41 protein-coding genes and 1 pseudogene (1 of these 42 cut by a window edge) are annotated in these 55,577 nt (G+C 71.5%); 26 read left to right on the forward strand and 16 right to left on the reverse strand.

Annotated elements, in window-relative coordinates:
- The 15 genes from AB0C99_RS12490 to AB0C99_RS12560 all read left to right on the forward strand — a co-directional run.
- Window positions 1–182: the 3' portion of a lysine biosynthesis protein LysW gene (locus AB0C99_RS12490; RefSeq protein WP_362473431.1), read on the forward strand. It extends 4 nt beyond the left edge of the window; 182 of the gene's 186 nt are visible here — the last part of the coding sequence; its start codon lies beyond the left edge, outside the window; it ends in the stop codon at window positions 180–182.
- Between the two features lies 1 nt (window position 183).
- Window positions 184–1,035 (forward strand): RimK family alpha-L-glutamate ligase, encoded by an 852-nt coding sequence (locus tag AB0C99_RS12495; RefSeq protein ID WP_362473434.1) that lies wholly within the window; start codon window positions 184–186, stop codon window positions 1,033–1,035.
- Window positions 1,032–2,120, forward strand: a complete 1,089-nt coding sequence (gene argC / locus AB0C99_RS12500; protein WP_362473437.1) for an N-acetyl-gamma-glutamyl-phosphate reductase — start codon at window positions 1,032–1,034, stop codon at window positions 2,118–2,120. Before AB0C99_RS12495 ends, argC begins: the two co-directional genes overlap by 4 nt.
- Window positions 2,117–2,938: an acetylglutamate kinase gene (locus AB0C99_RS12505; RefSeq protein ID WP_362473440.1), complete on the forward strand. Its 822-nt coding sequence runs from the start codon at window positions 2,117–2,119 to the stop codon at window positions 2,936–2,938. The genes argC and AB0C99_RS12505 overlap by 4 nt, the downstream gene beginning before the upstream one ends.
- Window positions 2,939–2,952: 14 nt before the next feature.
- On the forward strand, window positions 2,953–3,516 hold the full coding sequence (locus AB0C99_RS12510; RefSeq protein WP_362473443.1) for a gamma-glutamyl-gamma-aminobutyrate hydrolase family protein: 564 nt from the start codon (window positions 2,953–2,955) through the stop codon (window positions 3,514–3,516).
- Between the two features lie 73 nt (window positions 3,517–3,589).
- Window positions 3,590–4,735 (forward strand): Glu/Leu/Phe/Val dehydrogenase dimerization domain-containing protein, encoded by a 1,146-nt coding sequence (locus tag AB0C99_RS12515; protein WP_362473446.1) that lies wholly within the window; start codon window positions 3,590–3,592, stop codon window positions 4,733–4,735.
- Window positions 4,732–6,522 (forward strand): AMP-binding protein, encoded by a 1,791-nt coding sequence (locus AB0C99_RS12520; protein WP_362473449.1) that lies wholly within the window; start codon window positions 4,732–4,734, stop codon window positions 6,520–6,522. The genes AB0C99_RS12515 and AB0C99_RS12520 overlap by 4 nt, the downstream gene beginning before the upstream one ends.
- 139 nt (window positions 6,523–6,661) lie before the next feature.
- Window positions 6,662–7,948, forward strand: a complete 1,287-nt coding sequence (locus AB0C99_RS12525) for a pyridoxal phosphate-dependent aminotransferase (protein ID WP_362473452.1) — start codon at window positions 6,662–6,664, stop codon at window positions 7,946–7,948.
- Window positions 7,949–8,091: 143 nt separating this feature from the next.
- A complete protein-coding gene (locus tag AB0C99_RS12530) occupies window positions 8,092–9,006 on the forward strand; it encodes a fumarylacetoacetate (FAA) hydrolase (protein ID WP_362473454.1) in 915 nt (304 codons plus the stop codon).
- Window positions 9,007–9,188: 182 nt separating this feature from the next.
- Window positions 9,189–10,529, forward strand: a complete 1,341-nt coding sequence (locus tag AB0C99_RS12535) for an NtaA/DmoA family FMN-dependent monooxygenase (protein WP_362473457.1) — start codon at window positions 9,189–9,191, stop codon at window positions 10,527–10,529.
- On the forward strand, window positions 10,526–11,731 hold the full coding sequence (locus AB0C99_RS12540) for an LLM class flavin-dependent oxidoreductase (protein ID WP_362473460.1): 1,206 nt from the start codon (window positions 10,526–10,528) through the stop codon (window positions 11,729–11,731). Before AB0C99_RS12535 ends, AB0C99_RS12540 begins: the two co-directional genes overlap by 4 nt.
- A 267-nt stretch (window positions 11,732–11,998) precedes the next feature.
- Window positions 11,999–12,676, forward strand: a complete 678-nt coding sequence (locus AB0C99_RS12545; protein ID WP_362473463.1) for a hypothetical protein — start codon at window positions 11,999–12,001, stop codon at window positions 12,674–12,676.
- Between the two features lie 143 nt (window positions 12,677–12,819).
- Complete coding sequence (locus AB0C99_RS12550; protein WP_362473466.1) at window positions 12,820–13,479, forward strand: copper resistance CopC family protein; 660 nt, start codon at window positions 12,820–12,822, stop codon at window positions 13,477–13,479.
- Window positions 13,466–15,472: a cytochrome c oxidase assembly protein gene (locus tag AB0C99_RS12555; RefSeq protein ID WP_362473469.1), complete on the forward strand. Its 2,007-nt coding sequence runs from the start codon at window positions 13,466–13,468 to the stop codon at window positions 15,470–15,472. The genes AB0C99_RS12550 and AB0C99_RS12555 overlap by 14 nt, the downstream gene beginning before the upstream one ends.
- 20 nt (window positions 15,473–15,492) lie before the next feature.
- Complete coding sequence (locus AB0C99_RS12560; RefSeq protein WP_362473472.1) at window positions 15,493–16,182, forward strand: thioredoxin domain-containing protein; 690 nt, start codon at window positions 15,493–15,495, stop codon at window positions 16,180–16,182.
- Between the two features lie 86 nt (window positions 16,183–16,268).
- On the opposite strand, the gene metG is transcribed toward AB0C99_RS12560, so the two are convergent.
- From metG to AB0C99_RS12575, 3 genes are all read right to left on the reverse strand, one after another.
- On the reverse strand, window positions 16,269–17,993 hold the full coding sequence (gene metG, locus AB0C99_RS12565; RefSeq protein WP_362473475.1) for a methionine--tRNA ligase: 1,725 nt from the start codon (window positions 17,991–17,993) through the stop codon (window positions 16,269–16,271).
- Window positions 17,994–18,137: 144 nt separating this feature from the next.
- Window positions 18,138–19,382, reverse strand: a complete 1,245-nt coding sequence (locus AB0C99_RS12570; protein ID WP_362473478.1) for a restriction endonuclease — start codon at window positions 19,380–19,382, stop codon at window positions 18,138–18,140.
- On the reverse strand, window positions 19,379–21,232 hold the full coding sequence (locus AB0C99_RS12575; protein WP_362473481.1) for a DUF4357 domain-containing protein: 1,854 nt from the start codon (window positions 21,230–21,232) through the stop codon (window positions 19,379–19,381). The genes AB0C99_RS12570 and AB0C99_RS12575 overlap by 4 nt, the downstream gene beginning before the upstream one ends.
- Before the next feature lie 255 nt (window positions 21,233–21,487).
- Between AB0C99_RS12575 and AB0C99_RS12580 the strand changes: the two genes are divergently transcribed.
- The 3 genes from AB0C99_RS12580 (at window position 21,488) to AB0C99_RS12590 (ending at window position 24,629) form a co-directional block, all read left to right on the forward strand.
- Window positions 21,488–22,189, forward strand: coding sequence for a hypothetical protein (locus AB0C99_RS12580; protein ID WP_362473484.1), 702 nt, complete (start codon window positions 21,488–21,490; stop codon window positions 22,187–22,189).
- A gap of 248 nt (window positions 22,190–22,437) precedes the next feature.
- Entirely contained in the window at window positions 22,438–24,300 is a 1,863-nt protein-coding gene (locus tag AB0C99_RS12585; protein WP_362473487.1) for a DUF2075 domain-containing protein, read from the forward strand.
- A 200-nt stretch (window positions 24,301–24,500) separates the two neighbouring features.
- Window positions 24,501–24,629 carry a DUF6408 family protein gene (locus tag AB0C99_RS12590; RefSeq protein WP_274549949.1) on the forward strand — a complete coding sequence of 43 codons (129 nt, stop codon included), beginning with the start codon at window positions 24,501–24,503 and terminating at the stop codon, window positions 24,627–24,629.
- A 50-nt stretch (window positions 24,630–24,679) separates the two neighbouring features.
- Here the strand turns inward: AB0C99_RS12590 and AB0C99_RS12595 are convergent, their stop codons facing one another.
- On the reverse strand, window positions 24,680–26,761 hold the full coding sequence (locus AB0C99_RS12595; protein ID WP_362473545.1) for a DUF2075 domain-containing protein: 2,082 nt from the start codon (window positions 26,759–26,761) through the stop codon (window positions 24,680–24,682).
- Window positions 26,762–27,110: 349 nt separating this feature from the next.
- Between AB0C99_RS12595 and AB0C99_RS12600 the strand changes: the two are divergent.
- A pseudogene (locus tag AB0C99_RS12600) lies at window positions 27,111–27,293 on the forward strand (IS110 family transposase); the annotation flags it as partial.
- A 183-nt stretch (window positions 27,294–27,476) separates the two neighbouring features.
- On the opposite strand, the gene AB0C99_RS12605 reads toward AB0C99_RS12600, so the two are convergent.
- The 9 genes from AB0C99_RS12605 to AB0C99_RS12645 all read right to left on the reverse strand — a co-directional run bounded on the left by AB0C99_RS12605 (window position 27,477) and on the right by AB0C99_RS12645 (window position 45,531).
- Window positions 27,477–28,790 carry a TIGR02679 family protein gene (locus AB0C99_RS12605; protein ID WP_362473490.1) on the reverse strand — a complete coding sequence of 438 codons (1,314 nt, stop codon included), beginning with the start codon at window positions 28,788–28,790 and terminating at the stop codon, window positions 27,477–27,479.
- Window positions 28,787–32,920 (reverse strand): TIGR02680 family protein, encoded by a 4,134-nt coding sequence (locus tag AB0C99_RS12610; RefSeq protein ID WP_362473493.1) that lies wholly within the window; start codon window positions 32,918–32,920, stop codon window positions 28,787–28,789. The genes AB0C99_RS12605 and AB0C99_RS12610 overlap by 4 nt, the downstream gene beginning before the upstream one ends.
- A complete protein-coding gene (locus tag AB0C99_RS12615; RefSeq protein ID WP_362473495.1) occupies window positions 32,917–34,218 on the reverse strand; it encodes a TIGR02678 family protein in 1,302 nt (433 codons plus the stop codon). The genes AB0C99_RS12610 and AB0C99_RS12615 overlap by 4 nt, the downstream gene beginning before the upstream one ends.
- Window positions 34,215–35,771, reverse strand: a complete 1,557-nt coding sequence (locus AB0C99_RS12620; RefSeq protein WP_362473498.1) for a TIGR02677 family protein — start codon at window positions 35,769–35,771, stop codon at window positions 34,215–34,217. Before AB0C99_RS12620 ends, AB0C99_RS12615 begins: the two co-directional genes overlap by 4 nt.
- 104 nt (window positions 35,772–35,875) lie before the next feature.
- Window positions 35,876–36,316: a hypothetical protein gene (locus AB0C99_RS12625; RefSeq protein WP_362473501.1), complete on the reverse strand. Its 441-nt coding sequence runs from the start codon at window positions 36,314–36,316 to the stop codon at window positions 35,876–35,878.
- A gap of 10 nt (window positions 36,317–36,326) precedes the next feature.
- Complete coding sequence (locus AB0C99_RS12630) at window positions 36,327–39,206, reverse strand: DUF3962 domain-containing protein (RefSeq protein ID WP_362473504.1); 2,880 nt, start codon at window positions 39,204–39,206, stop codon at window positions 36,327–36,329.
- A gap of 67 nt (window positions 39,207–39,273) precedes the next feature.
- On the reverse strand, window positions 39,274–42,720 hold the full coding sequence (locus tag AB0C99_RS12635; RefSeq protein ID WP_362473507.1) for a signal recognition particle: 3,447 nt from the start codon (window positions 42,718–42,720) through the stop codon (window positions 39,274–39,276).
- Complete coding sequence (locus AB0C99_RS12640; RefSeq protein WP_362473510.1) at window positions 42,713–43,909, reverse strand: hypothetical protein; 1,197 nt, start codon at window positions 43,907–43,909, stop codon at window positions 42,713–42,715. Before AB0C99_RS12640 ends, AB0C99_RS12635 begins: the two co-directional genes overlap by 8 nt.
- Complete coding sequence (locus tag AB0C99_RS12645; protein WP_121827672.1) at window positions 43,906–45,531, reverse strand: PD-(D/E)XK nuclease family protein; 1,626 nt, start codon at window positions 45,529–45,531, stop codon at window positions 43,906–43,908. Before AB0C99_RS12645 ends, AB0C99_RS12640 begins: the two co-directional genes overlap by 4 nt.
- A 139-nt stretch (window positions 45,532–45,670) precedes the next feature.
- On the opposite strand from AB0C99_RS12645, the gene AB0C99_RS12650 reads away from it, so the two are divergent.
- The 4 genes from AB0C99_RS12650 (at window position 45,671) to AB0C99_RS12665 (ending at window position 50,596) form a co-directional block, all read left to right on the forward strand.
- Window positions 45,671–46,570 (forward strand): hypothetical protein, encoded by a 900-nt coding sequence (locus AB0C99_RS12650; protein WP_362473513.1) that lies wholly within the window; start codon window positions 45,671–45,673, stop codon window positions 46,568–46,570.
- Between the two features lie 203 nt (window positions 46,571–46,773).
- The gene (locus AB0C99_RS12655; RefSeq protein ID WP_362473516.1) at window positions 46,774–47,748 is read left to right on the forward strand and encodes a hypothetical protein; all 975 of its coding nucleotides are present in this window, start codon (window positions 46,774–46,776) and stop codon (window positions 47,746–47,748) included.
- Window positions 47,745–49,256, forward strand: coding sequence for a hypothetical protein (locus tag AB0C99_RS12660; RefSeq protein ID WP_362473519.1), 1,512 nt, complete (start codon window positions 47,745–47,747; stop codon window positions 49,254–49,256). Before AB0C99_RS12655 ends, AB0C99_RS12660 begins: the two co-directional genes overlap by 4 nt.
- Window positions 49,253–50,596, forward strand: coding sequence for an AAA family ATPase (locus AB0C99_RS12665; RefSeq protein WP_362473522.1), 1,344 nt, complete (start codon window positions 49,253–49,255; stop codon window positions 50,594–50,596). Before AB0C99_RS12660 ends, AB0C99_RS12665 begins: the two co-directional genes overlap by 4 nt.
- Window positions 50,597–50,674: 78 nt before the next feature.
- Here the strand turns inward: AB0C99_RS12665 and AB0C99_RS12670 are convergent, their stop codons facing one another.
- From AB0C99_RS12670 to AB0C99_RS12680, 3 genes are all read right to left on the reverse strand, one after another.
- Window positions 50,675–51,610 (reverse strand): site-specific integrase, encoded by a 936-nt coding sequence (locus AB0C99_RS12670; RefSeq protein WP_362473525.1) that lies wholly within the window; start codon window positions 51,608–51,610, stop codon window positions 50,675–50,677.
- A gap of 213 nt (window positions 51,611–51,823) precedes the next feature.
- Window positions 51,824–52,030: a helix-turn-helix domain-containing protein gene (locus tag AB0C99_RS12675; protein ID WP_362473528.1), complete on the reverse strand. Its 207-nt coding sequence runs from the start codon at window positions 52,028–52,030 to the stop codon at window positions 51,824–51,826.
- 315 nt (window positions 52,031–52,345) lie between these two features.
- Window positions 52,346–52,630, reverse strand: coding sequence for a helix-turn-helix transcriptional regulator (locus AB0C99_RS12680; RefSeq protein WP_362473530.1), 285 nt, complete (start codon window positions 52,628–52,630; stop codon window positions 52,346–52,348).
- A 270-nt stretch (window positions 52,631–52,900) separates the two neighbouring features.
- Here AB0C99_RS12680 and AB0C99_RS12685 point away from each other — a divergent pair, with 270 nt between their 5' ends.
- The 3 genes from AB0C99_RS12685 (at window position 52,901) to AB0C99_RS12695 (ending at window position 55,435) form a co-directional block, all read left to right on the forward strand.
- The gene (locus AB0C99_RS12685) at window positions 52,901–53,791 is read left to right on the forward strand and encodes a hypothetical protein (protein ID WP_362473548.1); all 891 of its coding nucleotides are present in this window, start codon (window positions 52,901–52,903) and stop codon (window positions 53,789–53,791) included.
- Window positions 53,788–54,486 carry an ATP-binding protein gene (locus AB0C99_RS12690; RefSeq protein WP_362473551.1) on the forward strand — a complete coding sequence of 233 codons (699 nt, stop codon included), beginning with the start codon at window positions 53,788–53,790 and terminating at the stop codon, window positions 54,484–54,486. The genes AB0C99_RS12685 and AB0C99_RS12690 overlap by 4 nt, the downstream gene beginning before the upstream one ends.
- A 127-nt stretch (window positions 54,487–54,613) precedes the next feature.
- Window positions 54,614–55,435 carry a DUF2637 domain-containing protein gene (locus AB0C99_RS12695; protein ID WP_362473533.1) on the forward strand — a complete coding sequence of 274 codons (822 nt, stop codon included), beginning with the start codon at window positions 54,614–54,616 and terminating at the stop codon, window positions 55,433–55,435.
- Window positions 55,436–55,577 lie beyond the last annotated feature (142 nt).

Genomic DNA, 55,577 nt, shown 5'->3' on the forward strand with positions numbered 1-55,577 from the left:
CCACCGCCACCCTCACCGGCGTCTGCCCCGAGTGCGAGACCGACCTGACCGTGCCCCCGATCGGCGAGGGCGAGACGCTCTCCTGCCCCGAGTGCATGCTGACGCTGCGCGTCGAGGCCGTGCTGGACGGCACGCTCACGCTGGAGATGGTCGAGGTGCAGCTGCGCGACTGGGGTCAGTGAGATGACCCAGCGCATCGCGATCGTCGCCGACCGGATCAGCTGGGAGGAACGCAAGCTGATCGAGGCCGGCCCGGACTTCGGCCTGGCCGTCGAATGGGTCAACGACGAGTCCCTCACCCTCGGCCACGAGGACGCCCCCGCCCTCCAGGGCTTCGACGCCCTCCTCGTCCGCAGCCGCAGCTACACCCGCGGCGGCCTCGTCGCCACGCTCGCCGAGGCCGCCGGGGCGCGGGTCCTGAACTCCGCGCGGGCCATCCAGGTCTGCGAGAACAAGGCGGCCCTGCGCGCCGAGCTGCGCAGGGCCGGGGTCCCGGTGCCGGACTTCCGGCTCGTGCTCTCCCGCAAGGACTTCGAGCGGGCCGTCGCCGAGCTGTCGACGCCCGTGGTCCTGAAGCCGATCTTCGGCGGCATGGGCAAGCGCGTCACGCTCGTCCGGGACGCCGACCTCGCCCAGTCGGTCTACGACTACGTCGAGGACCTCGGCCACGCCTTCGAGCAGGCATGCCTGGTCGAGCCGTACATCGGCGGCGGCACCTCGGTGCGCTGCCTGGTCGTCGGCCACGAAGTGGTCGGCGCGGCCGAGTTCGAGAGCGCGGGCACCGACTGGCGCAACAACGCGGCGCTCGGCAACAGCAGCCGCGCCGTGGCCCACGACCCGGACGTCCTGAAGATCGTGGACGGGGTGGTGGGCGAGCTCGGCCCCGGCATCTACGGGGTCGACCTGTTCCGCACGCCCGACGGCTACGTCGTCAACGAGGTCAACCACGCCCCCGGGTTCCGGGCGGTGGCCTCCGCGACGGGCGCGGACATCCCGGCCGCCGTCGGCCGCTACCTCCAGGAGCTGCTCGCATGACGCGCACCACCCGCCCGATCCGCGCAGGTGTCGTCGGCGCCTCGGGACTCGCCGGCGGCGAACTCATCCGGCTGATCACCCAGCACCCCGACCTGGAGCTCGCGTTCCTCGGCGGCTCCTCGAACGCGGGCCGCCGCCCGGCCGAGCTCCACCCCGGGCTGCGGCTCGACTTCGGCGGACTGACCGTCCGCCCGGTCACCGCCGAGATCGTCGACGAGCTCGCCGACACCCTCGACGTGGTCTTCCTCGCCACCCCGGCGCCGGTCTCCGCCGAGCTCTCGGCGCTGCTCGCCGACCGGGTCCCGGCCGTCATCGACCTCAGCGGCGCCTTCCGGATCCGGACGCCCGAGCTGCACGACCGCTGGTACCCGAAGGTCAGCCGGGGCCCCGAGCTCGCCGAGCGCTTCGTCTACGGCGTGCCCGAGCTGGTCGGGGAGAAGCTGGCCGACGCGCCGCTGATCTCACTGCCCGGCTGCTACGCCACCTCCATCACCCTGGGCCTGGCCCCGCTCACCCTGGGCCTCGGCCTCGACCTGAAGACGGTCGTGGTGGACGGCAAGAGCGGCTCCAGCGGCGGCGGGCTCCAGCTCCGCACGGCGGACCTGCACCCCTTCCGCAACGGCGCCATCGCCCCGTACGCCCCGACCGGGCACCGGCACGCGGGCGAGGTCAAGGACTTCCTGGTCCGGCGCAAGCCCGGCTCGATCGGCTCGCTGAGCATGTCCGCGTACGGCGTCTCGCACGTCCGCGGGCTGCTGACCAGCAGTTACGTGTTCACGGACACGCCCGTGTCCCAGCGCGAGCTCCAGCGGGCGTATCTGCGCTTCTACAAGGAGCACCGCTTCGTGCGGGTCCGCCGGCACAACGAGACGCTGATCCCGGTGCCGGACCCGCAGGCCGTGCTCGGCTCCAACTACTGCGACGTCACCGTCCTGTACGACGAGGACGACGGCCGGATCGTCGTGCTGTCGGCGCTGGACAACCTGGTCAAGGGCGCGGCCGGCCAGGCCGTGCAGGCGGCGAACCTGCGGTTCGGGCTGCCCGAGGAGACGGGGCTGACGATGCAGCCGGTGTTGCCCGTATGAGCACCGATCCGACGGCGCCGGTCCCGTCCGGCGCGCCCGTGCCCACCGTCGTCAAGCTCGGCGGGAGCTGCCTCGACGACCTGTCCGGCGCCTGGTGGGACGACCTCGCCGCGCACGGCGCCACGCATCCGCTGGTCCTCGTGCACGGCTGGTCCAAGCCGCTCAAGCGGCTCCGCCCGCGCTACAGCGAGCCGTCCGCGGTCATCCGCGACCGCTACGGCAACCAGAGCCGCTGGACCACCCCCGAGGTGATCGAGGACATCAAGACGGTCAGCGCCGAGCTGGCCGAGGAGGTCTTCGCCCGGCTCGCCGCCCGCGGCATCGGCGGCGAGCGGCTGCTCGGCTCCGACGGCCTGGTCGGCGCGGGCGAGGCCGAGCGCTGGTGGTGGCGGGACAAGCAGCTCGTCGAGCTGGAGAACCTGGTCGGGCCGATCACCGGCGTCGACCCGGCGCTCCTGAAGGACCTGCGGCCCGGCCACGCCCACCTGGTCACCCCGCTGGCCCGCGACGCCGCCGGGCGCGAGGTCAACACCGACGCCGACCGGGCCGCCGCCGCCCTCGCCGCGGCGACCGGCGCGACCGACCTGGTCCTGGTCACCGACGTCGCCCATCTGCTGATCGACGGCGAGCCGGTGTCCCGGATCGACGCGCGGGCCGCCGCCGCGTTCCGCGACAAGGGCGCCACCGGCGGGATGCGGAAGAAGCTGCGGGCCGCCGGCGAGGCCCTGGACGGCGGGGTGGAGCGGGTCGTCATCGGCGCCGCCTCCGTCAGCGAGCTGCTCGCCGGGCGCACCGGCACCGTCATCACCCGAAGCTGAGGAGCGAAGGCACCATGGCCCGACCCCGGGTACTCGTCGTCAACAACGGGACCCTGTCCCTGAAGCAACTGCGCGCCCGCCTCGACACCTTGGGCTCGGACACCGACGTCACCGACGTGGCGGGCGTGCCCGCCCGGCTCGACGGCCGCCACCAGGCCATCGTGCTCAGCGGCACGAAGGTGCGGGCCTACGAGACCGAGCACTACCGGCCGCTGATCGACCTGGTGATGGGCAGCGACGTCCCCGTCTACGGCATCTGCGGCGGGATGCAGATCATCGCCGTCGCCAACGGCGGCCGGCTCGCCGAGGGCCCGCAGCGCGTCGGCGGGTACGAGGCGACCGTCGACACGAACGAGCCGCTGTTCGCCCACGTCGACAAGACCGTGACGGTCTTCCACCGGCACACCCTCTACCTCCAGGAGGCCCCGGCGGGCTTCCGCGCCATCGGCTGGTCCGACAACGCGCCCGTGGAGTTCCTGCGCTCGGACGACGGACGGATCGTCGGCTCCCAGGCGCACGTGGAGTTCCGCCCCGACGGCCTGGAGATCCTGCGCGGCTTCGCCGCCCTCTACCAGTGACCCCCGGCGGGGGAGGCACGCGCCGACCCCACCCGGCCCCACCTCACCTACGTACCCAAGGAAGTGGCGACACATGAGCGACGCTGTGGAGAATCCGCAGGCGCAGGAACCCGCCTTCACCGTGCACCTCAACGGCAGCCGCGGCGCGATCAAGGGCTGGGTGGTCGTCGACACCCTCGTCGACGGCCTCGCGATGGGCGGCACCCGGATGACGACCGGCGTCTCCGAGGAGGAGGTCGCGGGCCTCGCCCGTGACATGACCGACAAGTTCACCCTGGCGGGCCTGCGCATCGGCGGCGCCAAGGCGGGCATCGTCGCGACCCCCGACAACGCGGAGGGCGCCGACCGCGAGCGGACGTTCCGCACCTTCGGCCGCACCGTGAAGCCGCTGCTGCACGGCGGCATCCACCTCGGCATCGACATGGGCGTCACCCCCGCCGACCGGGCGGTCTTCTTCGACGAGGCCGGTTACGACCCGCGCTTCCGGCTCGGCGCGCCCGACATGCCGATCGACTGGCGCACCTACTACGAGCCGCTGATCGACTGCACCGGCCACGGCGTCGGCGTCGCCGCGCTCACCGCCCTGGAGTCCCGGGGCCGCAGCGAGGCCGCCCGGGTCGTGGTGCAGGGCTTCGGCGCGGTCGGCCGGGCCGTGGCGAGCTTCCTGGAGGAGCGCGGGCACATCGTCGTGGGCGTCGCCGACGTCCAGGGCACGATCAGCGCCGACCGGCTGCCGGTCGCCGAACTCATCGCCATCACGGACGAGTTCGGGCGCATCGACCGGTCGCGGCTGCCCTCCGGCGTCACCCTGTCCACCGGGCCGGACGCCTGGCTGGACGTGCCGGCGGACCTGCTGATCCTCGCCGCGCAGAAGTACGCGCTCACCGCCGAGAACGCGCACCGGCTGAAGGCCGGCCTGGTCGTCGAGGGCGCCAACCTCGCCTCCACCGCCGCCGCGAAGGAGAAGGTGGCCGCCTCGGGCGGCACGCTGGTCCCCGGCGTGATCGCCAACATCGGCGGCGCGGCCTCGGCCGCCCTCGCCGTCACCCGGGTCGTCCCCTTCGAGCTGGCGGCGGACGCCCGCAAGGCGTGGGTCTTCGACTGGGTCGGCGACCGGGTGCGGCAGAACACCCGGGACCTGCTGGAGATCGCGGACGGCCGCGCGGGCGACCCGCTGCCGGAGCTGCTGGCCGTGCGCCGGAAGGACCTGCACGGATGACGGGGACGACGAGCGGGGGCGGGGGCACGCGCGGGACCGGGGCTGCGGCCGGGACCGGGACCGGCACCGGCACCGGCACCGGCACCGGCACCGGCGAGCCCTTCGCCTGGGCGGCCTCGGCGCACCTCACCGCCGAGGCCGGTGCCGAGTACCGGCGCCGGGGCTGGTGGCGGGACGGGACCTTCCTGGACGACCTGGACCGGCAGGCCCGCGAGCGCCCGCGCAAGCTCGCCATCGCGGGCCGCCGGATCCCCGAGTCCCGCACCGACACGCTGGACTTCGCGGAACTGCGCGCGCTGACGGACCGCTTCGCCCTCGCGCTCATCGAACTCGGCGTCCAGCGGGGCGACTTCGTCGCCGTACAGCTCCCGAACCGCTGGGAGATGGTGCCGCTGATGTTCGCGTGCATCCGGGTCGGCGCGGTCATCTGCCCCATCTCGCCCATCTGCCCGGAGGAGGAGCTGCGCCACCGATTCGGCCTCACCGGGGCCCGGGTGGCCGTGACGCTCCCCGAGTGGTCCGGCACGCCGCTGGCCGAGATCTCCACCCGCCTCAAGGACGAACTCCCCACCCTGGAGCACGTGCTGGTCGTGGACGGCCAGGCGCCCGAGGGCGCCCTCTCCTTCCACGAGCACGCCGTGGCCGAGGCGCGGGAGGAGCGCCCGGAGGCCGCCGCGGTCCTGGCCGGCCGGGCCCCGCTGACGGCCGACGAGCCGTTCGTGGTGCTGTTCACCTCCGGCACCACGGGCGAGTCCAAGGGCGTGCTGCACAGCCAGAACACCGTGCACTCGGCCATCCGCGGCTACGTCGACGCCTTCGGGCTCGGCGACGACTGGGTGGCCGCCGTGTCCACCCCGCTCGTCCACTACTCCGGCTTCGCGCAGGGCGTCCTCGCCGGTGTCATGGTCGGCGGGACGGTCGCCTTCCAGGACGTACGGAAGAACGAGGCGCTGCTCGACCTCGTCGAGCGCTACCACGCCACCCTCCTGTACGGGCCGCCGGCCACCCTCGCGGACGTCGTCGCCTCGCAGCGCGTGGAGAAGCGGGACACCGGCACGCTGCGGCACGTGGTGATCGGCTCGGCCCCGGTCCTCGCCGAACTGGCCGACGAGGTCCACGAGGCCCTCGGGGCGCGCACGTACTCGCTGTGGGGCATGTCGGAGAACGGCCCGGTCACCATGACCCGCCCCACGGACCCCGAGGACTGGGCGGCGCACAGCAACGGGCGCGCCATCGAGGCCATGGAGACCCGGATCGACGCCCTCGGCACCGAGGGCGCGGCGGGCGGCGTGGGCCGGCTGCGGGTGCGCGGGGCGTCCCTCGCGCTCGGCTACTACCGGCGCGAGGAGGCGTTCGCGGCGGAGTTCGGCGCGGACGGCTGGTTCGACACCGGCGACCTCGCGCGGGACGACGGCGAGGGCGGCATCCGGATCATCGGGCGGGCGCGCGACGCGGTCGTCCGGGACGGGGTGGTGGCGCCGATGACCGAGCTGGAGGCCGTGATCGGCGCGCACCCGAAGGCGGTCGAGGCCGCCCTGGTGGGCCTGCCGGGCGCGGCGGCCGGCGAACCGCCGGTGATCTGCGCGGTGGTGGTCCCGTCGGACGCGGCGGCGGCCGGGGGCCCGACCCTGGGCGAGATCCGCGCGCATCTGCTGGCCTCGGGGCAGGACGACCGGTTCCTTCCGGACCGGGTGGAAGTCCTGCCGGCGCTGCCGAAGACCCTGACGGGCAAGGTCCGCAAGGTGGAACTCCGGCAGCGGTACGGGGCGGGCCCGACGCCCGCCTGACGGATGCCGGTCCGACGGACGCCGGTCTGACGGACGCCGTCTGACCGGCACCCCCGCCCCCGCCCCCTCCCCCGTCCCCTTTCCTTCTCCCCTTCTCTCCCGCCCCTTCGTAGATACGACGCCACGTCTGGAGTGCGCCATGCCGCCGCCCGCCCCCGCCCCCGTCTCGATGTCCGCGACCCTGGCCGCCGACGAGGCGCTCGCCCGTCGGCGGCAGGCCGGGGAGCGGGTGCTGTCGATGGCCAGCGGGGAGATCGGCCTGCCGGTGCTGCCGGCCCTGCGGGACCGCCTCGCCGCCGCGGCCGAGGAGAACGCGTACGGTCCGGTGCCCGGCAGCGAGGCGCTGCGGGAGGCCGCCGCCGGGTACTGGGCGCGGCGCGGGATCGGGGTGGACCCGGGGCGGGTCGTGGCCGGGCCGGGGAGCAAGTCGCTGCTGTTCGCGCTGCTGCTGGCGATCGGCGGGGACGTGGTGGTCCCGGTGCCGAGCTGGGTGAGCTACGCGGCGCAGGCGCGGCTGGCGGGGGCGAGCCCGCTCCCGGTGCCGACCCCGCCGGGCGAGGGCGGGGTGCCGGACCCGGAGCGGCTGCGCGAGGCGGTCCTGGCGGCGCGGGCCGCCGGGCGCGACCCGCGGGCCGTGGTGGTGACGGTGCCGGACAACCCGACGGGCACCATCGCCTCGCCCGGCACCGTGCGCCGGCTCGCGGCGGTGGCGCGGGAGCTGGACCTGGTGGTGGTCTCGGACGAGATCTACGGGGACCTCGTGTACGACACGGGGGCACCGGCCGAGTCGCCCGCGCTGCACGCGCCCGAGCGGACGGTCGTGACCACCGGGCTGACCAAGAACCTGGCCCTCGGCGGCTGGCGCACGGGCGTGGCGAGGCTGCCGGACGGGGAGCCGGGCCGGGAGCTGCACGGGCGGCTGGTGTCGGTCGCGAGCCAGATCTGGTCGAGCCCGCCCGCGCCGGTGCAGACGGTGGCCGCGTACGCCTTCGGGGAGCCGCCGGAGGTGACCGCGCACATCGCGGCGGCCCGGCGGCTGCACGAGGCGGTGGTGCGCGCGGTCGCCGGGCACTTCACCGCGGCGGGCGCCCTGCTCGCCCCGGTGCGGGCGACCTGCTACCTCTACCCGGACTTCGTTCCGCTCCGAGAGCAACTCTCCCGCGCCCACGGTGTCCGGGGCGGCGACGACGTGGCCCGCTTCCTCAGCGAGCGGCACGGGATCGGCGTACTCCCGGCGAGCGCCTTCGGGGAACCCGCCGAGGCGCTGCGGATCCGGGTGGCGACCAGCCGCCTGTACGGCGACACCGACGAGCGGCGGCTGGCCGCGCTCGCGGCGCCGGACCCGCTGGCGCTGCCGTGGATCCGGGACTCCGTGGCGTGGGTCGGCGAGGCCGTGGCGGCCCTGGCGAAGCCGGACCCGCGCTGACCCACGGGCCCGCACCGCCCCCACCGGCCCGTTCCGCCCCCACCGGTCCATTCCTCTCCTCCCCTACCGGCCCGCGCCCCCGCCAACCGGTGCCGACACACACCTTTCTTCCTCTCTCACACGAATGTTCAGGAGGTCGTCCCATGTCCCTTCCGATCCCCAGCCTCTTCGAGGCCCTCTACCGCGGCGAGCGCCATGTCGGCTTCGGCACGCCCGGGGAGCCCGGCGCCCCGCTCACCCTGTACCCGGTGGCCGACGGGCAGTTGGCGGCGGCGTTCATCGCCACCGACGGCTCGGCGGAGGCGATCCGGGCCGCCGTCACCGAGGGCGCGACACCGGTCACCGTGCCCGCCGACGACCCCGGTCTGAAGCTGCTCCCGCCGCTGCTGCCGACGGTCACCGGCAACGCGCTGCTGAGCGGCTTCATGGGCACGCACCGCAAGAAGTGGGGCGGCGAGACCCAGCCGGAGGGCGCCGAGTTCACTCCGCCGAAGTGGTTCTTCAAGGGCTTCGGCGACTGGATCCGGCTGCCCGGCGAGCCGCTGAACGTGCCCGCGAACCCGGTGGCGCTCATCGAGGAGCCCGAGGTCGCCCTGGTCTACGTGAACGACGCCGACGGCACCCCGCACTACGCGGGCTACACCTTCGGCAACGACCTGTGCGACATCGGCCTGCACCGCAAGGACCCGGGCTACAACCCGTACTGCAAGCTGTGCGACACGGCCCTCGCGCCCTGGCTGTTCCTCGGCGAGCCGCCCCGCTCCGCGAACGGGCGGGTGACCATCACCCGCGACGGCGCGACCGCCTGGGAGGGCGGCTTCGAGTGCGGCGGCGACGCGCTGTACTTCCGGGTGCGGGACATGGCGGCGCACCTGTTCTCGTTCCCGGCGGTGCGGCGGCCCGGGCTGGTCAACTACGTGCTGCTCGGCGCGGACGAGGCCAGCTTCCACGACGGCTTCCGGATCGCCGACGGGGACCGGATCGCGATCGACGTGAAGAGCCACGGGATCGCGTTCGAGAACCAGGTCACGTACGTGAGCCCCGCGCCGCTCGCGTGACACGGCGGGGGTGCTCCGTCCGGCGCCCCGCCCCGTACACGGCTCCATGCGCGGCTCCGCGCGCGGCTCCGTGAACAGCTCATGAAACAGGGCCGGTTGGCCTGGGCATTCGTACAGGTGTCCAGGCAGGCTCGTCTCAGCAGACCGGCCCCCGTCCCCAGAACCGAGAAGGAGGAGGCACGGTGAAACAGGTGCACCTCGCCGTACAGCTGCCGGCCATCCACAACGTGACCGTCTGGTCGGACCCGCGCTCCGAGAGCCAGATCTCCATCGACTCCTTCATCCGGCTGGCGCGGACGGCCGAACGCGGCAAGTTCGACTTCTTCTTCCTCGCCGAGGGGCTGCGGCTGCGCGAGCACAAGGGCGAGGTGTACGACCTGGACGTGGTCGGCCGCCCCGACAACCTGACCGTGCTCGCCGCCCTCGCGGCCGTCACCGACCGGCTCGGTCTCGCCGGCACCGTGAACGCCACCTTCAACGAGCCCTACGAGGTGGCGCGCAAGCTCGCCACCCTGGACCTGCTGAGCGGCGGCCGGGCCGCGTGGAACGTGGTCACCAGCTACGACGCCTTCACCGGCGAGAACTTCCGCCGCGGCGGCTTCCTCGACGAGGCCGACCGCTACACCCGCGCCGCCGAATTCCTCCAGACCGCCCGGGAGTTGTGGGACAGCTGGGCGGAGGGCGACGTGCTCGCGGACGCCTCGGCCGGGCGCTTCGTACGGGCGGGCGCGGGGCGCTTCGCCCACCAGGGGCAGCACTTCGACATCGAGGGCCGGTTCACCACCCCGCGCGGACCGCAGGGGCACCCGGTGATCATCCAGGCCGGCGAGTCGGACGCGGGCCGGGAGTTCGCGGCCTCGGACGCCGAGGTCATCTTCAGCAAGTACAGCCGCCTGGAGGACGCCCGCGCCTTCTACGCGGACGTCAAGCGGCGGCTCGCCGCGTACGGGCGCACGCACGACCAGCTGAAGATCCTCCCCACCGCCACGGCGATCGTCGCCGACACGGACGAGGAGGCCGTCGCGTACGCCGACGAGATCACCCGGGCGCAGGTCAGCCCGCAGACCGCGATCGCGCACCTGGAGGGCGTGTGGGGCCGGGACCTGTCCGGCTACGACCCGGACGGCCCGCTGCCCGACGTGGATCCGGAGCCCGAGTCCCTGGTCCTGAAGGGGCACTCGGTGTTCCGCAAGGGCCGCGAGGAGACGGCCCGGCGGTGGCGGAAGCTGGCCGACGAGCGCGGTCTGAGCATCCGCGAGCTGATGATCGAGGTGCACGGCGGCCAGACCTTCGTGGGCAGCCCGCGCACGGTCGCGGACGCCATCGACCACTACGTGCAGAGCGACGGCGCCGACGGCTTCGTGCTCGTGCCGCACCTGACACCGGACGGCCTCGACGACCTGGTGGACCGGGTGGTCCCGCTGCTCCAGGAGAAAGGCGTCTACCGCGAGGACTACACCGGCACCACGCTCCGCGAACACCTGGGCCTGGACGCCCTGCGGTCCCCCGAGGAGGCATCATGACCCCGCCCCTGCACCTGGCCGTCGCGCTGAACGACGCGGGCTGGCACCCGGCGGCCTGGCGGGCCCCCGACGCCCGCCCGGCGGACCTGTTCTCGCCCGGCTACTGGGCGGACCTGGTGGCCGAGGCGGAGCGCGGGCTGCTCGACTTCGTGACGCTGGAGGACGCCCTGGGCCAGCAGTCCGCCGCCTTCCACCGCCCCGACGACCGCACCGACCAGGTCAGGGGCGGCCTGGACGCGGTCCTGGTGGCAGCCCTGGTGGCCCCGCTCACCTCGCACATCGGCCTCGTACCGACGACGAACGTCACCCACACCGAGCCCTTCCACCTCGCCGTCGGCATCGCGACCCTCGACCACGCCGCCCGCGGCCGGGCCGGCTGGCGCCCGCAGATCGCCTCCCGCGCCGCCGACGCCCGCCACTTCGGGCGGCGCGACACCCCGCAGCTCACCGACGAGGACGTGCTGAGCGAGGAGCGGATCGCGGCCCGGCTGCGTCCGCTGTTCGCCGAGGCCACCGACGTGGTGGAGGTGGCGCGGCGGCTCTGGGACAGCTGGGAGGACGACGCGGAGATACGGGACACGGCGACGGGCCGCTTCATCGACCGGGCCAAACTGCACGCCGTCGACTTCGAGGGCCCGCTGTTCAGCGTCCGGGGCCCGTCGATCACCCCGCGCTCGCCGCAGGGCCAGCCGCTGGTCGCGAGCCTGGCGCACGCGTCGACGCCGTACGAGTTCGCCGCCCGCGCCTCGGACCTGGTGTTCGTGACGCCGGACGACGCGGCGGACGCCCGCCGGATCCTGGGCGAGGTCGACACGGCGGTCCGCGTCATCGGCCGCGACCTGGCGGCCCGCCCGCTGCGGCGCTTCGCGGACCTGGTGGTGGTGCTGGACGACACGGAGGCGGCGGCGAAGGCGCGCAAGGACGAGCTGGACACCCTGGCCGGGGCCGAGCTCGCCTCCGACGCGCACATCTTCACCGGCACCCCGGCCGCCCTCGCCGACCTGCTCCTCGACTGGCGCCCGCTGGGCTTCGACGGCTTCCGCCTCCGCCCGGCGGCGCTCCCGCACGACCTGGAGTCGATCACCCGCGCGCTCGTCCCGGAGCTCCAGCGGCGCGGCGCCTTCCGCACGGCGTACACGGAGACGACCCTCCGCGGCCACCTGGGCCTGCCCCGCCCGACGAGCCGGTACGCGAAGGGCTGAGAGGGCTGAGGGAGGGGCGGGCCGGGGGGGGCGGGCGGGAAAAGGGTCTCGGCCCCGCCGTGACGGCGGCCCGGGGAAAGGGCCTCGGCCGCCCCGTCGCTGACGGCCCGGACAAGGAGCCCCTGCCCCGCCGGTGACGGCCGTTGCGCGGGCGCCGAGGGAGGGTCGGTGACGGCCGGTGCGCGGCCGCCGACGCGCGGCCGGTACGCTGCGTTGCGGCCGCTTCTCGCGCGCCCCCACCGCCCCTCCCCAGCCCGAAAGCCCGCCATGGTCGCCGCTCTCCGCACCCCGTACGGCGCGCAGCCGTGGGCGGGCGCGCTGCGGGCGGTACGGGCCGGGGTGCCGGCGGTGCTGTGCGTGCTGCTGCCGGTCGGCGGGCACGCCCTGCTCCAGGGGCACACCGCGCGCCCGCTGGCCCTGGCCCTGGTGACCGCGCTCGCGCTGTCGCTGGGCCTGGTGCTCACCCGGCGGCGGCTGACCGACACCCAGCTCCTCGCCGCCTTCGTGGGCGCCCAGGCCGCGTACCACCTCTGCTACGTCGTCCCGGAGGCGTGCGCGGGACTGACCGACGCGCGCGCGGGCGGCGGGCATCTGACGGGCCTCGCCGAACACGCGACCGCCGGGCCCGGCCCGTCGGTGCTGCTGTGCGGGCACGCCGTCACCCTGCTGCTGGCCGCGCGGCTGCTGGGCACGACCGAGTCCCTGCTGCTGCGCGCCCGGCCGGTCGCCGGTTCCGCCCAGCGGATCGTGTACGCCCTGCTGCCGCTGCTCGGATGCGTGCCGCCCGCGCACGGCCCGGTGCTCCGGCCGGCCGGCGACGTGGCCCCGCTGCGGCCGGTGGCCCTCGCGTACCCCTGCCCCGGGCGCGCTCCCCCCGGCACGGCCCCGCTCCCGACGCTTCCGTTCCGGCCGCGGGCCGTGACCGGTCTCCGCCTCGCGGCCTGACGCGACGACGCACGGCACGACACAGTCCCCGCCGTACCGTTCCGCCGCCCCGAGCGGTTCCCGGCACGCCGTCCACGCGGTCTCCTCACCACGCCGCCGCTCCGCCCCGACCGGGCCGGGGGGCCGGCAGAGAGACCTCTCCCATGCGCATCGGACACGCGCGCCCCGCCCGTACGGCGGCGCGTTCCCTCCTCCTTCCCCCGGCCGTGGCCGCCCTGCTGGCGGTCTCCGCCCCGCAGGCCGCCGCCCACACCGACCTGACGGGCGCCGACCCGGCGAACGGGGCCGTCCTCACCGCCGTACCCGGCGCGGTCACGCTCACGTTCAGCGACCCCATGACGCAGAAGTACGCCCAGCTCGCCGTCACCGGCCCGGACGGCGCCGCCCTCGGCGCCGGCGCGCCGAAGGTGACGGGGCGCGAGGTCCGCCTGACGCTCAGGGCGGCGGACGCCGGGGCGCGGGGCGGCGACTACACGGTGGGGTACCGGGTGGTGTCGGCGGACGGCCACCCGGTGACGGGAAAGTCGACGTTCACGGTTCGCCCGCCGAAGCCCACCGCACCCACCACCCCGACACCCCGGACCCCCTCGCCCACCACCGCAACCGCGACCACGTCCCCCTCCTCCCCCGCTCCCTCCCCGTCCCCCACTCTCTCCCGTACGGCGAAGGCGTCCGGGGAGCGCGCGGTGACCAGCCTCAAGGCCGTGGGGATCGGCTTCGGCATCGGGCTCGTGGGCCTGGCCGTGGCGATGACCCGCACGGTCCGCCGCCGCAGGAGGGCCGGGGACGATGCCGGCCGCTGACGTCGTGGGCGCGCCCCGGCGGGCCGTGCGCCGGGCGTGGGTCGCGGCGCCCGCGGCGGCGCTCGCGGCGGTGACGGCCGTAGTGGCGGGGACCGGGGACGCGGCGGCGGTGGCGCCGGGGATCGCCGACGCGGGCCCGCTGACCCGCTGGGCGCTGCCCCTGTCCCGTACCGTCGCGGACGGCGCGGCGGTCGCCGCCGTGGGCGCGCTGCTGCCGGCCGCGGTGCTGCTGCCGGGCCCCCGGCGGCTGGCCGGGGCGCGGGCGCGGGCGATGCTGTGGGCGTCGGCGGCGGGCGGCGTGTGGGCGGTGGCCTCCGCGTCGGTGGCGGTGTTCACGCTGTCCGACCTGTTCGCGCGGCCGGTGGCCGAGGTGCTGGAACCGTCCGTGCTGCTGGACTTCGCGGTCACCGACACCAGGGGCACCGCGTACGCCCTGACGACGGTGCTGGGGCTGCTGCTCGCGACCTTCGGCCAGGGGGTGACGTCGACGGGCTGGGCCAGGTTCTGGCTGCTGGCCGCGCTCGCGGGGCTGCTGCCGCCGGCGTTCACGGGCCACGCGGCGGGTTCGGCGGGGCACGACGCGGCGGTGGTGTCCCTCGCGGTCCACCTGGCGGGCGCCGCGGTCTGGGTCGGCGGGCTGCTCGCGGTGCTGCCGCTGGTGGCCCGGCGGCATCCGGACGCGGCGGTGGCCGTACGCCGGTTCAGCGGCGTGGCGGGCGCGGCGCTGCTCGCGGTCGGCGCCGGGGGCGTGGTCGGGGCGGCGGTCCGGCTGCCCGGCTGGGGCGAGCTGTTCTCCGGCGCGTACGGGCGGCTGGTCCTGGCGAAGACGGCGCTGCTGCTGCTCCTGGCCCTGGCGGGGCTGTGGCACCGGCGGCGGACGGTGGCGGCGCTCGGCGCGGAGGGGGCGGGCGGGGCGCGGCTCTTCGTCCGGCTGGCGGCGGGGGAACTGCTGCTGATGGGCGTGGCGATGGGCCTGGCGGTGGACCTGTCGCGGACACCGCCGCCGGCGGTGGCGCCGCTGGGCCCGGCGGAGGAGGCGCTGGGCTTCGCGATGCCGGGGCCGCTGGGCGACTTCCCGTGGACGCCGCTGTTCACGGAGTGGCACTTCGACCCGGTCTTCGCGTTCGGGACGGGGGCGGCGGGGCTGCTGTACGCGGCGGGGGTGCGCAGGCTGCGGGCGCGCGGCGACCGCTGGCCGCCGGGCCGGACGGTGTCCTGGTTCCTGGGGCTCGCCGTCACCGTGCTGGCCTCGATGAGCGGGCTGGCGGTGTACGGCAAGGTGATGTTCAGCGTGCACATGGGCCAGCACATGATCCTGGCGATGACGGTGCCGATCCTGCTGGTGCTCGGCGCTCCGGCGACGCTCGCGCTGCGGGCCCTGCCGGCGGCGGCGAAGGACGCCGCGCCGGGGATCCGGGAACTCCTGCTGAAGCTGCTGCACAGCACGTATGTGCGGGTGATCTCGCATCCGGCGGTGGCGGGGGCGCTGTTCATCGGCTCGGCGTTCGCCGTGTACTACACGCCGCTGTTCGAGCGGCTGATGCGGAGCCACCTGGGACACCTGGCGATGCTGACGCACTTCCTGGCGGTCGGGCTGCTGTTCTTCTGGGTGGTCATCGGCGTGGACCCGGGCCCGCGCCGGCCGCCGCACCTGGGGCGCCTGTTCGTGCTGATCCTGACGATGCCGTTCCACTCGTGGTTCAGCATCTCGCTGATGAGCTCGACCGATCTGCTGGCCGAGGGCTGGTGGACGACGGTCGGCCGCGCCTGGGGCCCGTCGCCGGCGGACGACCAGTACAACGCGGGCGCGATCGCCTGGGCGACCGGTGACATCCCGGTCCTGATCACGACGGTGATCCTCGCGATCCAGTGGGTGCGCTCGGACGCGCGCGAGGCCCGCCGGATCGACCGCCGCATCGACCGCGCCGACGCGGACGACCCGCTGGCCGCGTACAACGCGTACCTGGCCGCGCTGCACAACCGAAGGCCCTGATGACCGACAGGAAAGAACGTATGAGCGACACGCACACCACACTCAAGAAGCAACTGATGGCGGCGGCGGTGCTGCTGGCGGCGCTGGCGGTCGCGTTCGGCTCGTTCCTGCTGTTCCGGCCCGCGCCGGAAGCGGGGACGGGGGCGGGCGCCGCCCTGCCGGAACCGGCGGCGAACGCCCAGGTGGTCCGCCCGGACAGCCACCGCCTGACGAACCCGGCGAAGAGCCGGGTGACGGTGGTCGAGTTCCTGGACTTCGAGTGCGAGGGCTGCGGGGCGTTCCATCCGGTGCTGGACCGGCTGAAGAAGGAGTACGGGGACCGGGTGACGTTCGTGGCCCGTTACTTCCCGATGCCGGGCCACCGCAACAGCGGCTCGGCGGCGCGCGCGGCGGAGGCGGCGGCCCGGCAGGGACGGTTCCTCGCGATGCACGACAAGCTGTTCGAGACGCAGCGCGAGTGGGGCGAGGCCCAGACCCCCAAGGACGCGGTCTTCCGGGGCTTCGCGCGGGAGCTGGGCCTGGACATGACCCGCTACGACGCGGACGTGGCCGCGCCGGGCACGGCGGAACGCGTGGCGGCCGACCAGCGGGACGGGCTGGCGCTGGGGGTGCAGGGCACGCCGACGTTCTTCGTGCAGGGGAAGAAGGTCGAGCCGAGGAGTTACGAGGACCTGAAGGCGCTGATAGAGCGGCACCTCGCGGCTCCGTGACGGAACAGGGCTGAGCCCCCGGCGCGGGAAGTCGACCAGCGCTCGGGGCTCAGCCACCGCACGTACGGAGCCTCGGGCTCCGGAGATCAAGCCTCCAGGGCACCGCCGAAGCGCGCGCGGTACGCCTCCAGGTCGTCCTCGGTGATCTTCGCGAAGAGGACCGGCGGGACGGTGAAGGCGGTGCCGGCGGGGACGGCGTCCAGGGCCCGGGCCTGGTCGCCGCTCACCCAGGCGGCCGTGTCGTCGGCGAGGGCGAAGGCGCCGCGCATGGCGGCGGCCGAGGCGGGGATGAAGGGCTCGGAGACCACCGCGTAGAGGTGGATGAGGTTCATCGCGGTGCGGAGGGTCAGCGCGGCGCCCTCGGGGTCGGTCTTGATCTCCAGCCAGGGGGCCTTCTCCTCCAGGTAGGAGTTGCCCGCGGACCACAGGGCGCGGAGGGCGGCGGCGGCCTTGCGGAACTGCAGGGCCTCCAGCTGCTCCTCGTACTCGCCGAGCAGCCGGGCGATCTCCTCGCCCAGCTTCGCCTCCGCCTCGCCGGCGGCGTGCCCGGCCGGGACCTCGTCGCCGAAGCGCTTGCGGGAGAAGGAGAGCACACGGTTGACGAAGTTGCCGAGGGTGTCGGCGAGGTCCTTGTTGACCGTGGCGGTGAAGTGCTCCCAGGTGAAGGAGGAGTCGTCGGACTCGGGCGCGTTGGCGATGAGGAAGTAGCGCCAGTAGTCGGCGGGCAGGATCTCCAGGGCGGCGTCGGTGAAGACGCCGCGCTTCTGCGAGGTGGAGAACTTGCTGCCGTAGAAGGTCAGCCAGTTGAAGCCCTTGACGACGTCGACCTTCTTCCAGGGCTCGCGCACGCCGAGCTCGGTGGCCGGGAACATGACCGTGTGGAAGGGGACGTTGTCCTTGGCCATGAACTGGGTGTAGCGGACGGTGTCGTCGGCCTCGTACCACCACGACTTCCAGTCGCGGACCTCGCCGTCGGGGGCGGCGTCGGCCCACTCCTTGGTGGCGCCGATGTACTCGATCGGGGCGTCGAACCAGACGTAGAAGACCTTGCCCTCGGCGGCCAGCTCGGGCCAGGTGTCGGCGGGGACGGGGACGCCCCAGTCGAGGTCGCGGGTGATGGCGCGGTCGTTGAGCCCCTCGGTGAGCCACTTGCGGGCGATGGAGGTGGAGAGGTGCGGCCACTCGTGGCTGACGCGGGCGATCCACTCCTCGACCTCGTGCTGGAGCTTGGACTGCAGCAGGAAGAGGTGCTTGGTCTCGCGGACCTCCAGGTCCGTGGAGCCGCTGATCGCCGAGCGCGGGTCGATGAGGTCGGTGGGGTCGAGCACGCGGGTGCAGTTCTCGCACTGGTCGCCGCGGGCCTTGTCGTAGCCGCAGTGCGGGCAGGTGCCCTCGACGTACCGGTCGGGCAGGAAGCGCCCGTCGGCCGGCGAGTACACCTGGCGGATCACCCGCTCCTCGATGAAGCCGTTCTCGTGCAGCCTGCGCGCGAAGTGCTGGGTGATCTCGACGTTCTGCCGCGAGGAGCTGCGCCCGAAGTAGTCGAAGGCGAGCTCGAACCCGTCGTACACGGCCTTCTGCGCGTCGTGCGCCCGCGCGCAGAAGTCGGCGACGGTCAGCCCGGCGGCCTTGGCGGCGAGCTCGGCGGGCGTGCCGTGCTCGTCGGTGGCGCAGATGTAGAGCACGTCGTGGCCGCGCTGCCGCAGATACCGCGCGTAGACGTCCGCGGGAAGCATCGACCCGACCATGTTGCCCAGGTGCTTGATCCCGTTGATATAGGGAAGCGCGCTGGTTACCAGGTGTCGAGCCATCCTCGGATGCTCCATTTCGTACGTACGGCGCCGAGCCCGAAGCCACGACGCGCCAAGATGGAAGGGCCGCAGCAGATCACACAGTCCCCGTCACACACGGTGACGAACCGCCCCTGCAAGCCACGGCCATGGTAGCGAACGGGGTCACAGGGGGGCGCCTGGGTTTCGGGGGCCGCCGCCCGCCGGGACACCCGCCATGAGGCCGGCGAGTCCCCGGATCTCACTCAGCAGCTCGGCCGGCTGCCGGTCCAGGTCCAGCGCGTGCTGGTGCAGGACGGTCCCGGCGCCCTGGACGAGGTGGCTTCGGCGGGGCTCGTTGCCCTTGGCGTAGACGAGGTGCCCCTCCGCCAGCCCGAGGGCCGTGCAGTACGCCAGCATCTGGTAGAGGTCCGCGTTGGGATAGCCGCCGCGCCGTCCCGCCTTGTACTTGGCGTCCACGACGACGCGCGGGGCACCGGAGTCGCCGTACCAGACCAGGTCGGGGCGCAAGGGCACCGACCGGCCCTCGTCGAGGTGCAGGTCGTCCGCCTGCAGGACGGAGGCGCCGCCGTAGGGGCGGAGGGCCTCGCGCAGGGCCGTGCAGACGAAGTCCTCGTAGATCCGGTTCATGTCGAAGAGGAAGCCGTCCACCCGCACCCCGCCGGCCAGGTGCTCGACGGACGATCCGTCGAGCACGACCCGGGCGAGCCGGAGCGCCGGGTGGTAGCGGGCGTTCAGCCGCGTCGGCACCCATCGGGGCAGGCGCTGCCCGCGCCCCGGCACGGTGACGTCGGCCAGCCGGGCCCGCTGGTGCAGCAGGCGCGCCCGGACGTCCCGCGGCACTCCCGGCAGCCGCAGCAGGCGCTCGACCGCTGCGCGCAGGATCCGGTTCTCGGCGATGTCCGTGGTGAACTCGTCGTACGCGATCTCCACCGGCAGCGGCGCTCCGAAGCGGCGGCGCATCTGCTCGGACTCCCGGATCCGGCCGCGTACGACCCAGGAGGTGTCCGCCACCTCCCGATAGCCCTGGAGCAGCCCCCGCCGCAGCGCCCGGTCGGTCAGCCGCTCCATGGAGTGGGCGAGCGCGGGCAGCAGCTCGGTGTGTTCGGCGAGGTCGACGGCGTCCTCCCGCCAGCCCTTCCCCGGGTCCTGGGCATAGCCGAGGAGGAAGAACAGACGGGCGATGGGCACCTTCGGGGTGATGCGTACGGTGGTGGTCCCGCCGTCCGGGGTGCCGAGGGTCACCGCGCCGACCCTGCTCCCGGCGCGCAGGCTCCACCTGCCCCGCTCGAAGAGGTCGGGCGTGGCGCTGTCCAGGATCTTCGAGGCCGCCAGCGCACGGCCGACGGCGTCCGGCAGCGGGAACAGCCGCGCGGGGGCGTGTTCGGCCAGCTGGATGACGCCCGTCACTGCGGACCGGTCCCGTTGTCCGTCCCCTCCGGCACCGGCCCGGCGGCGAGGGAGCGGCGCAGCGCGGCGAGGCCGTAGCGCTTCTCGATGTCGAGGCCCTCGCCGTAGTGGTGCTCCTCCAGCAGGGGGAGGATCTTGGTGCGCCAGGTGCGTTCCAGCCCGCCGTCGCGGAAGACGCCGGGCTTCATCAGGTAGGACGGGCCGATCCGGAAGTCGGCGTCGTCGATCCGTGCGTTGAGGGCGTCCAGGAGGTCGGCCGGCTCCGGGTCCTTCTCCTCGCCGCGCAGCCAGCGGCGCAGCAGGCCGCTGGTGGGCTCCAGCCGCGGCGACAGTTCGACGAACGCGAACCGGCGGCGCATGGCGGCGTCGACCAGGGCGATGGACCGGTCGGCGGTGTTCATGGTCCCGATGATGAAGAGGTTGCGGGGCAGCGCGAAGTCGTCGCCCGAGTAGGTGAGGCGTACCGTCTCGCGGCGGTACTCCAGCAGGAAGTACAGCTCTCCGAAGACCTTGGCGAGGTTCGCCCGGTTGATCTCGTCGATGATCAGGAAGTGCGGGATGTGCCGGTTGCCCTCGCGGCGGGCCAGTTCGGCGAACTCCCGCAGGGGTCCGGCGGTCAGCCGGAAGGCGACCTCGCGGGTCTTCGGGTCCTCCTGGGGCCGGAACCCCTCGAAGAAGTCCTCGTAGGCGTAGGAGGGGTGGAACTGGACGAGCTTGACGCGTTCCCTGCCTCCGCCGAAGAACTTCGCGAGCTCCTGCGCGAGGAAGGTCTTGCCGGTCCCCGGCGGGCCGTAGAAGATCAGCTGCCGCTCGTCGTCGAGCAGGTCCCTGACCTCCTGGAGCCACTCCACCCGGTCGAGGTTGAGGCTCCGGCACAGCTCCTCGGTGGGCTCCGGCAGCTCCAGCTCCCGGCGGGCGGTGAGGGCGGGTATCTCGGCACCCGGTTCCAGGCCGACGTCGACCGCTTCCTCGGCCAGTTCCTCGTCGCTGACGCCGAGACCGTCGACGAGCGCCTTGACCGTGGTCAGGTCGACGACGTCGTGCCGCGCGGACAGCAGCTGCTGGAGCTCTTCCGGAAGCTCGTCGTAGGGGTAGCCCTGGCTCCCCCACTCGACCGGGCGCCGCAGCGTCGCCCGCCCGTCCTCGGTGTCGACCCGCTCGGCGCTGCCCGTGATCTCGCCCAGGTAGAGCCGCCCCTCGTGGAGCGCGCACACGGTGTCACCGGGCCGCATCCGGGAGAGGAAGGCGTGGAAGTCCTCGACGAGCTGCGATTTCTCGCTGTAGACGGCCGTCGACTCGTAGTCCTCGTCCACGAAGCCGCGCAGCCGCTCCTTGCTGATGCCCTGGACGGCGTCGGGCCTGAGCCGGACGGCCGCGAGGACGACCCGCCCCTCGGGCAGCCAGACGCGGTGGAACGGGTCGGTGCCGAGTACCTGCGAGGAACGGATCAGCCACGCCCGGCTCGGTCCCGACCACACGTGTTCCAGGAAGTCGGCGAGCGGGCGCCCGTCGGCGGTCTTCCACTCCAGCCAGCCGTTGGTGCTGCGCCCGCAGACGATGTCCCCCGCCGCCGAGGGCGAATTGCACTCGATGTCGCGCATCACCTCGAACCGTCCCGGCCACGTCGCCGTGTCCTGAATGGCCCCCTCGGCGATCAGCTGCTCACGGAACCGGTGGGAGGAGGGCATCCGCAGCGGGAACGACGGCACGACGTCGGGCCGGGCCGGGGAACCGGCCAGCACCATCATCTTCTGGCTGCCGTTGGTCCCCATCTCGGAGAGCAGCCGGCCGCGGGCCATCGGCCCCCCGTGCGGCAGACGCAACTGGAACTCCGGGTACTGCGCGGACATCGGTCTCCTTGGTCGCGGGGTGTGATTCGCCGCGTGGTCGCCGCCGAGGAGACCGGATGGGCCTCCCGTCAGGCCGGCGACGCCGGCTGTGAGCATTCTGGGGCCCCCGTGAGCTGGGGCGATGACCGGCATCCGGTTCCGGTCACGGAGGACGGCCTGAAACCATGCTTCTCCGGGCCCCCGATTGCCCCGCCGATCGCCCAGCGTCCATGATCGGCGTCGATGAGGCCCGACACGGTGAGGGGGACGGGGAGCATGACAGCCGCACGGGGTACCGACAAGCACCTCTTCGACGAGATGCTGGCCACGATCGCGATGACGCGGGAGCAGCTCGCGCACGCCGTCGGCTGGTTCGACGGCGACAGTACGGCCATGGTGCGCGAGGCGATCCACACGGCCGAACGCGCCTTCGCCGAGCTCGACAGGTGCGACGCCGTGATGGACGCCGCGTCGGAGACCGGGCACGAGATCGCCGGCACGCTGCGCGGACTGCTCGCGGCGGAAGCCGCCGCCGACATCCCGGCCCAGCTGAGCGCCCTGGCCTCCACCGCCGAGCGGGTCCGCCGGACGACCGAGATACGCGCGGTCCTCAACCGCGTGCTGGGCCGCGAGGAAGCCGACGAGCACCGCCCCGGCCCCGTCACCCGCCTCACCCGGGACGAGCTCCCGGAGCTTCCCTCCGCGTACCGGGCGGACGAGGAGTTCGACGACCTGATGGGCTTCGCCGCCCGCGAGGAGGAACTGAAGCCCCGCCTGCGAGCGGCCCACGCCCAGCGCCTCCGCCAGGTCGCCGACCACCTGACCGACATCGTGGAACAGGCGTCCCGCACCGGCTTCGCCGAGGAACAGTCCGCCCGCGCCTCCGTCGAGGAGGCCGGCCGATCCTACGACCTGTGGCTCCAGTGCCTCACGGAACGCCACCGGGACCTGGGGGCAGAGGGCGCCGACGCCGAGTGACCGGCTCCGCCTCTACTTGACCGGCTCAGGGATCGCCACGCACTCCACGTGGTGCGTCCCTGAGAACACGAGCGTCACCAGCTCCCCAATGACAAGGTGGTCGACCAGCTCAGGCGCCTGATGCCTGGCCTGTTCTAGAATGGCGAAGACCATCTCAGCGGCCCGACGGGCTTCCGCTCCACTTCTGTGGCACCGAAGGACATGCCCCCACCCGCACGAGCTACTTCGTGCTGCCTGGGGGCGCTTCCTTGCTGTTCCGTGAGTCCGCGGCGTCGTTGGCCAACCGCACCCACCTTGAAGGACAGCTGGCCGAGCTCCTTACCGAGAACTTCCTGCACAAACACCGCCATCGACCTCAGCCGTCCGAGGTGCGTTCCTGGGAGCGGAGCATCCCAGCACTCACCAACGCCCTCGTCGAAGCCGGGCTCGGTGAAGTCGAGATGATGTTGGAGTACGCGCTGCCCCTGACCAGCAAGCGCGCGGACGTCATACTCGCCGGTGTTCATCCGAGTACCGGAGAGCCCTCATACGTGGTGGTCGAGCTGAAGCAGTGGAGCGAGGCATACCCGGAGGAGGACGATCCGCTGCTGTGCCGCATCGACGCCTACCCGGATCCGGTCCTCAACCCGATCGAGCAGGTGCGCGGCTACTGCGACTACCTCATCTCGTTCAACGGAGCGTTGGAGCGGATCCCCGACTCGGTCGCGGGGGTCGCCTACCTGCACAACGCGACCGACTTCGGGGTGGCGGGGCTCCGCGCCGTCACCGAAGACGATCGGGGCCGGATGTTCACCGGCGACCAGCGTGGTGCTTTCCTCGGCTACCTCCGCTCCAGGCTGGCGGCGAAGCCGGGTGCCGAGGCAGCCGACGCACTGCTGCAGGGCAAGGTGCGGCCGTCTAGGCAGCTGATGGCCGTTGCCGCCGAAGAGGTGCGCAACCGGGAGCAGTTCGTGTTGCTGGACGAACAGCGGCTCGCCTACGAAACGGTCATGTCGGCAGTGCGACAGGCGCGCCGGTCCAACCGCAAGCAGGTCGTCGTCGTGGCCGGCGGGCCAGGCTCCGGCAAGAGCGTGATCGCGCTCTCCCTGCTGGGCGACCTCTACCGGCGCGGGGTACCGGCCCTGCATGCCACCGGATCGCAGTCCTTCACCAAGACGATGCGCAAGGTCGCCGGTGCCCGCAAGCCGGAGGTCCAGCGGCTCTTCCGCTACTTCAACAGCTTCATGGAGGCTGAGCCGAACGACCTCGACGTACTGGTCTGCGACGAGGCGCACCGCCTGCGCAAGACGTCCGCCAACCGCTACACAAAGGCGACTCTGCGGACCGGCCGACCACAGGTGGAGGAGCTGATGGACGCCGCGCGGGTTCCGGTGTTCCTGCTGGACCAGCACCAAGTGGTGCGTCCGGGCGAGATGGGAACCGTGGCACAGATCCAGGCAGCCGCGGCCGAACAGGGTCTGGACTGCACGGTGGTAGAACTCGACAGCCAGTTCCGGTGTGGCGGAAGCGACGCATACCTGCGCTGGGTGGTCGACCTGCTGGGGCTCGAAGGGAACGCGCCCACCGTGTGGGAGCCGGACGACAAGGTACGGCTCCTGACCGCGGACACCCCCCAGGAGATGGAGGACTTCCTGGCTGCCCGACGGGCCGAGGACTACAGTGCGCGAATGTCCGCGGGCTACTGCTGGAAGTGGACGACAAAGATCACCTCCAGCATGCACGCCCTGCCCACCGACGTGGTCATCGGCGACTGGGCCAGGCCATGGAACCTCTTTGGCGACCGCGCCCTGCTCGGCGCCCCGCCGGCACCCCTCTGGGCCACCGACCCGGCAGGGTTCGGACAGGTCGGGTGCGTCTACACCGCGCAGGGCTTCGAGTACGACTGGTCCGGCGTGATCATGGGTCCGGACCTCGTCTGGCGTACGGACCGATGGGTGGTGGACCGAAGCGCCTCCAAGGACCCGTCCTTCACCAAGGCCACCGCTGACGAGGACGTCGACCGTCTCGTCCGCAACACGTACAAGGTGCTGCTGACCCGCGGCATGATCGGAACGGTCGTGTATTCAACGGATCCCGAGACGCGCGAGAAGCTGCGCTCGCTGATTCCCTGAGTCACAGCATCACTCGACCTCTATCATGATCTCGCTGCGCACCTTCCCGGAGGGTACGAGGCTGCGGTTCATGCAACGAGGCCGAACAGGCCGTGAGTGACGAATGGTTGTGCCCGGTCGTGTGGTGACACACGGCGCGAGCGTGGCTGCCCGGCAGGGCGCCCCCTGCCATTCCGATCTCACCAACCTGGAGTGGCCGTATGACCCCCGTCGAGTACAAGCTTGCGCGTCGTGAACGGATTCGCGAAATCCTGATCGACATCGCTGCCGGAGCCGTCTCCAGCCTTCTGGTGACGGCCCTGACCGCGTTGGCGAACCTGCTCTTCTGACGCAGGTGTGTGGCGAGCCCGGCGAGCCCGCCACACGCATAAACCCCGCATCAGAACAAGCGGTCAGGGTCCGAGATCCGCCGCTTGCCGCGCTTGCGGCTCTTTGGCCGGGGCTCGTGCGGTGCGCGATCCTTCCCGTGCAGATTCCGCATCGTCGGACGAAGTCCATGGATCTCTACCGGGCCCACCCGTTCCTTCAGGTAGGCCCGGGTCTCCTCGTCTGTCGAGTACAGCACCGTCGCGCGGCTGCCGCGGGTCATCAGCACGTGGTACGCCTGGCGCACAAGTAGCGCGAATTCATCGGGACCCACATTCGAGGCCTTGACTTCGGGGTCGAACGAACCAGGTTGAGCCACGCGCCAGATGTTCGATGTCTCTCTGCGCCTCCTCCCCCGGCGGAAGACCCACTCGTCTCCGCGGCGGACCATGTCCTCGCCCATGATGACACCGCACCAGTCCCATTCCAGGCCCTGCGCCGTGTAGACACAGCCGACCTGGCCAAGGCCACCCTCGTGAACCGCCCAGGTTCTCGAGGGTGGCGCTCCGCCGGCGCAGAAGCTCTCGCTCTTCGCGTTCCACGGCCGATGCCACCCGCCGATGCGCACGTCGGCTTCCAGTCTCTTCTCCTTGCCCAGGGGTTTGGTCCAAGGCCAGCAGTAACCTGCCACCATGCGCGCGGAGGCACCTGCGTACGCCTCGGTCCGGATGATCTGCTCAAGCTCCTCGGGAGTGTCCGCGACCTCTACGTGCATGAGGCCGTCTGGCGTCCAGAGTTCCGGCGCACCGTCGGTCACCCCGAGCAGAGCGCGCACCCAGCGGATGTAGGCATCGCTGCCACCACACCGGAACTGGTCCCGTAGATCGTAGGAAACGAGCCGGGCGCCGTGCCGGTCTGCCGCGTCCTTGATCAGGTCGGGTGTGCCCACCTCTCTGGGGCGTACCGACTGCCCCTCGTCCATGAAGAAGACCGTGAGACGCGACGCATCGAGGAGCTCGTCCACCTGCGGACGGGTACCCGACTTCCTCGCGTCCCTGGTATTCGTGGAACGGTCACGCAGACGGTGGGCCTCGTCGCAGATCAGGACGTCCAAGGGCGGGTCCGGTGTCTTTACGAAGCTACTGAAGTAGGTGAACGTCTGCTTGAACTTCCCGTCCCCGTAGCCAACGTGTTCCCTCAAGGCCCCGTTGAACGCCCTGCTTCCACTGGCGTATTTGACCGTCCGGCCCTGTGCTTCGAGTTTCTTCTTCACCTGCAGTCCGATGGCGCTCTTCCCGGTGCCGGCCCCACCGGTCACCAGGAAGACCGCACGCCTCTCGTCCGGTACCAGGGTCGATTCCCACGGATCCGGAAGAACGGTGGCTGCCGTCTCCAGGATCTGGTCCGCGACGGTCTTCTGTCGGCCTCGCAGGGTGAAGACCGTGTCGGTACCACGGGACCGGATCATGGCATCGAGCAACGGGGTGTTGCGCAGCCCCATGCTCCGCAGCATCGCCTCGGCCTCAGATGCGCCGCCGTGGGCATCGAAACTCCTTCTGAGCCCGGCGAGCAGTTCAGCACGCTGATCACCCGCGTACACCTGCGCGTAGGCACCCGTCGGCGCATCCAGGTCGAGGAGCGGACGCACCGAGTCCTGCGTGGCGTTGTGCAGGTAGGCGAAACCACCACACTCGATGTCCAGTCCCCTGAAGGGGCCCTTGTCGCTCGTGAATGCCTGATAGTACTCACGAAGTTGCAGTGCCGGATGCTTCTTCGCACCCATGCCTGGCACGTCCACCAGAGCCGCGGTAGCCCGCTCGATCCTGGTCACGGTCGACCAGCGCTTCAGTTCCACCAACTGCACGGACGGGCGGTTCTCCTGCGGATGCCGCCCGACCAGCACGACGTCCACTAGCAACGGATGGTCGGTTTCCTCGACCGTGGCGGCACACTCGACGATCATTTCCACGTTGCCGCGATCTGCCGCAACCAGGTCGCTGGCAAGACTGATCAAGCTCTCGGCCCACGCAGACCGCTCCCCCAAAGACGCTTCAGCGCCGCGGAAGTGGCGCCACCGCGCGGCAAGGTGCGGCACCATGCGACGACGCGAGTGCAGAGTCAGCAAGTCCTGCGCCGACAGCCTCAAAAGCAGCATGGACACGTGGAGGTTCCCCCAGGGCACGAGTGATTCGTGCGGGTGGGGGCGTGTCCTGTTCAGGAAGCCCGTCGGGCCGCAGTTCGGTTGTCGCGATCTTAGGCCCTGGACGTGCCGCGAAACGTCACCACGGCTGTCGACCGGAACTACGGCGATCGTGGCTGGATCAAGCTGCGCGAGTCACAGACCCCCCGTTACCTGTTTCGTGCCTCCGTAATGTGGGTGTGGCAGCTCGGAGCCCAGGCGAGGCCGGACGATCACGTGATGGAGGGCCCTTCACGTGATCGACACCGGCGACATGGACATGCTGTTCGGCCTGGGCGTGGGCAGGGGCTAACACCACGCCACCCCTATCACCGCGCCCGACAAGAAGGCGTTCGACCAGCGGCTGCCCAATACCGAGCCGAAGATCCGCGAACTGCTCGCGAAACTCCAGGCCAAGCAGGGAACGGTGCCGGCCGTGGCCGACCATCCGGCCTCGACCGGCGCCCTGCCACTGGCGGTCGCTCGGGAGACAGGCTGCCCGACCTGACGATGCGTCGGAGAAACGCCAGATCAGCGCCCCTTGTCAGCAGGCTCCAGAATCGCCACGCACTCCACATGGTGCGTCATCGGAAAGATGTCACGCGAAACGGCAGTCGACATAGTCGCAGGTCAGCACCGGTATACGGCTCCTCTGAGCGCCCCATCGGTCGCTTGGAGCGTCAAATGAGCGTCACGGACAGCCAGCGGGGTGCTCCTGGCGAGCCGCAGCAGCGAGATCTTCCAACAGCGCATCGGCTACCAGCTCCTCGACCACGACGATGTCGTGCTCCGCCATGGCTTCGGCCAACTCGGGATCCCACGGTGCTCCGGTGATGCGCCCCGGTCGAGGACCGTGCGCGTTGCGGACGATCGCGGATCTGTAGTCTGCCGCCGTCATGCGCCAGGGGTGCGCCCCTGTTTTCTCCATGACGTATGCGGCAATGCGGATGCCTTCGCCATCGAAGTCACCGTGGTAACGGAGAGCAGCGCCTTGGTCCGCGAGTAGGCGCAGGAGCTGGATAGCTGCGCTGTTGGGCCAGCCGGACGTGCAGACAAGCGGTGGGCAGTTGGAACCGAAGCGACGGAGGGCTAGAGCCAAGACGCTGGGGTTCTCCACGACGTGGACGATGGGTGGGGCAAGGGCGGCGGGCAGGGTCACCTCGCCCGGGTTCCTGACGTGGGCGAGGGTCAGGCTGGCGGCCTGGCCGGCCTCCGTGCACAGGCGGGCCACACGGGCGAGAAGGCCGTCGCCGCCGGGGCGCAGTCCTCCGGCGATGACGGTGGCGGACAGCTCGTCGTCGGCGACGCCAGCGCGGGACCACAGGGCGCGCCGTTCCGCTGCGGACTGCGGCGGAGCAATGTCGTACAGAGTCGCCAGGGCACGCAGGACGAGGGTGGAGACGGGTGCGCCGTCGTCGAGAGCGTGGGCGTGGCCGTTCAGGACTCGGGCGGCGAAGACGGGCAGGGGTTCGGCCTGGCCCGGTAGTTCGGCGAGCACCTTGAGCGTGTCGGTGAGGAGCGTACGGGTACGTTCCGCCGAGCCGCCGACCAATCCCGCGGCTCGACAGGACGCAGCCCAGTCGGCTAGCACCGGCTGCGCCCGTACCGTGTCGTGACCAGCCAGCCAGGCCCACAGACCGGCGCGTTCGTCCTCCTGGCGGCGGCGTTCACCGGCTCTGTCGCCGAGCGGGCCGATGAGTTCGGCGACGACTTCTCGTACTGTGCGGCCGGAGAGCTCGGTGACGGCCTCCTCCAGGCGGGCCAGGGCGACGGAGGGCCGGGGGTCCGGCAGGCGGTCCAGGCCGAGGAGGTCCGCGAGGGCTTCGCGCTGGGTCTCGTCCAGCAGTCCGAGACGTACGCGTGTGACGGGGCGGCCGGAGGAGAGACGGTCGTGGACCGTCTGCCAGACGGGATGGAGTTCGGGGCGGCGAAGGGTCGCGTCACCCGACGCGAGATGCTCCCGAGAGGTCGTCCCGCTGGACACGGGGTGATCTCGCAAGGTCATCCTTCCTCCATTCCGGTGCCGTTCCAGACGAAGCGCGCGCTGGTGACGGCGTCGTCTCCGTCGGTCAGGAGTTGGTGGACGGCGATGCCGGGCAGTTCCCTGTAGTTTCCCCACTCGTGGTCGGAGGTGATCATGAGGTCCAGGTCGAGTGCGGTGAGCAGGGCGAAGACCTGTCCGCGGTTGACGGTGTCGACGCCGACGAAGACCTCGTCGAGGAGGATCGGGCGGGGGGCCAGGGGCACGTCCTCGTAGTGGGCGGCGACGGCGGCGAACAGGGGCAGGTGCAGTGCGATGGCTTTCTCCCCGCCAGAGAGCGCGCCGTGCAGCCGCTTGGTCAGGGGCTGCCAGCCGCTCCCGTCCGCCCGGTCGAGGCGAACGGTGAAGGTGTGCCAGGCGGTGTAGTCGAGCACCTCGCCGAGGTGCTCCTCCCAGCTCGCGGCCGTGTCGCTGCCCTTGGCCTCCTCGATGCGGGCACGGAAAAAGGCGTGCAGGGCCTCCCGGTCGGACTCGGTGACCCGACCGGGATCCTTCAGGAGCAGCTGGCGGGCGGTGCGGGTGCTGTCGGGGAGGTCCGGGCGGACGTCCCAAACGAGCTGGACGGCGACGTTGGAGGCGGTACGGACCCGCTCCAGGTGCCCGTTCATGTGCGCGACGAGTTCGCCGGCCCGGCGGATGCGGGCGGCGAGGTGGCGGCGGATGTCACCGGTGAGGATCTGGTCGAAGAGGCGCCGTTCGGCGGTGCTGATGTCCTCACGGCTGCGGTCGCGCTCCTGGGTGAGCGCGGCGAGCAGACCGGTCGCCCCCACGCGGACGCCCTCCAGGCTGGCGGTGAAGAGCTGGATGTCGTCGTCGGGCTCCAGCTCCAGGTCGGCGCGGACGCCGAGGTGGCGGCGGGCCTCGTGGACGGCTTCGGAGAGGCGGGTGGCGGCGTCGCCGAGGTGGCGCGGGGCGTGCGGGACCTGGGGCCACCGTGCCGCCATGGCGCGCGCGGCCTCCAGAGTGGCCTTGGTGCCGTCCCCGGCGTCGAGTTCGGGTACGACGCCCGCGTCCTCGGCCAGACCCACCAGGCACAGGTGCCGGAACCGCCGCGCCGCGCCGTCGCGGGCCTCGGCTGCCTTCTCCTGCCGGTCGGCGTCCTGGCCACTGGTGGCCCTCAGCTCTCCGATGCGGCCTTCCAGGCCCAGGAGGAGCTCGGCTGCCTGGCGGGCTTCCTTGCCACAGCGGATCCGTTCGGCACGGGTCTCCGCAACGCGCGCGACGATCTGCCGGTAGTCCGCGCCGACCGTCTCTTCCACCGCCTTCAGGCGTGCCGTCATACCAGACGCCTTCGCTTCCGCAGCGGCCGCGTCGGCGGTCTGCTTCTCCGCGCGAAGGCGTGACCGGTCCGCCCGTGCGGCCGTCTCACCAGCCCTTTCAGCGGCCGCGATCGCGTCGATGCGGGCGTCCGTCCAGGCATCGGCGAGGTCGCGGAAGCTCTCCACGTCGCGGCCGAGTTCGCGCAGCCGGTCGCGGTCCGTGGGCAGTCCGTGTTCGGCGGCCCTGCGGCTCAGCGTGCGCAGCGCGCCGGCCACGTCACCCTCGCGTGTGGCCAGATGCTCGGTCGCGTCACGCACGGCGTCGTCCCGGGCGGCCACCTTCTCCTCGGCCCGGTCCCAGTCCCGTCGGCAGGCGTCGAGTTCCCGGTGGTCGGGCCGGGCGGTGCGGTCCTCCGCCAGCCGGGCGGCGCGGGCTCCGAGTTCCGGCAGCCGGTCGGCGAGGGTGGCCAGGGAGGCGTCCTTCTCGGCGATCAGCTCGGTCAGTTCGGCGATCTCACGCTGCTTGGCCCGCTGCCGGGCGAGGGCTCCGATGTGGGCGGGCTCCGGCTTGCTCCAGGAACCCGTGGCCGGCGCGAGGCGCCAGGCGCCGTCGGAGGAGACTGCCGCAGGGTGACCGCCGGGCAGGGTGGTGCCGTACGCGATGCCGGCGAGGATGCGGGTCACCGTGCCGGCCGGTACGGGAATGTCCTCCTCGGGCCTCAGCACGTCCAGCAGGCTGGAGCCGGGGGCGGTCGTGGCGAGGCCGACCTCGACACGGGTGTCGTGCCCAGGAAGGGTGAGCCCTTCGGATGCGCTCACCCATGCGTCCAGGAGGCCCGACGCCTCCAGTGCCGCTTCCACCCCGGCCTGTACGGGGAGCGGGACGTCCTCGTGGAAGGCGATCAGCCGCCACAGCGGCGCGCCCGCCGCAGCCGTGCGGACGGTGGTGCGGGTGGGTGGAGCGACGGGCTGGAGATCGGTCTCGCCGCTGAGCTTGCGCCTCCGCGCGTCGAGCAGGTCACGTTCCTGCTCCAACCCCTGTTGCGCCGTGCGGACTCCGGCCCGCTCCGTGGTGATCTCCTGGTCCAGCGGTCGTGCGACCGTTTCGACCAGCTCGCGCACGTCTGCCTCGACGGCCGCCCTGGCGGCCAGTTCATCGAGGTCGGGGATGCGCAGCTCCGTGCAGTCCCGGGCCCAGGCGAGCAGCCGCTCCGCCTGGGCTGCCAGGGCTTCGTCCCAGGCGGCGGCGGTCGTGTCGCGGTGGGTGATCGCGTCCGCGAGCCGGGTTCGGGCCTCGTCCAGCAGGCCCTCGGCGGTACCCCGGTCGCGTACCGCCCGGTCGTGGGCGTCGATCGCGTCGGTGATGTCGGCGACCTGCTGCCGTCGGGCGGTGACCGCGCCCCGGAGCAGTCGGCGGGCGGCGGTGCCAGGAGCATCGGACCGCCTGCTCCCCGGCCTGACCGGGGTGTTCGCCGACTCGTTGCCGAGGGGCTTCACCTCCCCTTCCGCGTCCAGCATCGTCTTCACCTCGTGGTGAATGGATTCCATGCCTGCGGCCCGGGCCGAGCGGTGTGCCTCGTCCGCAGTCGCGCGGGCGTGTTCGTCGCGCGAGCGGGCGTGTCCCGCGACCTCGTCGGCGTGCTTCCGGTCCTCCTCCGCCTCGGCCTCGGCGGACCGGGCGGCGGTATGCAGCTCCGCGGCGGCCGCGACCTGTTCCTCGGTGCCGCGGCGGAGCCGGTCGAGCTCCTCCCCCTTCTGGTAGGCGTCGCTCTCCCGAAGCCCTTCGATGATCTCGTCCAAGGCGTGCGCCCGCAGTTCCAGCTCCTCGCGCAGGGCCAGGGTGGAGGCGCGCTCCTCGCACGCCTTCTCGTACTCCTCGGCGCTGACGCGGGCGTTCCGGGTGAGGTCGTCCATCTCGGTGGTCGCAGAGATCAGCGCTGCCGCGCCGGCCCGCAGGACCCGACGGGCGTAGGCGCGCTGCCGGGAGGCGACGTTCTCGGCGGCCGTCACCTCGGCGTCGAGCCGGTCGAGGTGGTCCCGCTGTCGGTCCAGGCGCTCGAAGCCCTCGGCGAGCTCGGTGATCTCTCCTTCGCCGAGCGGGGGCAGGGCGCGGGACAGCAGGGTGGACAGGAGGGAGGGGTCGAGCCGTTCGGACAGCTTGGGCTGGCGGAGCTGGAGCAAGGCGGAGAGCAGGGACTCGTACCGCTGCTCGCCCATGCCCGCGAAGAGTTCGCGCCGCACAGTGGCGCGGTAGTCGGTGGCTGCCGGATGTACCTCGCCGCGGTCGCGCAGGGCTTCGTTGAGGGCCGCCTTGGTCAGGGGCTGTCCGGTGTCGTTGACGAGGTGAACCCCGTCGGGGTGGGCAATCCGGGCGGTGGTGGTGAAGTAGTCGGCGTGCGCCGTGGTGGTGTGCACGCTCGCGTGCAGGCGGGCTCCGCAGCCGAACCAGTGCTCGGTGCCGTCGTCTCCGACGCGGCGGAACTCCATCCACACATACCCAACACGGGTCTTTCCGGACGCTCCCTGGCCGAGCAGGTTCCAGTGCATCGTGCGCTCCGAACCGCCGAACGTGGAGAGACGGTTGGGGCGGAGGCTGGCGTCGAAGAGGAAGGGGAGCAGCAGTTCCAGGGCCTTGGACTTGCCGGTGCCGTTCTGACCGCGCAGCAGCAGGCGACCCTGGTGGAAGGTGAAGGTCTCGTCGTAGTAGCGCCAGACGTTGAGGATGCCCGCGCGATGGGGCTGCCAGCGTCCGCAGCCGGTGTCCGCCTCGTGAACGGGTGACGGTTCGATGGTCTCCTCGGGCCGTCGCTGGAGGGGGAGTTCCGTCACGCTCACTGCTTGTCTCCTTCTCCGACGCTGCCGGCGGTGGTCACGGCTGGCGGATCGTCCTTCGGGGCTGGGCCGGTGGTCTCCGTCAGGCGGTAGCGGTACGCGGCCGGTCGCGCGACGACACGGTCTCGGGCCCTGCCTGCCAGGCCGACGTCGAGCAGGATCCGTACGGCGTCGTCGGCAAGGCGAGCCGGGCCTTCCTCCGACTGGTACGCCTTGGCCCAGCCCGGGAAGCGGCGCAGCAGCTCCGCTCCGGCTTCGGCCAGCTGCTCGGGCAGCAGGCCCGCGGGCGTGGCGCAGAGCGGTGCGAGGAGGAGCAGCGCGGCGACTCGGGCTGTGGAGCTGTCGTCGGGGAAGCGGACGTCGGTGGCGATGGCGTCCGGGTCGACGAGTAGATAGCCCTCCGCCCGTTCCTCCAGGAGGAAACCGGCCTGTTCGACAGAGCGGCGCAGGATCTGGCGGCCGGTCAAGGAAGTGACATAAGCGAGCTCGTCGTCGGCGAGGTCGGTCCGGTAGAGCACGGGATCGTCGAAGAGGCGGCGCAGCACCGAATGGCGCAGCCGCAGGTTGCGCTGGGCGTCCGTGGTCGCGGCGGTCTCGGCGTGCGTATCGTCGGCAGAAGCGCCTCCGTAGCGGCGCTCCCTGACCAGGTCGGCGAGGAGTTCCTCGAACCGCGCGGGCACCTCCTCCGGAGGCACGGCGAGCCGGGAGGCGCCGACCGGTGCGGCGGGCAGCCGCATGAGCAGCGTGTTGTCCACGCGGTAGAGGACCTTCGCCTCCGCGGAGTCGACGTACGTCTCGGTCGTGCCGTCCACCACACGCAGTACGTCGTACGACTCCAGCAGCTTCAGGACGTCGACGAACGCCATGCGCTCCGGCCGGTGGACCGGGTCGAACCCCGCCAGCGCGCGGTCGGCCGCCATGGCCTGGACGACGCGGTCGGCGAGCATGCCGATGGTCGTCATCGGCATCGACAGCAGCTCCGCGGCGGTCACGCACAGCAGGACGTACCGTCGGCGGTCGAACGGGGCCCGGCCGGAACGCGCCCGGCGAGCGGGGCGGGAGCCGTCGGGGTTGACGCGGACCTTGGCGAGGCGGGCGTAGCCCCGGCGGGGCTCCACGACCAGATTCCAGCCGCAGGTGTAGTCGAACCAACGAGCCAGCGGGTCACGGCGGCGGCGCACCAGATCGAAACCGGTCGGGTCGGCTGCCTCGGTGAGCAGCGGGCGGGCCAGAAGGAGGCGGATGGCACGGGCGACCTCCTCCCGTTCGGCGGAGGCCAGTTGGTTGGCGAGGGTGCTCATCCTGCGGCCTCCTGTCCCGTGGCGGCGCGGACTGCCGGGAAGGAGATCGCCCCGCCCACGGCCGTGACGTGGATGACGTAGTCCGGTCCTGCCATCGTCCCCTGCACGGTACGCAGTACGGCGGTGCGCCGGTCGGGGGGCGGCGACAGCGCCACCTCCACCCGGCCGTCGCCGGTCGTGGCCCGTCGCCGGCCACCCGCGTCCGGCCGGGCGGCCAGCGCCCGGCCCAGCAGATCGAGGAGACGGTCGAAGGCCGCGGGGTCGAGGGTGCTGAAAGAGGAGAGCCGTACCGGGCCGTCCGTCTCCAGCGCCTGCCAGGCGCGTGCCAGCTCCGCTCGCTCCGCCCGGGCCCGCTCGGCGCGTTCCGCCCTGACCGCCGCAACGTCCCGCACCGTGGCCGTACGAGTGAAGCGTTCGGTCCGTCCGCTGGTCCTCAGCAGGGCCGACACCTGTACCGGCGGCGCCTCGGACCAGGAGTGGGACGAGGGGATCAGCTCCGGGTCCGGGTGGGCGAGGTGGGCATGGCGGGCCGGGCCGAGGCCGAAGGCGGCCGACCACAGCCGGTGCAGGTCCTCCTCGTCGGGAGCCGCAGCGAACCAGCGCGCGAGCTCGCGGAAGTCCTGTACGGCGCTGGAGGGGCGGCGCCGGGACTCGTTGATCCGCTCCAGCACCTGCAGGAGGGAGACGATGGCGCGCCGGGCGATGTCGTGCAGCTGCTCGATCCGGGGTCGCGCCCCGTCGCCCGGCAGGAACCAGGCCCTCAGCCCCGCCCAGCGCGCCCGCCGGCTCTCCAGCCAGCCGGCTGCCGGGTCCTCTCCCGGGGTCGGAGGCAGCTCGGCACCGCGCAGGGCCCGCTCACGCAGCACCGCGATGCCCCGCTCCTCCACGCGGGCCACGGCGGCGGCCACCGTCTCGCCGCGCCGGTCGAGATTGACCAGGAACTCCTGGAGATACGCGACGGTGGCGGCCTTCACCTCACGGAACACGTCCAGATCCACTCCTTCGGTGCGAAGGAGCCTCTGCAACTGGCCGTTGAAGGCCTTGGTGTTCTCCACCAGGCCCTCCAGATGACCCTCCAGCTCCCGCAGGGTGCTGAAGATCCGTCGGTCGGCCGCGGCAGGCTCGCCGGACAGCACGGTCAGCTCGTCGAGCCGGTCGGCGATCGCCTCCAGCACCGCGGTCTGCAGCGCCCCTGTGGAGGCCAGCACCTCCAGGGCGTGTCGCACCCCGGCGAGCGCGGCCTCGCCCCGACGGGTCAGCGAGTAGTGCAGGTTGCGCCGCTCGTACTCCTCGGCCGTGCGGTAGTTCTGGGCGTGGTTGTGAACCACGTCGAGGAGTTCCCACTTCACCAGCCGTTTCAGCGTCTCGTGCAGTTCCTCGTCCTCGAGGTCCGAGACCCAGCCGACCGCACGCAGCCGCTCCCGTACGCCGTCGAGCCCGAGCGCGGTCTCCAGGTGCTCGCCGGCCACCCCGAAAGCCTCGAGCACGGCCCCGTTCAAGTCGGCCGTCTCCCCCGTGGTGAACCGGAACATCTCCGGCGGAACCCTGCGCATGCTGGTACGTCCCCTCCGCCGCCACCCCTGCGGCACTTCGATCTCCACGGTAGGGGGCGGCCCCGGGTCCCGGCCTCGGTTTGCTGTCATCGTTGTGATAGCTGTCATGACGAGGCCTGCTCCGTGCTTTCGAACGGGTAGGCAAGGCTCTGCGCACTTCGGATGCCGGAGACCAGCACGTTGCCACTTGTCCGGTAGGGCAGGTGCTTCAGTGGCTCCAGGATGATCCGCACGGTGCCCGGCACCGTTCCGGCGAGGAGATCCCTCTCCCTGGTGAGCAGGCGTACTCCGGAATCTCCGAGGTCCTCAGCGTTCTGCACGATCTCAGAGAGGCCTTGGAGCGGATCGCTGGACAGATTGACGTCGCAGTCCCGGGTCCGGTCGAAGGCGTGACGGATCATCCTGGGCAGGCCCTCGAACAGCCCGCCCAGATGTGCGACGGCCACTGCCGTCGCCGCGCCTCCCTTCGATTCCGGTACGTCGACCGCGTCCCGCATCTCCTCCTGAGCGAGGAGCAGTTCGGCGGACTGAACGGCCTGTTCCACCGCCTCCGTACTACACGTCGCCATGTGCCTGGTCCTCACTGTCCTCGTCCGTGTCGAAGTCAAAGGTGAGCTGCCCGGACCCGTCTCCGGGGACGGGCACCGCGACCGGCCCCGCCGTCGGATCCACCGCCTCCTCCTCGTCGTGCGGCAGCGCGTACTCGTCCGCGAGCCGTGCGAGGTGGAGAGCGAGCGGCAGGCCGAGCACGTCCCGGTAATCGTCCTTGCAGATGCGCTGTTGGTGGACGAACGCGGCCCATGCCTCGGGGTCGTCGCCGGGCTGAAGGCAGGCCAGGGTGAGCTCCAGTAGCTCGGGGTTCCACGCGTTCACCGTCGGCCGGTGGGCGCTCCGGCCGGCGGGGTTGACGTGAGGAGTCAGCTTCGCGTCGTCGTTCGTCAACTTCGTCTGCGTGCTCGCCTTGTCCGCCGTGCTGTAGAAGACGCGGCCGGGGGCTCCGGGCTCGTCGGGCACCCACAGTCCCATGCCGAAGCCGCCCCGCTGTTGCCCGGCCAGCTCTTCCTCGCGCTCCTCCCGTTCCGCCCACCACTGGGGCGTCTCGTCACGGCCGCTGTCAGCGACCCTGACGACCCGGAGGTGCTTGCCGTAGAGACCGATTCGCTGCGCGGGGCCCCCGTCGAGGCCGATCCGATCCACCTCGAGCCCGCCGTTGGTGAGCCACGGCCAGCGCTTGCGCACGTCTTGTGCGTGGGACAGGACCAGGGTCGGCGTGCCGCGCAGACTCGCCAGGGTCCTCCTGATGAAGGCAGCCGTGACTGCCGACTGCTGCGCCGAGGTCCTCAGGTCATTCCCCCGCACTCGTCCGGTCAGGATCCGGAGCAGGTCCGGGTAGGGCATCCACTCGGAGGTGTCCGCGGTCCGTCCGAGGACACATGGTGCGTCCGGCCGGAGCAGCACGGCGATCGGGGTGAACTGTGCCCTGCCCGTGGGACCGTCGACCCGGCGCTCGACCAGATGGAAGGCCACCTGGTTCAGACCGGAAGGGATGCGATCGCCGAGAGTGTGCTGGGGCACCAGGCGCATCCCGGTCTGACGAAGGCCGTCCGCCCAGGCCGCTTCGGCCCGCAGGGCAGCGTCCTTCTCGGCGTCAGCCGTGTCCATTGCGGTGTCCAGTGGGCGGATGAACTGGGTGACCAAGCCTGCGTCCGCGCACCCGAGCCGGATCGCGTACTTGGGGTCGGTACGCCTCGCGGGACCTTGGAACGCTTCGCTTCCTTCCAGCTCGACAAGGGCGATCCGAGCCCCGGGCACCTGCTCCCTCAGGCGGGTCATCGCCTCGGCGACCCGTCCGCGCCGCTCACGGATGGCCTGGTCGTGTTCCTGTCCCGCGCGCGGCGGCCGGTCCTCCGCTCCGAGCGGGGATCCCAGCTCGCCCAGGGGGTGGGCGTGGAGCCGCACGGTGAGCTCCTCGGCCTCCCACACCCATGTCTCCGGTCCTCGTTCACGCCGAAACTCTGTGAGACCGAGCGCGCTCTCGGCTGTGGCGACGAGCCTGTCCCGCTGGTCGTCGGTCTGGTGAACCAGAAAGCCGACGAGATCGGTGCCGTCCAGCGTCGCGGCGAGCGCCGCACGCCGCACCCGCGCGTTGTCCGCCGCGGTCCGTTCCGTCCGTTCCAGGAGGGCGGCGAGCTCTTCGGCGGTGGCGTTCTTTGGCATGGAGGGCCGCTTCGTGAGCTGTCTGACAGGCGGGCGACCGTACCGGCTGCGCTGGACCTTCGGGGCGGGGACGAACTCGGGGGCCAGCGCTTGCTCGGCCCACTCGATGAGACGGCGGCGTTCGCTGGGCATCAGTCCGGTCCCGATGGGGTGTCTGCCCATGGCGGTCTGGTGGCCGACCGCCAGCCTGATGCCGTCCTTCCCGTCCCCGATCCAGTGGTCGGCCTCCTTGACCAGTCGATCCGCCGACGGGAGCCCGTCGAGCGCGGCGACGGCGGCGAGCATGCCACTGGGGCCGCCCTGCCTCCAATCCGTGGTTCCGTTGCGCCACTGCAGCATGGCAACCGAGAGTCGCCGGGACACCGGTGCGTCCGGCACGAGCGAGATCTCTGGCAGTAGGTAGACCGAGACCCCCTTGCGGAAGGGCATCCAGACCTTTCCGGTGACGAACCGGCGGATTCCCGCGCTGAGGTGAATCCGAGGAACCGGCGAGAACGGGACGGTGCGCACGCCGACGCGAAGGGTGGCCGCGTAGTACGACGGCTTGCGCTCGCCGCCCCTACCCGCGGGTCGGTATTCGATCGGCGGCCACGACATCAGTTCCGCGCTGCTGCTTCCGGCGTCGTACCCGCCGCCGGCGCCGGCGACCTGGTGGAAGGTGAGTTGCCGGCCTCCGTGCTCGTAGGCACCCTGACGTGCGATGCGTGCGGCCAGTTCGTCGGGGAGCAGTCGGTACACCAGACGGGTGGGCTTGGCGGTGCCACCGGGAGAAGGCTGTTGTTCGAGCAGGTCGATGGTGTCTGCGCGCCAGGTCAGGCTTCCGGTGTCCAGCTCGCGGAAGCACTCCGCGAGCAGACGCCGTGCGTCCGGATCATTGGGATGGCGGGGGAGGTTTCTGAGCCAGGTGGCGGCGTAGAGGTTGGTCACCGGGGTGGGAAACGGCTCGGTGCAGTAGAGCCAGGGGGAGTCCGTTCCGAAGGTGGCGTTGGACGCCACGGTGACGACGTCCGGGGCGGTGGTGCGGATCAGCTGGTTGATCTCCCGGGTAGGGATGCGGCGTGGGCCGTGCCATCGGCCTTCCGGCCGGCCATGGTCACGCAGCTGGCCGAGCGGCTCCTCCCAGTGAGCGGGCAGCGAGAGGGTGTGTCGTAGGACGGGGAAAGGCCCCTGTGTCGGGTCAGGCATGTACGAGGCGGTCCGTACGTGCTGGTACGCCATCTTGTGAGTCTCCTGATCGGAGGAAGGTGCGTAAACAGGTTCGGGGTGCGGATGGGCAGCCGCGGTCTCAGCCCATGTCGACGAGGGCGCGGTAGAGCGGCTCGTACAGCTCGCGGACGAGCGACTTGTCGATCGGAGAGGGTTCCGGCGGAGCTTCGGCACCTTGAGCGACGATGCCGGGCTCGTCGAAGTAGGGGGCCAGCACGGCGCGCATGCTCGCCAGCAGGCTGGTGTCCGGGGTGTCGACAGCCTCGAATCCCGCCTCGCGGGGTGAGAAGGCGGCGTCCACGAAGGCCACCCTGGCAGGCACACCGCCACGTACGAGGCGGCCGATCACCTGCCACATCACGACCAGCTGGTCCCAGGTGAAGGCGACCTTCTCGTCGTCCCGGAGACTGGACCAGGCCATTCGGCGGGTGAGGTACCGGTTCCACTGGCGGCGGGCGCGACTACGGAACCCGATGGCGGCCTGGTGCGGCGTGGCAGCCGCGAGCGTCGCCTGTGTGAAGACCCTTCCGGTGTCCCGGAGCTGGCGTACCGCCCAATCGTTGATCGACTGGATGGCGAGGGCGATGTCGTCGGGCCGCGGGTGGGGCCGGGCGAGGAAGTAGACGCTGCCGATCGCGGCCTTGCCCGTGCTCAGCACGATGTTGTGCCCTCGTTCCACCGCGAGCAGCGGCGCGATCAGGAGTTCGCCGCCGATCTTCGCGAAGGAGTGCACGTCACCTCGGGTGAGGGTGCGCACCGCGGGGTCCTCCGGCAGCCGGGCCCAGGCGGTGTCGGCGTCCGCGTCGTCCGAGACGAGCTGGACGACACGGCCGTTCCACTCGGGGATCCCGTTGAGGTACTCGGCCGCGCGCCGCGCCTCGTCGTAGCTGCCGACGAGGAGCAGGATGCGGCGTCGATCCTGGTCGGGGATCTCGTCCAGCTCGGTGTCGAGCATGCTGGACGCGCCGGGCAGGCTGCGGTCAGGAACCGCGAGCTGCCGGAGCATCTCGACGAGCGCCTGGGGCCGCTCCTTCGGGGGGCAGCCCGACAGCCGCAGGGGCCGCGGCCCTTCGCTGCCCGGCCAGTGGAGGAACTCCTTGCGGAACTCGGTGCCGAGGACGGCCTCGACCTCCTCGTCCCGCGGGCGAAGCACGGCTCCCACATCGGCGTGCAGGTGGTACCGGCTGGAAGTGCCGGCCCAGCTGGTCGCGGACATGAGCAGAACGTGGGGGGCGGGTCGACTGTCCACCCGACACAGGTCGCCCATTCGCATGAGGAGTTCGCGCCCCACACCGTTACAGTGGAAGAAGCGCAGCTCACCGCTGCGGTCACCGTCGCGCTCGGAGTCCGTGAGGCGAAACTGGAAGCCGAGGACGTTGCCCATCGGTGATTCGGGGATGACCGCCTCGTAGTCCTTCGGAGGTCTGCGGGAGAGGACGTTCGACGCGTTCTCCAGGTGGAGTGCGGCCTCGACGCGCGGCCACAGGATGGTCATGAAGTCGAGTCGGCTGTGGAGCGCGGCGAGGAGCAGGGTGAACTCGAAGCGTCGGGCCTGTACGTCGATCCGGTCGAGGACTCCGGAGTCGTGGCCCACGACAGCAGTGAGGGTGGAGCGGAGCCGTTCCCGGGTGCGGGCGCCCTGGGGGGCGTGGAGCAGTTCGAGGGCCAGGTGGACGAAGGTGTTGACCAGGGGGGTCACCTGGTCGCCGTCACCAGTGCTCTCGTGCTCGTGCAGGGGGTCGTCCCGGAACCGCAGCAACGCCTCGTCCAGCAGCCGTGCCGCGGGCGGTGGTTGGTCGCCCGCGTCCCGTCCGGGGAACCAGCTGTCGATCAGCAGGTTGTGCAGGGTGAACGCGCTGAAGTAGTCGACGCTGATCCACTGCCGCAGCTCCCCGTCCTTGACCAGGAGCGAATAGAGACGGTCGGTGGCGGCGCTCACGGTGTTGACGGCGTTCGTCCAGTCGTCGACGTCGCGTTCGGACAGCTGGAGCCGCCCGTCTCGGGCCATCTGCTGGAACTTGTGGACGGCGACCTCGTCGAACCATGAGTTCGGGTAGGTGCCGACGAGGGTGCTGGCCGGGGCGAACACGGTGTCGAGCTGCATCTGCACGCGGTCCGCCTCGTCGACGATGATCAGGTCGCTGAGTCGGCAGGCGAGTTCCAGGTAACGGATCTGCTCGTCGTGCTGGTGCTGGGGCACGGAGCTGTGCACCAGCCCGGCGGGGGTCGCAACCCAGACGCGGGCATCGACGAGGTCCCGGGCGCCGCGATGTCTCGGACAGCGGTTCCACAGCGGGCACAGCTTCCGCTGGGGCTTGGGGCGCGACCTTCGGCCGGCCGGGTCCTCCGCTTCGACCAGTGGATCGTCCGGGGTCTCTTCCTGGTCCACAGCGGGGTACAGCCCGAGGCACGGGGCTTCCCTGATGCCGAGGGGCCTGCGTGCCTCCATGCCGCGCAGCACGTCCACGGGGCAGGCACTGCTCAGGTATGCGAAGCCGGGGTGGTCGTGTCCCAGCATGGTGTCGGCGCCCGCCACCGCGGTGCGGCGGTGCAGGCGTCCGATGTTCCGCTCTCGCGTGGAGTGGCCGAGGATGGGTGCCGCCGCTACCCCGAGCCGCTTGAACAGCTCCACGACGGCCAGGGTTTCGGCGACGTCGCCGACGACCAGGGTGACACGGCGCGACGTCCGAGTGACCAGGTGGTAGGTGAGGATGTCGCGGAGGGTCGACTTGCCCGCACCGACCATGCCGACCAGGTGGAGCAGCTGGTCGATCCTGAGGCGCTCGCCCCGCGTGAACCGACCGAGGGCCTCGTCCCGGACGAGTAACCGGACACGGCTCAGTCGACCGCGCCATCCGCTTCGGGAGCCACCGATGACCTCCTCCTTCGCGTCCATGGCTGCGGCCGCCGACTCGAGTTCTTCCCAGGTCACGTCCACGGGTTCCCCGCGCCCGGCGGGTGCCGCGTCGAGGGCGTGCGACCTGGGGAGGGCGCCGAGCAGCAGGTCGTCGGTGATCTCGACCGAGTGGAGCCGGTCCTGGGCCCGGAAGGTGTGCTCGCCCGACCCAGCGAGCGGAACACGGCGGGTCGCGAACTCGGGTCCTGTGGTGAGCAGCTCTTCGAGCACCTCGAAACGACGCGCTGCCCGGGCGGGTACGCGTCGACGCGGGACCGCGTCGACGCTTTCGAGGTCGTATCCGCGCAGCTGCTGCGGCACGCGTAGGTACGACTCCAGCGCCTCAGACCAAGCGTGTCCGCGTCTGAGGACCCACAGGTGGTGGCGGGCGCGCAGGATGCGCAGCCGCTGTTCGTCGGAGCGGACGTCCCCGAGCGCTTCGCTGTGGGGGTATCCGCCGAGGAGGGGCCACACGTCGAGTGCGGCGCGCGTGGGCGCCACGCTCTGCAGCAGATAGAGGCCCAGTTCGACGTCGAGGAGATCGGCGACCCGGAACGCACCGAGGTCATCCGGCCATACATCGGTGAGCTGGCGGGAGCAACGACGGTGCCAGCTGCTGCGATCACGCATGGTGGTCTCCTTGGCGGCGAGAGGATCCGGCGGCTTCCGTCCGGTCGGCGATCTGCTCGGCCACGAGACGCAGGAAGCTCCGGTCGTCGAGCAGGGTGATGTTCCCTGCCAGATCTTCGGGAAGATTTCGGCGGAACTGTCGTCCGTACGCCTCGTTCTCGCGGAATCGATAGCGGGGCACGACCAGAAAGGCTCGGTCGAAGGGCGGGTCGGCCCGGAAGCGGGTGAGTGTGCGTGCGAGCAAAACCGGGTTCACCCGGTCCTTGACGTCCACGGCCCAGTACCGGCCTCCCGGCAGCGGGACGCGCAAGTCGTACGCGTCGAACTGGGGCCACATCTCAGCGTCGATGCCGAAGCGTCTCTTGAGGGTTGACCCGATGTCGTTCTCTGCCAGGCCCGGACTGGTGACGAACATCCGCAGGGGGCGGCTGAGCTGGTGGAGCCCGCTGCGGTCGGGACGTACCGGAACGGGGACAGCCGCGGTGGCGTCACGGCGGCAGCGGTCCAGCTCGCAGCGGTGACCTCCGCCGGGCAGTGGCACCATCAGGCAGCGGCAGCGTCCGCACTGCTGGTACCCGCCGTCGCGTCGATAGGTCGCAGGGACGGGTTCGTAGCACTGTCTGATGACGTGGTGGAGCAGGAGTCCGCACTCCGGGTCCCCGCCGAGCAGGGCGAGCTCCGCGCCGGTGAGTACGGGCCGGGTGGTCAGCAGGGACCGGAAGGCGGTGTACGCCGCAGGATCGCCTGCTGCCCGGCATACGGTGAGTGCCTCCAGCATGCGCTGGTTCTCGAAGATCTCCGCGGCGGGGTCCGCCGCAGCCACCTCCCACTCGAGGCAGAGCTGGTGCGGCAGTCTCGTCTGGGGATCCACGAGCGTGCCGGCGGCCCCACGGGCTTCGGGAGGCAAGTCCAGCGGCCAGCCCGTCAGCGGTCGTTCACAGGCCCAGCGCACCATCTCGGGAATGCTGCCCGGCGGTTCGACTCCGTGTCGCAGGCAGTGCAGGACGAGTCGGTTGTAGGCGTTCTGGACCTGGGCCGGATAGATCGGGTGAGGCACGCCGCGCTGCCGGGACAGACGGACCAGCGCACTGGCGATCTCCCGGAGCAGGGGTTCGTCCGAGCCCGCGGACGGTCGGGAGACCAGGCCGGATCGGGCTGCCCCGGAGTTCGGTGGGGCCTGGGTGATCATGCCTTCTCCTCCGCGTCGGCAGGGGCTTGGGCGCTCGGGCACCACCGCGAGACCGGGCATTGATGACAGTGCCCGCCCGGCCGTGCCTCCCACGCACGGTCCTCGCGCCAGGGGCCGGCGTACCGTCGGAGCACCGCTCGCGCCTTGGCCAGGCGCTCCGCGTCCATCGGGTCGATGACGTGGGGGTCGGATCCATCGGGACGGAGGACCTCCAGTTCCACCCTCGATCCGGAGGGGTCACCGCCCAGCTCCCCCTGGGCAAGCAGGACGACGGCCAGGGCGAGCTGCGGATACGCGTCCAACGGATCCTTGCCGATGCGGGCAGGAGTGCGGGTGGTCTTGAGCTCCCGCCATACCCAGGAACCGTCCTCCCTGTAGAGCAGGTCGGGTTTGGCCACGACCAGCGCCTGGGCCGCCGTGTCGTGAAACACCCGGGTCGGTTCGCATTCGACCCGCTCGATGGCCTCGGGGAGCTGGAAGGGGCACGAGTCCACATGCTGCAGGAGCATGGCGCGGCCCGTCTCCGCCTCCTCGTCCGGGACCCTCCACCGGCCGGCGGTCCAGTTCTCCCCCGGCGGGGGCATGTCGCCGCGCGTGCAGGGAATGGGTCCGGTGCGGCGGTGGAGCGCCTCGACCCAACCGTGCACGGCCTGGCCGAGCTTGGCCGCGTCGCTGTACTCGCCTGTTTTCGGCAGGTGCAGGGAGCGCAGCAGGGACTGCGCAGGGCAGGCGGCGTGGTACCTGAGGTCGCTGATGGACACCTTCCGCAGCGGTAACCGGCGGGAGGGCAGTGCCAGTACCCCCGGAGACCGGGGCACCGCCTCACACCCGGTGAACTGCTTGCAGTCGAAGCAGGCCGCCCCGGGGCGCTCCGGACCGCCCCTGACCACATTCCTCACGTGGGGGCCGCCGTGCGCCTCGTAGTACGCCTTGGCCTCCTCCGCAGTTCCGTCGAACTGAACGGTCCGCGATCCGTCGCCCAGGCCGATCTCGATAATCCTGACCCTCGCGACGGGCCCGGGAGAGCCGTGGATCACGAACTCCTGGTTCCAGCGGCGCGGCCACGCCGCGTCGGCTCCGAACGCCGCGGTGTACGCGGCGACCGCGATCTCACCCCGGCTCGACGCACGGGCGTCCCCGTGTCTCAGCCGCCGGTACTCGCGCACCGTGCCGTCGGCCGACTGGTAGCGGCGCCACCATGCGTAGAGCTCCCAGCGCCGACCATTGTCCTTGCGCACCGCCCAGTACGGCTGGACGGGCACGAAGGCGTCCGGCCCCTGGCTCGTGTACTGCCGCACCGCGTGCTCCACGTAGGTCCGGTGCCCCTCGTGCAGAGCAGGCCGGTGGCCGGACAGGGCTCCGAGCGCCTCGTCCACCGTGGCGCCGCCGAACTCGATCCGGTCCAGTGCCGCGCACACGGGACCGAGCGTGAAGGTCTCGTGCTCTTCCCGGGGAAGCTGCGACGGCACCCGCGCCCGAAGTCCTGGCCGGGCCTTCGCCGCGTCGCGGGCCAGGCAGACGTGCGGCTCGTCCGCTCCCCCTCCTGTGCCCGGCCCGATCCGGACCGGCCCCTCGTCCCCCGTCATCCACTGCGGCACACGCCACGGCACGTCGCACGTCATGTCGTTCCCCCTCCCGGCCGAAGCACGGAGTTAGGCCGGCCGTCGTGAACCCCGAGGCCGTGCCGCCGAGCGTAGCGCACAACTTTGGAACTCTTTGGAGAACCTTGGAAATCAAAGGGATCGACGGTACAGTGCGCCCATGACCGCATCGCTGGAGGAGCTCGAGGAACGCCTGTCGCGCCTGCGCGCCCTCCTGCGAGAGGCTCGACGCGCCCGCGACAACGCGGCCACCGCCCGCATCCGCGCCGAACTGCGCGAGGCGGAGGCCGCGTGGGAGCGAGCCCTCGACGCCGAGGAGGCGGAGGCGGCCGCGCCACCTGCCGCGGCTCCTTCCTCACCCGCCGAGTCCCCGGCACCTGCCACCACCGCCGGGACCGTATCCTCGTTCCGGCTCCAGGCCCACGGGAAGCAGTCCACCCACGGCGCCGTCCCGGTCCGCGAGCAGGTGCACCAGGCACTCACCCTGCTCGGCGCTCCCGCGTCGCCCAAGCTGATCTCATCCGTATACCAGGCCTTCTTCACCGAGCCGCTGGTCGCGACGAAACTCGCCTCCCTCCGCCGGGACGAGGAAAGGTCCTTCACCGCACAGGGCTACGCCCGCCCCTACTACATCTGTGCCGCCCTCACCCACGACCGGCTCACCCCCGCCCGCGGTCTCCTCGCCGTATCCGTCTGGCCCCTGGAGCAGCGCATCGTCGGCCCACTGAGCCCGCGTGCCGACTTCCTTGTCCACGCCATCGGCACCGCCGAGCAGATCCTGCGGCTCGACGTCGCCGGGCACGCGCCCTCCGGCGCAGCCCGCCAACTGTTGCGCCGTTTCGCGCTCAACATCCCCGGCGCGTACGACGACGAGGAAATCGACCCCGAACGCGTGATCTCCGCAGCACGCACGGAGGCCGCAGTGCACCAGGAGGCGGACTACTCCCTGCGTCGCACGACCGCCGACCGCGCACGCGGCCAACTCACAGAAGTACAGCAGCTCTTCGGGGCCCCGCCCCTGCACGATGCCCTGCGCGGTTCAGCCGGCTTCACCATCTGACCGACTACCGGATTCCTCCGGTGCCGCCACAGAATTCCGCGTAAGAAGAGAAGATGCCTCCGCAGCACCCCTCTCCCCCCTCTCCGGGAAGGCTCGCCGTCCTGCGCGGACCGCGGCCCCCGCAGGAGTACACGGCACGCAAGATCACCGCCCTCACGGCCAACCCGGCCTGCTCCCGCCGCGCCGTACTCGACGCAGCGGGCGTGGACAAGGCGTTGCTCGCCCAACGCCTTGGCCATGAGCCGCGTTTCGGCCAGTCCCCCTTCGCGATCCGGCGCGAGCAGAGCTTCGAGGCCCTGGTCAAATGGGGCGGCTACGCGGAGCTCATCCGCCTGCTCCGGGAGCAACTCGACGTCCCCGTCGAGGAAGCCGCGGTAGCCGATCTGACCGAGGTGGGCGGCGACGCTTCGCTCGCGGTGCGGGCGGGCGAGAGTCGGCGGCTTCTGAACCGCCTGGCGGCCGGCGCCGACGAGCGGCTGATTCTGGACCGCCCCGTCCTGACCCTGGAGGTCGCCGGTCAGACCGCCCACGTGATACCGCAAGCCCTCAGCCACCGCACCGGCGGACAGTTCTACGTGGTGGAGATCCGCTCCTTTCCGGCCATCGACGGCCAGGCGAACCCCTCGGCGGTCGCCCAGACCACGAAACAGGCCGCGGTCAGCGTCCTCGCCCTGCGACAGACCTTCACCGAACTCGGCCTCGATCCCAAGGCGATCGCCCACAGGTTCCTTCTCATCTGCCCTAAGGACTTCTCCAACCGGCCCTACGGAAAGCTGATCGACCTCCGCCAGGAACTCGACGCCCTGCGGTTCCAGTTATCGCGTCTGCGCCGGGCCGAAGACCTGGCCCACGCCCTCTCTCCCGACGCGACGCTCGACACCGAACGGCCGAAGGCCGAGATCGACGCCACGATGCGGGAGCTGGACGCAAGCTTCACCCCCGACTGCCTCTCGTTCTGCGAGATGTCCCGCTACTGCCGGGACGAGGCTACTGACTGCGCCTCCCCGGCCCGACTGGGTGGAGTGGTGCGCAACAGTCTTCCCGGCATCGACTCCACCCGGACCGCCCTCCGCCACCTCGACGGCACCAGCGCCCCGGGCCCCGCCGAGGAAGCGGTCATCATCCGGCTGCGGGCCGCCGAACGACTCCGTCGACTGCGTGGAGGTGCGACCGCGTGAGCGTCATCGCCACGGTGGCCGCCCTGCGGGCATCCACGTCGGAATACGCCGAGCGGCTGACGACCGTGCGCCACGAGCATGTGGACGACACCCCGTTCGTCCTCATCCCGCTCACCCTCGCCGGCGAGGCCTGCGCGCCACTCGCAGCTCTCGCCGGGACGGATCCCGACCACCCGGTGCTTCTGACGGTTCGCCGCCCCCACGACCGAACCGAGCGCTTCGGCTTCGTCGAGAGCCTCGCGGACCTCCTCCTGCCCTACTTCGAGGAATGCCGCGCCGCGCCGAAAGAGCCGTACACGGTCGGGCGCGGCAAGGACAAGGAGGAGCGGGAGCGGCCCCTGCGTGCACCCCAGCTCCTCGTCCCAAACGCTGGGGGGATCACGTACGTCCGGCTGCTGGGCCGTCTGACCCGGCTGCGCGCGACAGATGGTCCGCATGCCGTCTCCCCATCCGTACCCCTGCTCGGAAAGTGGCTGACCTGGTTCGCCGACCGGGCCGAGTTCCCGGATTCCGCCCTGCTCCAGGCCATGACGCGGTCCCTCTCTGCCCACTGGGCCACCGGGCAGAGCCCCACCGAGAACGCGAACCTGGCGTCCCTGCTCGGCTGGATCGATCCCCCCGCCGGACGCACCGGGGCCGAGACCGCCCGGGAGCGCGAAGACCCCGCGGCGTGGCCGCCCGCCGGGCCGACGACCGACCCGGTCTTCGACCGCACGCTCGATGAACTGATCACGAAGTACGACGGCGCAACCGGAGAGCGGGCGCGGGACGCCGCCGCTCGCACCATCGACCGCGAGCTGCACGCCCAGATGCTGCCGACCTGGCAGCTGATGTGGCACGGCGTCCGCCTGTTGCGCGAGCTTCCCGCAGGGGACCACGTCGCCGAACGGCGGGCATACGACCGGCGTCTGTTCGGCGAGTACGCGACCTATCTGGACGATGACGGGCGCCCACAGGCCCGCCGCGATCACGCGGTGGGCGCAGCCCGCCGCCTCGCCCGTATGGAGGAGGCTCAGGAGCGGTACGACGCCGAGCGCGCGTATGACGATCCGCTGGTGATGGCGGAGTACGAACTGACGGGCGAGGCGTTCACGGGCGTGGTCACGGCCCGGGAGGAAGAGCGCACCATCCCCGGGGCGCGGCCCGGATCCCCGCTGTGGCGCCCGACGATCACCGTGCACTGCGAAATTCCCGTGTCCATGGCGGCGGGGACGGCGGTCAAGTCCCCGGCAAGACCGAGGCAGAAGGCCGAGATCCTAGACGTCGCCCCCGACGGAGCCGGGTCCGCTGTGCTGATCCAGCTGAACGGCGGCTTCGGCAACAAGCGCAAGCCGCCCGCGCCTGAGGGGACCATGGCCGACCTCGGCGAGACGATCACCTTCACGTCGATCGATCCCAAGAACATGCCGTCCTCGCTCCCGGCTGAGGAGGACACCCCCTGGACCCACGGCGGTCCGCCACAGCCGTACGAACCCACCGACGAGGACGCGGAAGAGGTCTGGGGATGACAGCCACTCCGGAACCCGACAGCGGCACGTCACCCGGCGCCCTCGCTGACCGGGCGGTCGCCGACGTGCTGTCCGGCCTGGACTCGGCCACCGGACGCGGCATCGTGGTGGACTCTCCACCGGGCGCGGGAAAGTCCACGCTGGTCAAGCGCGCCACCGGCCACCTGACATCGACCGGCCATCAGGTGATGATCGTCGCGCAGACCAACGAACAGGTCGACGACCTGGTCGACAACATCGCCCGGGAATACCCGGACCTCCCCGTCGGCCGCCTCCACAAGAAGGACTTCGTCCTGCCCGAACGGGTGCGCCGGCACGCCAACGTGCGGGGCAGCAACGAGGCACCCGCCCTCCGCGAGCTGCCGGTCGTCGTCTCCACTGCCAAGAAGTGGTCGCACGTCCCCCGCGAGAAGTGCGCGCCATGGCGCTGGGCCATCGTGGACGAGGCCTACCAGATGCGGTCGGACGCGCTGCTGGCGACGGCACCGCTGTTCTCCGAGAAGGACTCACAAGTCCTCTTCGTCGGCGATCCCGGGCAGCTGGACCCCTTCGCCACAGTGGACACCGACCGCTGGCAGGGACTGACCTGGGACCCGCTGCGCAACGCCGTCGACGTGGCGCTGGCGCACAACTCCGACCTGCTGCGACACGAGCTCCCGGTCTCCTGGCGGCTGCCGGAGATGGCAGCCCCTCTCGTGCAGAAGGCGTTCTATCCCTTCTACTCCTTCATCTCCGGCACCAAGGCGGCTGACCGCGTCCTCACCTACGGCACCGCACCTCACCGTGCAACACCGTCGGACGCCGTCCTCGCCTGCGCGGCCGGGTCGGGCTGGGGTCTGCTTGAGCTTCCGCCTCGGCACACCCTCGACGATGACCCCGAGGTGGCCGAAGCCCTGGCAGAAACGGCGGCCCGGTTGCTGGAGCGAGGGGCGCTGGTGAACGGAGAGCCGCTCATCGAGTCCCGCATCGCGATCGGAGCCGCCCGTACGATCCAGGCGGACTCGGTACGGTCGCGACTGGAGAAGCGGGGTTTCACGGACATCACCGTGGACACCGCCAACCGTCTCCAGGGCCGCGAGTTCGACGTCACACTGGTCTGGCACCCGCTCTCCGGCCGTCAGGATGCCTCCGCCTTCCATCTGGAGACGGGTCGCCTGTGCGTCCTGCTCTCCCGCCACCGCTTCGCCTGCATCGTCGTGGCCCGCGCCGGCATCACCGACCTCCTGGACCGGCATCCCCGCAGCAGCCCGGTCTACCTCGACGTACCACCGAAGTTCCCGGACGGGTGGCGGGCGCACCAAGTGGTCATGGGCTACCTGGAGAAACAAGCTCGTCCATAGCTGTAGGCCGCCCTTCAGCTCGCCCTGTACGTAGGCGCAGCGCGCATCCGACGCACGCCAGTGGACAGGACGAGTTGTCTACGCTGCAAAGTTCAGCGGGACGTCCAAACGCTCCCAAGCTGCCAGCACTGCCTTGTGCGCGTCCGGCTGCAGGTGGGCGTAGCGCTGGGTGGTCTGGAAGCTCTCGTGGCCGAGGAGGTGCTGGACCTCGTAGAGGGAGACTCCCTTCTGGACGAACCACGAGGCGCAGGTGTGGCGCATGGAGTGGGGCGGATAGTGCGGGACGGGAAGCTGCTCCCCGTCGGTGCCGAAGTAGTGGGCGTTCTCGATGGCCGGCCACCAGATCTGGCGGCGCCAGTTGCCGTCGTCGAGCCGACGACCGGCGCGGCCCTTGGTGATGGTGGTGAAGACCAGGGCGTCGCGGTCGAGCGGGTGAATGTGCCGTTCGAGGGCGTCCAGGACGTGCGGTGGGAGCGGGACCTCCCGGCGGCTCCTCGAACTCTTGGGGTACTCCTTGATGCCGCTCTTGGTGTTGACCTCCACCACGAACAAGCGGGAACGGCGCTGGTCGATCCGATGGCGATGCAGGCCGGCGAGTTCGCCCCAGCGCAGGCCCGTGTAGAAGCCGAGCAGGCACATGGTGCGCCACGGCGCCGGGAGCTCGTCGACGATGCTCTGCGCCTGGTCGAGGGTGAACCATCGCGGGGGCTTGATCGCGATCTGCGGCAGGTCGATGTTCCTGCAGGGGCTGACCGCGATGACATCATCGTCGACGGCCGCACGCATGATGGACGACAGCAGGTTGTACGCCCTCTTGATCGCCGAGGCGCCGACCCCCTTCTCGACCAGTCCACGGATCCAGCTCTGGACCTCCATGCGGGTGACGGCCCGCATCTCCCAGTCGGCCCAATGGGGCAGCACGTGGTTCTTGATGCTGGAGGCGTCGCCGCGCAGCGTGTGGGGCTCGACGACACGGGCCTGCCACCAGCGGGCGTGCCACTCGTGAAACGCCATTTCGCCGGCTCGGGGGTCCCGCATGCTTCCGCGGGCGAACTGGGTCTCCATCTCGGCGCCCCAGGCACGGGCCTGTGCCTTGAGGGGAAACGACTCGCTGAACCGGTCTCCAGCCCGGTTGCGGACGGTCGCCTGCCATTTGCCGGAGTTCAGCTTCCGGAGGTACGTGGTTCCGTTCCTTCCTGTTTCGCGTACGGAGGGACTTGGTCCTGGTCAGTGGCGGCGCGCGGGCGAGGAGACCGCCCGGCTGTTGATGAAGTCGTCCAGGCTCGCGGCGGGGACGCGAACGCGAGAGCGAGCCGGTCCTGTGCGCAGGTCGACGACGGGCAGCTCGCCGGCGGCGATGAAGCGGTAGACCGTGCGGCGGTCAACGTCCAGGGCGGCGGCGACGGCGGGTATGGACAGCAGGCGCGGGGCCATAGGCGGTTCCTTTGCGTGAGAAAGAGCGACGGGAATGGAGAGATCTAACTGGGACGGGAGGCAACAAGCCCAGCCGATTCCGCGAGATCGTCGAATAGGGCTTCTACGTACGGCCAGGATCTCCGAGCGGAGCAGAAGAGGAAGCGAGCGGGGCTACGTGTGCGCGGCGGGGAATATGAAATCGGCGCGTAGGAAAATAGAGCAAGGCATCCTCTGGGGAGGTGGGCAGACTTCTGGCAGGGACCGGCACGACGAGCGTTCCGGGACCCCCAATCATCCGGAGAATCCCCGGTTTCGCTAACCGGGGATCGTCGGCTATATTTCGCCCACCCCGGCCGCCCCTGGGGGCATGAGGGGGCCGGCGAGGAGGGTCTGCGGGGCGATTCCGAGGGCTGTGGCGATGGCGACGAGGTCGTCGATGTCGCAGCGGCGGACGGTGCGTTCGATGCGGGAGAGCGCGGTGAAGGTCATGGGCCGGCCCAGTGCGGTGACCCGGGCGGCGAGCTGACGCTGGGAGTAGCCGCGGGCGGTGCGGGCGCGTTCGATGGCGTGAGCGGCGGCGTGTCCGGCGGATCCGATGGCGAGGGGGCATGGCGGCATGGGTGGTGTTGTAGCTTGCGCGCCGGCCGGTCCGGAAGGGCATTCCTGTCTGCCGTGAGCGATGCAAATCACCCGGCGATTTCTCGCAGCGATTTCGGTGACCGGGAATTCGCCCCTACAGTTGCGGGATTCGCCGACGCGGCATGCCGCCGGGCTGTACGGAATTCCAGTGCAAAGTCTGGACTTCTGCGCCCCAGGTGTGGCTGTGTTGGCAATGCCCCCCGCACCGCCGGATTCCCCGGCCCTCTCCCTGAAAGGTGGTCGATCGCCATCGCCCGTATCCGCACCATCAAGCCCGAGGCGTTCTCGTCCGAGTCCCTCGCGGCGGTGTCGCTGTCCGCCGAGCGGACCTTCTTCGGGCTGCTCACCCAGGCCGACGACCAGGGCCGGTTTCGCGACCAGGCCGCCGTCATCGCCGGCCAGCTGTGGTCGCTGCGCCGCGAGCACGGCCCGGAGGCGGTCGAGGACGACTTGATCCAGCTCCACGGTGCCGGGCTGATCTGCCGGTACGAGGGCGGGGACGGCAAGCGGTACCTGCACATCGTCAGCTTCGCCCAGCACCAGAAGATCAACCGGCCCAGCGGTGTCCGGACGCCCCCGTGCCCGCACCACGATCTCGGGATTCCGCGTGAGCCCTCACCGCAGGCGCAGGGAGCTCTCGTGGAGACTTCCGCAAGTCGTCAGGGAGGACTCACGGAGTCCTCCGTGAACAACGAATCCGCAGGTCAGAGGCAATTCCGTGAGCACTCACCGCAGCCGCAGGGAGGGCTCACCGAGCCCTCCGTGAGCCCTCACCGTCCGGATCTAGGACCTAGGAACAGGGATCTAGGATCTACCCCGTTGGGGGGCGCAAGCGCCCCCGCACCCCAGTCGGTCTCGGCGAAGGACCTGATCGGCGAGTACGCCGCCGGATGCCCCCACCGCCCGCCGCAGGACGTGCTCGGCCACCTCGGCCACGAGGTGAAGAAGCTCCTCGCCGAGGGCATCGCCCCGGACCACATCCGCGCCGGCCTCGACCGCCACCGCGCCAAGGGCCTGCACCCGAGCACCCTGCCCAGCCTGGTCCACGAGGCCATGAACGCCACCCCCGCCGCCACCACTGCCCACCGGCCGTGGACCAACCCCACTGACACCGTCGCCGCCTACGGAGGTGAACTCTGACCACCACCCTCACCCGCGATCCGCAGCAGCCCGCCCGTATCACCGGCCGACTCGGCGACATCCTGGCCCAGCGCGGCATCGCCCCCGACGCCGCCGCCCAGGAGCCGGCACCTGAGCCGGTCACCGCACTGGAACTGGCCGAAGGACGTATCCCCGCCCGCTACCGCCACGCCCTCGCCGACCACCCCCAGGTCACCGCCTGGGCGGACGAGATCACCCGCGCCGGACGCCCCGGCCCCGGCGGCGCACCGGGCATCGCGGAGGGCCCCTCGCTGCGAATCGTCGGACCGACCGGCACCGGCAAGACCCACCAGGCGTACGGCGCCATCCGCAGCCTGCTCGCCGCCGGGGTCCGCCTGCGCTGGGAAGCCGTCACTGCCGCCGACCTCTACGCCCGGCTGCGCCCGCGCCCCGGCTTCGACAGCGAGCGTGACCTGCAGAGCCTGATGCGCTGCCCGCTGCTGCTCCTGGACGACCTCGGCGCGGCGAAGACCAGCGAGTGGACCGAGGAGCTCACCTACCGGCTGATCAACCACCGGTACGAGCACCTGCGCCCCACCCTGATCACCAGCAACCTCACCACCGACACGCTGCGGGCGGCCCTCGGCGACCGCGTCGCCTCCCGCCTGGCCCAGATGACCGAGCGCGTCACTCTCGACGGCCCCGACCGCCGCCGCACCAGACCCGCCGCCTGACGCCCGCCGCTACGCCACGGTTCCTCCCCCAGCCGTCCGGCCCCTCACCACGGACGTCTCACCACCCTGCCCTGCCCTGCCCTGCCCTGCCCTGCCCTGCCCTGCCCTGCCCTTGGAGCGTCTCCGCTTGCCCACGCCTTCCCCTGCCCCGCACCGCGCCGACTGGTACGTCCTCCTCGCCGCCGGTGCCGTGATCATCGCCCTCACCGCCGTCTCTTTCTGGCTCTCCTACGCCCACCTCGCCGAGGTCGCCGGAGAACACGGCCTCGGCAACTCCCCCGCCCGCATGTGGGCCTGGCCCGCCACCCTCGACGCCTTCGTCGTCGCCGGCGAACTCCTCATGCTCCGGGCCGGCCTGCGCTGCAAGCCCGACTGGTGGGCCATCGCCCTCACAGCCACCGGCTCCCTCGGCTCCATCGCCCTCAACGTCGCCGGCGTCACCGGCACCCGTGATCCCGCCGACGTCCCCGTCCTCGACTACGTCGTCGCCGCCATACCCCCGACCGCAGCGCTCCTCGCCTTCGGCGTCCTCATGCGCCAGATCCACCAGCACCTCGCCTACCCGAACCGTAAGGCGCACCTTGGCCATCTTCGGGTAGCCGGACCTGCGGTGACCGAGCACCCGCGGGAAGGGGACCGTCCCCGCCCGCATCCCGTCCCCGCCCCGTCCGTTACCGAAGGCCCAGACCGCGCCACCGAGGCAGCCACTGCCGTCGAGCCCCCGGTACGTCCGCGCAAGGTCGGCCGCCCTCCGACCGGAGACCTCGACGAGTTCGTGCGGATCGTCGAGCAGATGGAGGGCGAGCAGACCCGAAAGGCCATCCGGGCAACCCTCCGCGCCGCCGGCCACACCATCAGCAACGGACGGCTCACGGAGCTTGTAAACCGCCTCGACGGAACGGTCCCCAAGGGGCCGTCCGAAACCCCGAGCACCACTGACCGGAAATAACCGCAGGTCAACCCCATTCCGGTCGGTCCGGGTTGCCCCAACCCGGACCAAGGTCCGACCCGAAGAAGTATGGAGGGGAACCGCCGTGGCACTCTCGATTTCGGTGGTTGTGCTGCTGGCGATCGTCGCCCCGCCATCACCC

The organism is Streptomyces sp. NPDC048659 (assembly GCF_040650575.1).
In the GTDB taxonomy this organism is placed as follows: Bacteria; Actinomycetota; Actinomycetes; order Streptomycetales; family Streptomycetaceae; genus Streptomyces.

Coding starts and splice junctions, on each gene's coding strand:
- AB0C99_RS12670 (WP_362473525.1), bottom strand. CDS start 51,610: ATGGCGTTTCACGAGTGGCACGCCCGCTGGTGGCAGGCCCGTGTCGTC.
- AB0C99_RS12595 (WP_362473545.1), bottom strand. CDS start 26,761: ATGCTGCTTTTGAGGCTGTCGGCGCAGGACTTGCTGACTCTGCACTCG.
- AB0C99_RS12640 (WP_362473510.1), bottom strand. CDS start 43,909: ATGATCACCCAGGCCCCACCGAACTCCGGGGCAGCCCGATCCGGCCTG.
- AB0C99_RS12635 (WP_362473507.1), bottom strand. CDS start 42,720: ATGCGTGATCGCAGCAGCTGGCACCGTCGTTGCTCCCGCCAGCTCACC.
- AB0C99_RS12580 (WP_362473484.1), top strand. CDS start 21,488: ATGACAGCCGCACGGGGTACCGACAAGCACCTCTTCGACGAGATGCTG.
- metG (WP_362473475.1), bottom strand. CDS start 17,993: ATGGCTCGACACCTGGTAACCAGCGCGCTTCCCTATATCAACGGGATC.
- AB0C99_RS12615 (WP_362473495.1), bottom strand. CDS start 34,218: ATGAGCACCCTCGCCAACCAACTGGCCTCCGCCGAACGGGAGGAGGTC.
- AB0C99_RS12560 (WP_362473472.1), top strand. CDS start 15,493: ATGAGCGACACGCACACCACACTCAAGAAGCAACTGATGGCGGCGGCG.
- AB0C99_RS12530 (WP_362473454.1), top strand. CDS start 8,092: ATGTCCCTTCCGATCCCCAGCCTCTTCGAGGCCCTCTACCGCGGCGAG.
- AB0C99_RS12545 (WP_362473463.1), top strand. CDS start 11,999: ATGGTCGCCGCTCTCCGCACCCCGTACGGCGCGCAGCCGTGGGCGGGC.
- AB0C99_RS12680 (WP_362473530.1), bottom strand. CDS start 52,630: ATGCCGCCATGCCCCCTCGCCATCGGATCCGCCGGACACGCCGCCGCT.
- AB0C99_RS12515 (WP_362473446.1), top strand. CDS start 3,590: ATGAGCGACGCTGTGGAGAATCCGCAGGCGCAGGAACCCGCCTTCACC.
- AB0C99_RS12550 (WP_362473466.1), top strand. CDS start 12,820: ATGCGCATCGGACACGCGCGCCCCGCCCGTACGGCGGCGCGTTCCCTC.
- AB0C99_RS12665 (WP_362473522.1), top strand. CDS start 49,253: ATGACAGCCACTCCGGAACCCGACAGCGGCACGTCACCCGGCGCCCTC.
- AB0C99_RS12645 (WP_121827672.1), bottom strand. CDS start 45,531: ATGACGTGCGACGTGCCGTGGCGTGTGCCGCAGTGGATGACGGGGGAC.
- AB0C99_RS12555 (WP_362473469.1), top strand. CDS start 13,466: ATGCCGGCCGCTGACGTCGTGGGCGCGCCCCGGCGGGCCGTGCGCCGG.
- AB0C99_RS12605 (WP_362473490.1), bottom strand. CDS start 28,790: ATGACCTTGCGAGATCACCCCGTGTCCAGCGGGACGACCTCTCGGGAG.
- AB0C99_RS12525 (WP_362473452.1), top strand. CDS start 6,662: ATGCCGCCGCCCGCCCCCGCCCCCGTCTCGATGTCCGCGACCCTGGCC.
- AB0C99_RS12495 (WP_362473434.1), top strand. CDS start 184: ATGACCCAGCGCATCGCGATCGTCGCCGACCGGATCAGCTGGGAGGAA.
- AB0C99_RS12620 (WP_362473498.1), bottom strand. CDS start 35,771: ATGCGCAGGGTTCCGCCGGAGATGTTCCGGTTCACCACGGGGGAGACG.
- AB0C99_RS12675 (WP_362473528.1), bottom strand. CDS start 52,030: ATGGCCCCGCGCCTGCTGTCCATACCCGCCGTCGCCGCCGCCCTGGAC.
- AB0C99_RS12575 (WP_362473481.1), bottom strand. CDS start 21,232: ATGTCCGCGCAGTACCCGGAGTTCCAGTTGCGTCTGCCGCACGGGGGG.
- AB0C99_RS12510 (WP_362473443.1), top strand. CDS start 2,953: ATGGCCCGACCCCGGGTACTCGTCGTCAACAACGGGACCCTGTCCCTG.
- AB0C99_RS12590 (WP_274549949.1), top strand. CDS start 24,501: ATGACCCCCGTCGAGTACAAGCTTGCGCGTCGTGAACGGATTCGCGAA.
- argC (WP_362473437.1), top strand. CDS start 1,032: ATGACGCGCACCACCCGCCCGATCCGCGCAGGTGTCGTCGGCGCCTCG.
- AB0C99_RS12540 (WP_362473460.1), top strand. CDS start 10,526: ATGACCCCGCCCCTGCACCTGGCCGTCGCGCTGAACGACGCGGGCTGG.
- AB0C99_RS12505 (WP_362473440.1), top strand. CDS start 2,117: ATGAGCACCGATCCGACGGCGCCGGTCCCGTCCGGCGCGCCCGTGCCC.
- AB0C99_RS12520 (WP_362473449.1), top strand. CDS start 4,732: ATGACGGGGACGACGAGCGGGGGCGGGGGCACGCGCGGGACCGGGGCT.
- AB0C99_RS12630 (WP_362473504.1), bottom strand. CDS start 39,206: ATGGCGTACCAGCACGTACGGACCGCCTCGTACATGCCTGACCCGACA.
- AB0C99_RS12650 (WP_362473513.1), top strand. CDS start 45,671: ATGACCGCATCGCTGGAGGAGCTCGAGGAACGCCTGTCGCGCCTGCGC.